The sequence below is a fragment of the Gordonia sp. CPCC 205515 genome, assembly GCF_048537925.1.
Taxonomy (GTDB): Bacteria; Actinomycetota; Actinomycetes; order Mycobacteriales; family Mycobacteriaceae; genus Gordonia.
Genome location: NZ_JBCLVJ010000004.1, coordinates 172476 through 229024, shown reverse-complemented (window position 1 = coordinate 229024; position 56549 = coordinate 172476). Strand labels below are relative to the sequence as shown.

The window sequence follows — 56549 nt, the reverse complement described above, 5'->3', positions numbered from 1 at the left end:
GTCAAGATCCGCGTCGACGACGCCGAGGTCAAGCCCGGCGACCGGTTCCTGTTCAAGAGCCATCTCCTCGAGGACGTCCCGAACTTCGCGTGGTCGGTCGGCTACACCAACGCGTCGTGGACGCTGCGCGCCGACATGACCGCCCGCGCCGTTGCAAAGTTGTTGAGCTACATGACTACTCACGCCTATACGCACGCCTATCCGCATCTCGGAGAGACGTCGATGGCGGGCGGGCCGCTGTGGGATCTGAAGGCCGGGTATGTCGAACGTGCCCCGGACGCCCTGCCGAAGTCGGGTTCGGGCGGCTCGTGGAAGGTACGGCACAACTACTACCGCGACGCCATCGATCACTACCGCGACGACATCACCGAATCCATGGTGTTCGGTCGCGCAGCCGCCGTCACCTCGAAGTAGGAGATCCATCCATGTCCACCGCCTCGCCGACCGTCACCACCACCAGCGGACCGGTCGCCGGTAAAACCGTCGACGACGGCGTCCTTCGCTTCGCCGGTATCCCCTATGCGGCAGCGCCTTTCGATGAGAACCGGATGCAGCCGCCACAGCCGGCGCCCACGTGGGACGACGTGCGTGATGCCACCGAGTTCGGTGCCACCGTCCCCAAGGGTGACTACCCGCCCGCCTACGCGCGCATCCTCCACGAGGTGACCATCCCCGGCGACGACTGCCTCAACGTCAACGTCTGGACGCCTGATACCTCCGCGTCGCTGCCGGTGCTGGTGTGGATTCACGGCGGCTCGTTCATGAACGGCTCGGGCTCGGTCTCCGAATACGATGGCACCGCGTTCGCCCGGGACGGCGTCGTCACCGTCACCATCAATTACCGCCTTGCCGCCGAAGGCTTTCTGTACCTCGACGACGGGATCGCCAACATCGGCCTGCAGGATCAGATCGCCGCACTGCGGTGGGTCCGCGACAACATCGCCGCCTTCGGCGGGGATCCGGCCCGCGTGACGGTGGCCGGCGAGTCGGCCGGCGCCATGAGTGTCAGCACATTGCTCGCCATGCCGGCCGCCAAAGGGCTGTTTACGCAAGCGATCACCCAGTCCGGCGCGACGGCGCACACGCTCTCTCCCGAGACGGCGACCGCGGTCGGGCGGCGACTGGCCGAGACGCTGGGAGTCGATCCCACCCGAGCAGCTATCACTGCGCTACCCATCGAGCAGGTCTCCAAGGCCGCCGCAGACCTGGTGACCGAGGTGCAGAGTGGTGGCGACCCCGCTAAGTGGGGTTCACTTGCGTTGAGCCTCTTACCTTTTGCGCCGGTGATCGACGAGACTCTTCCGGTCGACCCACTTGATGCCATCTCCGACGGAGCCAGCGACGACATCCGCGTACTGACCGGCACCACCCGTGACGAGGCGCGACTGTTCCTGGTCGCGCCCGGCGTGATCGAATACATCGACGACGCGGGGCTGATGGCCTCGGCCGGCGCGTACGGCCTGTCCGAGGACGGCGTGAACGTCTATCGCGCGAATCGCCCCGACGCCAGTCCCGGCGATGTGATGGCTGCGCTCGTCACCGACTGGTTCTTCGCCATCCCAGCGACGCGGGTCGCCGAGGCGCGGGTGAATCGCGGGCAGGCACCCACCTGGATCTACCGCTTCGACCAGCTCACCCCGGACGACAATGCAGGTCTGGCCAACGCGCACGCCACCGAGATCCCGTTTGTCTTCGACACCGCACATTTCCCCACTTCTACGGGACTGGTCGGCCCGAATCCCTCACGGGCCGCAGTGGATACGGCGCACCGGGTCTGGGTCGACTTCGTCACCACCGGCGATCCCGGCTGGCCCGCCTACGACCTCACCGACCGCACCGTCGGGCTGCTCACCGAAACCGTCACTGCGGCAAATGATCCCAACAGCGGCGAGCGCCAGCTCTGGGACGGCATCCGCTGACCCGTCACTGATCGATCCGGAACACCCGGCTGTGCCACCCGGTGGCGCCGTCGGGGATCGGGGCCACCCGGCGCTCGGGTTGCACGGCGCCGGTGTCGTCGGTCGCCCGGCAGTACAGCGTGTGCTGACCGGGCGTCGCATCCCACCCCCACATCCATTGCCGCCACGTATCTTTCGAGTACTCCGTCGCCAATGTCGCGGGCTCCCATGGACCGTCGTCGACCCGCACCTCGACGCCGCGGATTCCGCGATGCTGCGCCCACGCCGTACCCGCGACGACGATCCGTCCGGGCGGATGCTGAGACAGCGGTGCCGGACGGTCGATGCGCGAGGCGGTCTTGATCGGTGCCTGCACTCCCCACCCGCGTTTGGTCCAATACGCTTCGGCGCGATCGAATCTCGTGATCTCCCAGTCGACAACCCACTTGCATGCCGAGACGAAGCCGTAGAGCCCGGGAACCACCTGCCGGACCGGATAACCGTGTTCGAGCGGTAGCGGTGTGCCGTTCATACCGAAGGCGAGCATGGCGTCGCGCCCGTCGGTGATTGCCGAGATCGGTGTCCCCGACGTCCAGCCGTCGACGCTGGTGGACAACAGCATGTCGGCGTCGTCGTGCACGCCGACCCGTGACAGGATCTCGGTCATCGGGATGCCGAGCCAGCGCGCGTTGCTCGCCAGATCGCCGCCGACCTCGTTGGACACACACGTGAGGGTGATGATGCGTTCGACCGCGGGGATCGCCATCAGGTCATCCCAGCCCAGCGTCAATTCCCGATCGACCATGCCGTGCACCCGTAGTTGCCAGTCACGCGTGCTGAGTTGCGGCACCTGCAGCGCAGTGTCGATGCGGTAGAAGGTCGCGTTGTCGGTCATGAACGGTGTTGCGCCGGGCAGTGTCACATCGGCGCCGTCGGGCACCGCGGCAGCAGTGGTGCGCGGGGCAGGCAACGCAAGACGCATCCGTTCCGCGACCACCCCGCCGGCGCGTCCTACCTGGCGGACGACCACCGCACCGACGGCCGACGCCACGGCCAGCACCCCGACCGCACCGAGAAAGCGCCGCCGAGACCAGCCAGTGTCGGTCGGGGACTCATCGCTGCGGGGCGTCGCCCCCCGACAGAGCACGACGAGCACCACGCCGGCGACGATCCCCGACACCAATGCGGGAGCGACATAGAGTGCCCGCACCGTCGGCCGCGTCAGCGCCGCCGTGATCGCCACGACGACAAACCCCACGATCACCGCCAGCCCCCACGGCGGACGGCGGACCTGCACCAACCCGGCGACCGCGGCGAGGACGAGCATCGCGACGGCGATCCCGATCAGCAACGCCGGTTTGTCGTTGGTGCCGAACCGATCGATGGCGAACTCACGTGCCCAGGCAGGAGCGTGGTCCACCAGAAACGCGCCCACGGCGTGATAGGGCGACGCGAACGGTGACACCACCAACGCGACGAGTTCACCGGCGGCGACGCCGGTGCCCACCGCCACGATGCCCGACAACGCTGCCCGAACGTCTCGCTCTGCATGTGCGTACATCAGCAGCTTCCTCCCATCCAGAGCAACGACGGGTCTGTCAATCGCGTTGCTGTGCAATCTCATCGGGCATTCGCATGAGACCGCTCATCGGATGGGATTTGGCACGAACGGAATTCGGACCCATCCGGAAATCCGTTTCCAGCGAATGACTTCTCGAGACCTGCCGGGCGGTGGGTTCATCACCGACAGATTGGATGATCATGGCTCTCAATCGAATGCAGCGTGCCCTCATGGCGGCATCGGGGGCGATTCTCGCCGTCGGCGTCGTCGCCGGATGTTCCTCCGACGACAATTCGTCGTCGGATGCCACTACCAGCGCCCCGATGTCGGGCATGACCACCAGCATGATGCCGAGCAGCGACATGTCCAGTGGCGATATGGCGGCACCGGCTTCCGGGCTGGTCGGACCGGGTTGTGCGGCCTACGCCCAGGCCAATCCCTCGGGTCCGGCGTCGGTCGATGGCATGGCGGCGGCACCGGTCGCGACTGCGGCTGCCGCAAACCCGATGCTCAAGACCCTGACGGCGGCCGTCTCCGGACAGCTGAATCCCGAAGTGAATCTTGTTGACACGCTCAACAACGGCCAGTACACGGTGTTCGCGCCGACCGACGACGCTTTCGCCAAGCTTCCCCCGGCCACCGTCGACCAACTGAAGACGGACAAGGATCTGTTGACGAAAATCCTGACCTACCACGTGGTTTCGGGTCAGATCCCGCCCACGGATATCGCCGGTGAGCACAAGACCCTCGAGGGTCAGAATGTGAACGTCACCGGATCGGGCCAGGACTTCAAGGCCAATGACTCCAACGTGGTCTGCGGCGGGATCAAGACCGCCAATGCCACCGTCTACCTCATCGACACGGTGATGATGCCGCCGGCGATGTGACACGCTGACGGTCCAATCGGTTGCGGTTTGCTTCGGTCACCGATGCAAACCGCAACCGATTCATGTCTGCAGCCTCACCCCGAACACACCGACGGGCGGAGCCGGCGCGGGGTAGCCGACTCCGCCCTCGCCGGGCGTAGCTCAGAACGCCATGCACAGACTGCCGAGGTTGAGACCCTGGCCCACCTGGACGGTGGTGGTGCGGGTGACCAGTGTGCCCACCTGGCGCGCCTTCAGGATGTGCGTGCCCGGGGTGGTGGGTGTCCACTTGACGGTGGCGATGCCGCCCGAGGGAGCCACACCCCCGCCGCCGATCGCCACGCCGTTGTCGGTGAAGTTCACGAGTTTGTTGCCGCTCGCGGACGCGTTCACGTCGTAGGTACAGGTGGTACCGAAGTTTCCGCCCGAGCCCGGCTGTGCGGTGATGCTGCTGACCACGGCATTGGCCGGAGCGGTCGCCACGACGACAGCCGCCGCCGCACCGAACAGCGCCGTTGCTGCGGCAGCGGTACGTCCTTTGTTGATCGACATGTTTCCTCCTGGAGGGGGGTGTAGTGCGGCGAGTGGTGGTGGGGGTCCGCACACCGAAAAGCCTGCCGCGCGGAAACGACGGACAAACGCGAAGTCGACCACGCGACTTTCCCACGACCAACTACCTAGGCCGGGCCTGAGTACTTGCTGTGAGCAGCCTGAGCAGCGCGAATAGCATTTCTGTCGGACCCTCGTCGTAGCCTGCAGGGCTATCGGGTCGAGCGGTAACGCTCCCCATCCTGCGACTGAGAGGGGTCACCATGACTCTGCTGAGCTTTGACGACGACATCGAGGCGGCGTGGCGCCGCTTCCGCATCGATCTCGGTGACCGCATCGCGGTCCTGGAGCAGGGCGACGAGCTCCGCTTCGGCCCGTTCGACGACGACGTGGAGATGCACGCCGCGATGACGCTCAGCGTCACCGCGGCACGCAGGTTCCGGTGCCGCCTCCGCTGCAGCACGCATCACGAACTGAGCCGACGGGAGATGCTCGACGACGCCGGGTGGCGAGAACTGCGCAACGGCGACCTGATCGTCGAGACCGGCCGACGAAACGTAGATCGGCTGGCCGCGCTGAGCGTGCGTGCCCTCCGCGACGTCTACGACGTCGTTCATCCGACCCTCCTGGCGCAAGGCTCTGCTATACAAGCTGTTTCGGCTCCAACGGAGCCGCTGATCGAGTTCGCGGTCAGTCCGCAGGACGAGGACGAACTCCACCGCCTGGCCATCGACGCGTTGGCAGCGATGACCGGCACCGTCGTCGACGTCGACGATGAGGGCCGGATTCCACTGCCCACACATCCCGTCACTTCGTGGCTGCGCACCCTGCCCGACGTCGCGGCGATGGAGTGTTACGCCGTGTTGTGCAAGGGGATCACCGATCCCGGGCAGGCCGCCCTGTTCCTGGCCACCGGTGCCGATCAGTGGCCGGGTGTCTCGCTGCATCTCGCCAAGGGCCAGGTGCACGCGTCCCTGCGTATCGAATGCTCGGTATTCCACCCGGCCAACCTGGCGACCGCGTTGGCCATGTGGTTCGCGTTCGTGCGCGACCACGCTTTGAGCATCGAAATCGCCTGCGGCCCTTCGGCACCGCTCACCAATCGACTAGCGATTGGCGCGAGCCTTCCGCCCGGCCTCACCGGCGTGCTCGACCTCCTGCACGACCGCGCCACCGCAGACCCGGCGGGCGTGGCCGCCATGGCCGGCCACGACGCACCCATGCTGGTGCGCTACCTCCGCGTCTGCGCCCGCAACGCCCAGCGCTGCAAGATGTCCGAGGCCGACGCCCTGAGACGCGGAGACACCCGCGACGCCGCGCGGTTCGAGGACGAGCGTCAGCAGTGGTGGCATGTCATCCGCGCCCTCGGCGCTGCGCTCCGGTTCGTGCTGGATCGTCGACGCCAGATGCAGGCACAAGCCGAACGACGAAAACGGCCGGCATGATACGACGCCGGAACCTATCGCGCAGAACGACGGAGCGTTACCAATTTCACATGCGCGACAACGCCTTTCCTTGGACGGAAACCTTCCGTACGGCGGTCGCCCACAGGCAGAATCAGCGCATGACTGCGCGCCGGGCCCTGCCACGTCGGACACAACTCGTGGCGGCGGCCGTCGGACTCTCCGCAGCGGGATTGCTCGCGATGGGCGCGGGGACCGCCCTCGCCGACGACGGCTCCGCCACGGGCACCGGGTCCGGCGGCACCAGTTCCAGCACTGCAGACTCCGCTGGCACCGCGGACGCCGGCACGACGGGCTCCGGCACCGCCGAGTCCGACAGCACCACGTCTGCCGGCACCGGGGAGTCAGGCACTGCGGAGTCCGGCACTGCGGAGTCAGGCACTGCGGAGTCCGGCACCGGGGAATCGTCAACCGGAGAGTCGGCCACCGGGACCGAGCCGACCGGCGACCCCACGACGGACGACACTGCCGGCGCACCGTCGTCGGACCCCACCAGCGAGCCGACGGCCGACAGCACGACAGGTCCCGCGACGGGCCCGACCCGCCCGGAGCCGAACTCCTCCGCAACGCCATCGGCCACGCCGACGCCCGAAACCACGGCCACCGACGTGACGGCGGCCGAACCGGCCACGTCCGCGGCAGACACATCGGCAACGACCACCTCCGATCCGACTCCCGCGGCCTCGGCACCAACGGTTACGCCGACACCGGCAGCCAGTGATGGCTCAGCCGTCACTGTGGCCGAGACCGTCGATGCGGGCTCGACCAGTGTCACGCCTGCGATCGCGGAACCCTCAGCCGTGGAGACGCCCGTCATCCAGGCCGCCGACGCGTCGCCGCTGGCGTCGTTGCTGGGCACCACCACCTCGGTACCCGCCTCACTGATCGCGCTGGTGCAGAACCTGACGCTCGGCGCGTCCACCTCGACGCGGGTGGCCGCAACCGCGACCTCCGACGAGTGGTGGACGTCGTTGATCCCGACGATCGCGCTACCGCCCACCACCTGGGAGCCGGACTCACAGGAGTGGGAGGACCAGTGGGAAGCCTTCGCGTCGTCGATCGTGGTGTGGGTGCCCGGCGTCGGCACGGTGGTCAATTACGTCAGCCTCGGGATCGACACCTACCAACTCGGGACCGCGGTGACCGCCCGGGACACCGCCGGCGTTGCTGACGAGGTCGGCGATCTGTCCGGCGACGTCGGGCGTCTTGTCTTCGGGCAGGTCGTCGGCGACACCATCCGCGTACTCATCGTCAACTACGTCGCGAATACCGTCTCCGTCTGGATCATCGACGCGACCGCGGGAGTCACAGCACCGGCCGTCGCGGTCTGATCGGACCCGCAATGGGCAATCGATCATGATCTTTTCGGTACGATTGCCCCATTCGTCACACGAACGACGTGCGACACCGAGTAGCCACTGCCGAGGGACCGATGACCGATACCACCCATGGTGCCGCATCGGATCCGATCGAGCCCCCCGACATTCCCGCACTGACGCCCGAAATATGGCACGGCGCAATGAACTTGCCGGGCACCGTCCCGGTCGGACTGTCCCGGGCCGAGTTGGCGGCCAACAAGATCGCACGGTTGTCCGGCGACCATCAGCCCGGTGACCGCATCGGCAGCAAGGACGATCTACGGCAGGTATGCCAAGTCTCGGTCGGCACCATCAACGAAGCCATCAAGCTCGCCCTGGAACGCGGCATCATCACCTCCCGACCAGGCCCCGGAGGCGGCATCTTCGCCGCCGAGCCCCCGCCGCTCTCCCGGATGAACGGGTGGTTCCGCGAAGCTGCCGGCGACGTGACCGCACTCCCCGAGTCGATCCAGATCCGCGACGCGCTGGCACCGCTACTCGTCTCCGAGGTGATGACCCGGCTGACCGACGCCGACATCGACGAGTTCAATGACCTCCTCGGCGCCGTCCACAAAGCTCACGACCGCCGCGACGTCCCCGGGTTCATCTGGGCCGCGTGGAACGTCCACGAACACTTCGCCGGCCTCGGTCGCAGCCAACTCCTCGACAGCCTCTACCTGTCGATCATGGACGTCGGCACGTCGCACGTCCGTGCACGCCTGCAGCAGGCCGACGACGACGGAACCCGCGACGTCGCCGTCTACTTCGAGGACTTTGCGCAGGTCATCGAGGACTTCGTCGTCGCCCTCAGCAACCGCGACGCCCCCGCCGCGATCGATGCGCTGCGCCGCACCGACCCGTCGATGATGCTGCGGGCACCGGTGGACGAGACCACCACCGCCACTCGCTGAATCAGCACCGGCCACATCGCCGTCACCGCAGGTAGACGGCCATTCGCGCGCTTCGCTCGAAAAAATCATGATTAATTCTGGCCAAACCCTTGACAGGTGACCCACATCACCGGCACAGTGTGAGCCACGCAATTAATCATGATTATTTAGGAGGTGTCCGATGCTGGACCAACATTTCCGCGATCTGATGGCCGGCGTGTGCGCACCCGTCACGGTGATCACCACCGCCGACGGCGACGGACCGCACGGAGCGACGGTCAGTTCACTGGCGTCACTGTCGCTGCGGCCGGCGTTGCTGTCGATCGCCCTCGACCGGCAGTCGACGCTGCTGACCCACATCCTGCAGTCCGGGCGCTTCGGCGTGAACGTCCTGCGTTCCGGTCAAGACGATGTCGCGGTCTCCTTCGCCACCCGCGGCGCCGACCGCTTCGGCGACAACCCGTGGTCGATGAGCGACAACCTGCCCCGCCTCGACGAGACCGCCGGCTGGGCCGCCTGCGACCTGTGGCGCACCGTCGAAGCCGGCGATCACCTGCTGTTGATCGGCGCCGTCCGTCATGCCGCCTCCACCCACCGCCCGCCACTTGTCTACGGCCACCGCACCTTCGGCACCCACTCCGGTTTCGCCGCCCGCACCCGCCCCGCCATCATCGACCAGATCACCGCCTGCGCAAGCTGATTCACGCTCTCCGCTGGTCGAGTAAGCCCGGCGACGAAGGAGCCGAGCGCATCGAGACCCACCCCGTTCCACAACCACCCAAACCCCAAACCCCAACCAGGAGAACACCATGACCACCACCACCGCCCCCACTACCGAGATCCCCACCGCCGCCGAGCTCGTCGCCCGCGCCCGCGAACTCAAGCCCCTCCTCGCCGCCAATGCGGCGCAGGGCGAGAAGGACCGTCGCGTCGTCGAGGAGAGCATCCAGGCGATGACCGATGCCGGCCTGTTCAAGATCAGCGTGCCCAAGCGCTACGGCGGCTACGAAACCTCCATGCGCACAATGCTCGACGTCTCATCGGCGGTCGCCGAGGCCGACGGCGGAACGTCGTGGGTCGTCACCCTCACCAACGTGTGCAACTGGCTGGTCGGCCTGATGCCCGAACAGGCGCAGGACGAGGTCTTCGGCGCCGATCCCGATGCCAAGGTGTCCGGCGTGCTCGCCCCGACCGCCGAGACCCGCAAGGTCGAGGGCGGCTACCGCGTCAGCGGTAAGTGGTACTACAACTCCGGCTCCTACCACTGCACCTGGGCCGTCATGGGTATCCCGATCACCGACGAAGACGGCAACGTCGTCGACCAGGGATGCGCGCTGATCCCGCGCTCGGACATGGGATTCGAGGACACCTGGTTCGTCGCCGGCATGCGCTCTTCGGGCAGTAACTGCCTGATCGCCGACGACATCTTCGTCCCCGACCACCGGGTGCTCAGCGTTCCGCCGGCAATCGGCGGCCACTACCAGACCCCGCACACCGACGAGGTACTCTACCGTTCCGCCCTGATCCCGGTACTCGCCCTGGTGCTCGTCGGACCGCAGCTCGGCATGGGTCGTGCCGCACTGGATTTCGTCATCGACAAGGCGCCCAAGAAGCCGATCTCCTACACCTTCTTCACCTCGCAGAAGGAGTCGACGGCCTTCCAGCTGCAGATCGCCGAGGCCGCCCGCCTCATCGACACCGCCCACCTGCACGCCTACCGCGCCGCCGCGGACATCGACGAGGCCGCCGCCCGTGGCGATTACCCCGACTACCTGACCCGCTCCCGCGTCCGCTCGGACACCGGGTACGTCGCGGACTGCATCACCCGCGCCATCGACATCCTGCTTTCCGCCCACGGTGCCGGATCGTTCGCCGAAGTCAGCCCGCTGCAGCGGATCTGGCGTGACTCGGCGGTCGCCGCCCGCCACGCCATCGTGTCCCCCGCCGTCAGCTACGAGGTCTACGGCAAGGCGCTGCTCGGCGTCGAACAGCCGATCACCCCGATGGTTTGATCCCACCCACTACCCCTCTCCGATCCCTGAGGAGCCCGCGAGGCGCCAGCCGAGCGAGCGTCTCGAAGGGCCCCCAACAGAAAGCCTCACAACATGCGTATCGCCAACTACGACGGCCGCGCCACCCTGGTGACCGGTGAGCCCGGCGCCGAGCAGGGCGTCGACATCGCCACCGCCACCGACGGCCGCTTCCGCCCCGAACCGACCGACACCTACCAGAACTGGACCGAAATCGTCTCGTGGGCAGCATCTTTTGATGTCTCCGCGGCAACGACGTTCGCCATCGACCGCAGCAAGCTCGGTGCACCCTCGCCGGCACCGCGGCAGGTGTTCGCGATCGGCCTGAACTACGACGAGCATGCCGCCGAGTCCGGCTTCGACTCACCGGAGAATCTGCCGCCGGTGTTCACCAAGTACGTGTCGAGCTTCTCCGGCCCCGACACCACCGTCGTCATCCCTGATGGCGGAGCGGTGGACTGGGAGGTCGAACTCGTCGCCGTCATCGGTCGTGAGGCCACCGACGTCAGCGAGGATCAGGCGTGGGACCACGTCGCCGGACTCACCGTCGGACAGGACATCTCCGAGCGCATCACCCAGACCCGCGGTCCGGCACCGCAGTTCGGGCTCGGCAAGTCGTTCCCCGGTTTCTCGCCGCAGGGTCCGTGGCTGGTGACCACCGACGAGGTCGCCGACCGTGACGACCTGGAACTCGGCTGCAGCATCGACGGCGAGGAGATGCAGAAGGGTCGCACGCGCGACCTGATCTTCCCCATCGCCGCACTCGTCGCCGAACTCTCGCGCAACGTCACGCTGTACCCGGGTGACGTCATCTTCACCGGCACGCCCGCCGGGATCGGCGCGGGCCGCGAACCGAAGCGATTCCTCCAGGCCGGGGAACACCTCGACAGCTGGATCACCGGCATCGGTGAACTCCACCAAACCTTCGTCGCCGCAACCAAGTAAGGACCCACCATGCCTCTCCATCGCCTGGCCTCGATCACCATGGGTGTACCCAACGTGGCCGAGACCTCCGCTTACTACACCGATTTCGGGTTGACACCGGAGACCGACGGCTGGTTCTCCACCGCCGACGGCGGCCGGCAACTCCGCATCATCGACTCCCCCACCCGCCGGCTCGTCGCCCTCACGGTCGGCGCCGACGACCCCGACGACATCGACCGCATCGCCCACAATCTGGCAGAGCTGGGGATTCCGTTTCAGCGCAACGGTGGTTCGCTGTCGGCCATCGAGGAGGCGACCGGCCTGCACGCGACGGTGGAGGTGCAGCCCCGGATCACCCAGCCGCGGGTCGAGCCCACTCTCTACAACGGCCCCGGCCGCATCGACCGCGGTACCGGCCGAGCCCCCGGCGTCGTCCGTCGCAACCCGGTCAAGCCCCGCAAGCTCGGGCACGCCGTGATCGGCAGCACCGATCATGCTGTCACCCAACGGTTCTTCACCCACGGACTCGGCTTCAAGATCAGCGACGAAGTGCCCGGTCTCGCCGCATTCCTGCGTTGCTCCACCGATCACCACAACGTGCTGGTGCAGCAGGCGCCGGTGAGCTTCCTGCACCACACGTCGTGGCAGGTCGAGGATGTCGACGAGGTGGGCCGCGGTGCCATGCGGATGCTCGAGGACGACCCGGAACGGCACGTGTGGGGCCTCGGCCGCCACTACGCCGGCTCGAACTTCTTCTGGTACCTCAAGGATCCGGCCGGCAACTTCAGCGAGTACTACTCCGACATGGACTCCATCGTCGACGACCAGCTCTGGACCCCCGAGGTCGTCGAAGGCGCCAAGGGACTGTTCAGCTGGGGTCCGCCCCCGCCGCCGTCGTTCCTCATGCCCGAGGATCTCGCCGGGCTGATGACCGGCGCCCACTCCGCCGGCTGACGCCCGAGACCACGCCGCTTGCCGAAACCTACACTCGACGGAGAGCCGCAACCAGCGCCGTCACCAGGAGCACCATGACCGTCGAAACGACCTCAACCGATTCCACCCCGATCTGGATGCCCGACCCCGACGCCGTGGCCGGCACCCAGCTCGCGGAGTTCACCGAACGCGTGTCCCGGCAGACCGGGGACAGCTACCCGACCTATCGGGATCTGTGGACCTACTCGGTGACACACCTGGCCGATTTCTGGTCGACGGTCGCCGCCCATTTCGACGTGCTGATGGACAACGCCCCCGACGACGTCCTCCCGGACCGGTCGATGCCCGGCGCCCGGTGGTTCCCGGGAGCGCAGATCAACTACGCCGAGCACGCGCTGCGTCGCACCGGTGCCGGCACGGCGATCGTGGCCATCGACGAGGCCGGACACACATCCGAAGTGTCGTGGGATACGTTGCGCGGCATGGTCGGGGCGGTGCAACGCTGGCTGAAAGAACAGGGCGTGCACCGCGGCGACCGGGTCGTCGGCTACCTGCCCAATTCGCTGCATACGGTCGTCGGGATGCTGGCCACCACGGGGTTGGGTGCGGTGTGGTCGGCATGCGGGCAGGACTACGGTGCTGCCGGTGCGCAGGCGCGGCTCGGCCAGTTGGAGCCGACCGTGCTGCTCGCCGCCGACGGCTACACCTGGGCCGGCAAAGCGCACGACCGCCGCGACGAGGTGGCCGAACTCCTCACCCACCTGCCGACCGTCCGTGCCCTGCTGCGGGTTCCCATCCTGGAGTCGTGGGAATCCTCGGACAGCGCAGTAGGCCAAGCTGATTGGGACAATGTCGTCGCACAGCCGGCGGAACCGGAGTTCGTGCGGGTCGAGTTCAGCGACCCGCTGTGGGTGCTGTTCTCGTCGGGCACCACCGGCGTACCGAAGGGCATCGTGCACGGTCACGGCGGCGTGGTCATCGATCATCTGCGCCTGCTGGGCCTCCACAACAATCTCGGCCCTGCCGACCGCTTCTTCTGGTACACCACCACCAACTGGATGATGTGGAACATGGTGGCGTCGGGTCTTCTCGTCGGCGCCACCATCGTCCTTTACGACGGCAACCCCATATATCCAGGGCCGCAACGGTTGTGGGAGATCACCGCCGACCACCACGTATCCGTCCTCGGCCTGTCACCCGGCTATCTCATCGGTAGCGCCAAAGCCGGTCTGCATCCCGGCACCGACTACGACCTCTCACGCCTGCGCGTCATCGGTTGCACCGGCGCACCGCTTCCCGCGCAGAGCTACCACTGGGTGCACGACGAGGTCGGCGCCGACATCCAGGTCGCGTCAACCAGCGGCGGCACGGACGTGGTCAGCGGATTCGCCGGCGCCGCACCGGCAACCCCGATCTACCCCGGCGAGATCGCGACCCCACTGCTCGGCGTCGACTTGCAGTCCTGGAACGAGAACGGCGAACCAACCGTCGGCGAGGTCGGCGAGTTGGTCATCGCCTCACCGATGCCGTCGATGCCGATCTACTTCTGGCACGACCCCGACGGGACCCGTTATCACGACGCCTATTTCGACACGTTCCCCGGCGTGTGGCGGCACGGCGACTGGGTGACTGTCACCGAGCGCGGCGGCATCATCATCTCCGGCCGGTCCGATGCCACCCTCAATCGGCAGGGGGTGCGGCTCGGCAGCGCCGACATCTACGACATCGTCGACGAAATGCCTGAGATCACCGAATCACTGGTCATCGGAGCAGAACTCGAGGACGGCACCTACTGGCTGCCGCTGTTCGTCGTGCTCGCCGACGGGCAGGATCTCGACGAGGACCTGCGCGTGCGTATCACCGACGCCATCCGCACCCAGGCGTCGCCGCGGCACGTGCCCGACGACATCATTGCCGTCCCCGCGGTGCCGCATACCCGCACCGGCAAGAAACTCGAGGTGCCGGTCAAGCGCCTCATCCAGGGTCGTCCACTCGGCCAGGTGATCGGCGTCGACACTGTCGACAGTCCCGAAGCACTGCAGTACTTCGCCCGATTCGCGAACCGCACAGGAGATTCCGATGCCGACCAGTGACCTCGTCGACGTCCATGCGCACGTCCTGCCCGACTGGTATGTCGACGCGGCCAAGGCAGCCGGTCACACCGTGCCCGACGCGATGCCCGGCTGGCCGGACTGGTCGGTCGACGCCCATCTGGCGATGATGGATCAGGTCGGCATCACGCAGTCCATCGTGTCGATCTCCTCGCCAGGCGTGCATTTCGGCGACGACGACGCCGGGACGGCGCTCGCAGTCGAGGTGAACGACTTCATGGCCGGGCTCCACACCGCCCACACCGACCGCTTCGGATTCTTTGCCGCCCTGCCCCTTCCGGATGTGGACGGTGCGATCGCCGAGGCACGACGCACCGCCGGAGTTCCCGGCCGGGCCGGAGTCGGTATCGAATCCAACGGGCATGGAACCTATCTGGGTGATCCGAGTCTCGAGCCGCTGTGGCAGGAGCTCTCCGCTCAGCGGGCCGTGGTGTTCATCCACCCCACCGCACCTCCCGCGTTCGATCCGGCCCTCGTCGGCTTTCCCGCGCCGCTGCTGGAGTACCTGTTCGACACCACTCGCACCATCGTGCATCTCGCCACCGCCGGCGTGCTTGTGCGTCATCCGGACATCCGGTTCGTGGTGCCGCACTGCGGTGCCGTGCTGCCGTCGATGATCAGTCGCGTCGAGCTCTTCCGCGCCGCGGGCATGATCAGCGGCGAGGGCGATCTCGGTTGGGAGCGTTTGTGGTTCGATCTCGCCGGTGCTCCGCTGCCGGATCAGCTCGGCGCGTTCACCCGCCGCTTCGGCGCCGATCACCTGCTCTACGGCAGCGACTTCTGCTTCACCCCTGCCGGCGCCGTCGACATGCTCGCCGCCATGCTGGACCAAGGCTGGCCGGAGGAACACGGGGAGTGGCGCAAGGTTGTCGGCGCGAACGCCACAAACTTGTTCAAGGACGCTCTCCACCCCGCTCGTTGAGCAGCGACGAGCGAAGCGAGCCCGACGCGTGTCGAAACGTGCAGCCACGACAACAAAGAGGACCACAGTGCCACCCGCCTACGTCCACCCACCCACCACCAGCGGCATTTTCACCATCCGCGACACCACCGTCGTCGACGTCCGCACCGAGACCCTGCATCCCCACCAAGACATCCACATCGCCGACGGCAAGATCGCGGCCATCACGCACACCGGCGCCACCACCGACGAGCAGACCATCGACGGCCACGGGACGTACGTCGTCCCCGGCTTCATCGACGCCCACACTCACGCACTGAACTGGCCGAAAGAGGTTGCGGGAGCGTATGCGTTGATGCTCGCCAACGGCGTCGTCGGATTCCGACAGATGTCGGGCAGCCCCGAGCTCCTCACCGATCGCGCCGCGGGTCGACTGCCCGCGCCCACCGGCGCACCCGAACTCCTCGCAACCTGCGGCACACTGCTCACCCCCATGAACACGTCGACCGCCGAGGACGCAGCGAAAGAGGTACGGACGCAACACAAACTGGGTGCGGACTTCATCAAGGCCGGCATGACCCAGCACGACGGCTTTTTCGCCGCGCTGACCGAGGCACAACGGCTCGAGCTCCCGCTCGACGGCCATCTACCCGGCGATGTGGACCCCCGCGAGGCGGCACAACACGGTATGCGCTGCATCGAGCATCTCGGACCCGGCGCCACCGTCTACACCGCCGCCTCCACCGAGGAGAAAACGCTTCGGGCACAACCGCAGAAGTCGATCAAGCTGCCGAAAGTGAAGCTCCCTGGCATGGAACGGGTACTCAATGCCCTGATCGCTCGCCTGGTCATCAACCCCGCAGCGCTGACGTCGACAGATGCCGCGCACGAACTGCACGTCGCCGACACCACGTACGACGAGGCGAAAGCCGCCGAGCTCGCCGACCTGTTCATCGAGCACGACACCTGGCAATGCCCGACGCTGATCCGACTGCACACCCAACAGTTCCCGGATACTCCTGCGCATCAGGACGATCCACGACAGCGATACATTGCACCGGCAGAACTCAAGCGGTGGCGCAAGGCCACCAAACGATTCGCCAAGCTTCCCGACAAGACACGAAAGGCGCTGCGGGAACATTGGGATGCCCAGCTGCGGATGACGAAGCTGTTCGCCGACAAGGGTGTTCCGATGATCGCCGGTACCGACGCCAACGGCGCAGGCTGGGTGATCCCCGGTTTCGCCCTGCACGACGAGTTCGATCTGCTGGCCGACGCCGGACTGTCCCCGGTGACGATCCTGCAGATGGCCACCTCCAACGCGGCACGTTTCTTCGGCAGGGCAGACACCCACGGCCAGGTTGCCCAGGGCTTTCACGCCGACCTCGTGCTGCTGCAACGCAATCCGCTGTCCGATCACACAGCACTGCATGAGATCTCGGGCGTCGTGCGCGACGGTGGCTGGTGGTCTCGGGCCGACCTCGATGCGATCTTGGATCGACTGGCGGCCGATCCAAGCGCTCGATGACCTAGCGAATTAGGTGACCCTAAGTTAGGCTCACGGGTATGGGTGAACAGATCACACTCGGCGAAGTGCAGGAGACGCTCCTGATCCCGCTCTACGGCCGGGCGCAGGATGCGCAGTCACGCAGCAGCATGCTCGGTGACCGCAAAGCCGTCGAACTCGTTGACGCGATCGACTACGACTTCACCAAGTTCCGCGGACCGTCACTCGTCGGCGCCGTGCTCCGCGCGTCGATCTTCGACCAGTACGTCCGCGAGTTCCTCGACGCACACCCCGACGGCACCGTCGTCGACCTCGGTTGCGGCTTGTCCACCCGGTTCGACCGCCTCGACAACGGCCGGGTGCGCTGGTTCGATCTCGACGTCGACGACACAATGGCATTGCGCCGCAAGTTCTTCACCGACTCCGAGCGGTACACGATGATCGCCGGCTCACTGTTCGACGACGACTGGCACGATCAGGTCCGTGAGCGCGGCGGTCCGGTCTTCCTGCTCACTGAAGCCGTGCTGCTCTACTTTCCGGAAGACCAAGTCCACGAAACACTTCGACGATGGTCGACCGTCTTTCCGGACACCCTGATCGCCTTCGACACCGGTGGTCACCTGATGATGAACAGCCAGGACCGCAACCCCGTGTTCAAGGCTGTACCGGCGCGGATGGAGTGGATCTGCGACGACCCGACGACGCTGCAGGACTTCGGACTCCAACTGATCGAGTCCCGAACCTTCGCCCAGCCACAACCGTCGGTGGCACAGCGATGGTCGGCGAAGTACCGCTACGGGATGCGGCTTTTCGGGTGGGCTCCGCCGGTGACGACCTACAAGCTCAACCTGTTCCGCACCAAGCCCGTGGTGAGTGCATAGCACAGATCGGGCACAGCAGTACCGTCGCCGACAGGCATGTGGATAGCCAGAATTTGTTATCCACAGATTCCGCTCGCCAAGGCTGAGTCCTGTAGGCGGATCACGGCCGCGGCAGCTTGCGATGCAACGGATTCGACGTGACCGGAGTGGCCCGACCACCCCGAGGTGGGCTCGACACGACCTGCGGTGTGTCCGCGGTGGCCCGAGTCGCATCCTGCAGCCGCATCCCCACCGACCTCCCCACCCCGAGCGACGGCGCCCCGATGATCCGTCGGGCCGCGGCGTCGCACTCGGGGCAGTGCACCGAATCGGGCACAGCCGCCATCGAATACTGCTCGGTGACATCGGCGCACTCACCCGGACACCGAAAGACGTAGGTCGGCATGCCGTCACCATAGTCGGCAATTCACCCTGCCGACGGCGTAAGCAACTCCTATGGTGAGGAGACAACCGACCACAGGGAGTGCGTGATGCCAGAACTGTTGTTTCCGTTGGATTCGTCGAAGAGCTTCACCGATCAGCAGATCGTGGGTCACAACCGTTGGCACCCCGACATTCCCGCCGCCGTCACCGTCAAACCCGGTGACACCTTCCGCGCCCACTGCCGCGAATGGTTCGACGGCGCTATCCACAACGACGACTCCGCCGAGGACATCCTCAACGCTCCCCTGAACAACGTGCACACCCTGTCGGGTCCGTTCGCGATCGAGGGCGCCGAACCCGGCGACCTCCTCATCGTCGACATCCTCGACGTCGGGCCGATCCCACAAGAGGATTCGGGTCCGCTGGCCGGGCAGGGCTGGGGTTACACCGGGATCTTCGCCACCCGCAACGGCGGTGGGTTCCTCACCGAACAGTTTCCCGACGCCTACAAGGCCATCTGGGACTTCGCCGGCCAGAGCGCCACGTCCCGGCATGTGCCGCACGTGAAGTACACCGGCATCGTGCACCCCGGGTTGATGGGCACCGCGCCGTCGCCTGATCTGCTCGGTAAGTGGAATGCTCGTGAAGCCGCCCTCATCGCGACCGACCCCGACCGGGTGCCACCGCTCGCGCTGCCGCCCGAACCCGACGGCGCGATCCTCGGGTCGCTGTCGGGGGCCGAGTTCGACCGGGTCGCGGGCGAGGCCGCCCGCACCGCACCGCCGCGGGAGAACGGCGGCAACCAGGACATCAAGAACCTCACCAAGGGCACCCGCATCTTCTATCCGGTCTTCGTGCCGGGCGCGAAGCTGTCGTTCGGCGATCTGCACTTCTCGCAAGGCGACGGCGAGATCACGTTCTGCGGGGCGATCGAGATGGGCGGATTCCTGGATCTGCACGTCGACCTCATCAAGGGCGGCATGGAGACCTACGGCGTCACGGAGAACGCCATCTTCCTGCCCGGCAACACCGACCCGCAGTATTCGCAGTGGATCGCGTTCTCCGGCACCTCGGTCACTCTCGACGGCGAACAGAGGTATCTGGACTCCGACCTGTCGTACCAACGCGCCTGCCTGCACGCCATCGACTACCTCACCAAGTTCGGGTACAGCCCCGAACAGGCGTACCTGCTGCTGGGGTCGGCCCCGATCGAGGGCCGACTGTCCGGGGTGGTCGACATCCCGAACTCGTGCGCCACCGTCTACATCCCGACCGCGATCTTCGACTTCCCCGTCGCTCCGTCGAAGGACGGGCCGGTCACGATCGACCCAGGTCAGGGCGCGCCACACGCCAGTTTCTGAGTCGAACGTAGGACACGCGACCCGCACCCAGTAATTTCCCAGATTCACCGCCTACCATCGGGCGCGTGACCCAGCTCCTGACCCCCTCGCGCAGGGTCGTCGCCGTACGCGCTACGGCGATCGCCGCCGTGTCGATCGCGCTCGCCGCGCTCGTCTACTACGTGGCGGTACAGACGTCGTTCGGTCAGCTGGTGGATCAGAAGCTCTTCGACCTGAGTCGCCGCGCCCCGGTCATCGACGTGATGCCCGCGGCGCTGAACGTCGAGATGGTGTCGAACCCGGCGTTGTGGATTCTCGGTGGGCTCGTGGTGATCGTCGCGGCGCAGATCCGGGTGGGGTCGGCATCCCGCTCGTCTGCCGGGCGGATCGTGCCCACGCTCGCGTTGCTCGCGTTCCCACCGGTGGTGATCCTGATCGCGCAGTTCCTTCGTGATCATGTGCTGCTCCGCCCGTCGTTCCACGACTGGATCGCCGAGACGGTGAACTCAGCGCCCAGCGGTCATGCCGCCGCGGTGACCGCGTTCGCCGTCGTCCTGGTGCGAGCGGTGCCACCGCAGGTCCGTCCGCTCGTCATCGCCGCCACCGGCGCGTGGGCGGCCGTCATCGAGTTCGGGGTACTCGCGGTCGGGTGGCACCGACTCAGCGACGTCGTCATCTCGACGCTCCTCGTCGGCGGTCTCGGTGCCCTGCTGCCCGATCCGCATCGTGGTTCCGGACGTGCCCTGCCGATCCTGACAGCACTCGGATTCCTGGGCGTCGTCGTCGGCGCGCCCCTCGCCGTCGCCATGTACTACCCAGCGCCGGAGCCGGTCGCGGTGGCCGCGGTCATCGCGTTCGTGGTGGCGACGATGCTCGTCGTCGGTGCGCCACGCACGCAGCGCGTCATGACCGCGCCTGCCGTCAACGACTACTACGACGTACCGACGAATCCGGTTCCCAGCTACCGCTGACTCTCAGTCGGCGCGAACGTCCCCGGAATCACCTCCGCGCCCTCGGCGAGCCGTTGCCGCAGCGCCCACCGCTCGGTGAACACACACCGCGACATCCGCCATTCGCCATCTTCGACGACGTACTCGTCGTCGTACTCCCCGGACATCAGCGTCTCGGTGCGGTCGAGCAGATTGACCTGCCGGAAGCTGAGCGTCCACCGGCCGGTGGCGGTGGTGTCCGAGGTCGGCGTGATGTCCGGATGCGCGCCGTGGTGCATGTCGAAGATGACGTACTGGCCGTCGACCTGATGTCGTGCCACCTGCTCGAAAATCCGCGCCATCGGTTCGACGTCGTCGAAGGCTCCTAGCCGGCCGTAGTCGATGTGTGCGCCCGACCGGATGAAGCACTCCCGAAACGTCTTCGGGTCCTTGGCATCGCACGCCCGCCAATAGCGGTACTTCAGTCGGCAGATCGCGTCGATCGCATCGGTGGCGGACATGGTGGTGACTCTAGACATTCCGGCCATACAGTCAACACGCCTCTGTACACCCGGCGGTCTGCGTGCCAAGATGACCGCGGGGAGGACAGTATGAACGCTCAGGGTCTATGGTCGCGCGGGTTGTTTGCCGCGCTGGTCGCGTTGTTGATTGCGGGCATGGCCACGGTGCTGGCACCTGCCGCGCAGGCTGCGCCCGCCACGCAGGCGCAGTGCTCACTACCGGCCGGTGCCGCCGATCCGACGACGATGAGTCCGGCTCGGGTCGGCATGGACAAGGCCCGCCTCGACGACGCGATCGCCTTCGCCGCGTCGCGACTGCGCACGCACATCCAGGTATTCCGCAACAACTGCCTGGTCGGCACCGGGCCGTTGAACAGTGTGACCGGGAACCACCCGTGGAATCTGTTCAGCTCCACCAAGAGTGTGGTCTCGATGCTTGCCGGCATCGCGTACACCCAGGGCAAGCTGGATCTGAACGCCTCCATCGCGCGGTATCTGCCGGCCGGGGAGGTCGACAAGGCGCACGCCGCGATCACCGTGCGCGACTTGCTGACCCAGTCGTCGGGGCTGCGGCAGTCCATCATCAGCGAAGCGATTCCCGCCGGCCTCGACGTCGAACCGAACATCGTCAAGCAGGCGCTGAGTCTTCCGGTGCAGCACAAGCCGGGCACATACTTCGAGTACACCCAGCACGGCCCGGATGTGCTCGCGTTCGTGGTGCAGCGGGCGGTCGGTCAGGATCTGCAGCGGTTCGCCCAGCAGGAGTTGTTCGGGCCGTTGGGAATTGCACAGCACGACTACTTCTGGTCCCGCGATCGCAGCGGCCACACCTACGGCTACGCGTTCCTGTTCATGCCGCCCGCCGACTACTCCAGGCTCGGCCTGCTGATGCTCAATGACGGTGCGTGGCAGGGACGACGGATCATCGCGTCGGACTACATCCGACAGTTGCGCACTCCGTCCACGACGAACCGCTGCTACGGATATCTGTTCTGGGTCAACGCGCAACCGTGTATCGGACCGTCGTTCCCGTCGCGGCAGACGTCGTCGATCGCGCCGCTCGAAGGTCTGCCCGACGACGCCTACGCGATGGTCGGCTTCCTGCAGCAGAACAACTTCATCGTGCCCAGCCTCGGATTGTTGGTGAGCTGGAACGGTTTCCTCGGCGACGTCTCACCCGATCCCGGTACCGTCCTCAGCGCCAGCCTCAACAGTGAGCTCTACCACGACTTCTTCCGGAAGTTGGTGTCGGCGTTCACCGCTCCCAGGATGCGCGACATCGGGCCGTACCGTCCCACCATGAACCTGAACTTCGATCCGGCGCAGTTCGCCGATCCGAACATCGCCTTGGGTGCCTTGGGCTTCGGCCCGTACGCACCGAAGGATTGCACGGCTATCGCCTGCGGTCCGGGCCCATTGCGCGCTCCGCTGCAAGGCAATCCGGGGTGCTTCGCGGTCACCTGTGTGCCGTTGGGCCCGGGTTCACCTGGCCGTCGGGGCGGGTAAGTCCACCCCCGCGCTCAATTGATCTGTCGCTGAATGACGGTCGCCGAGCCATCCTTGAAAACAACAGTGCGGCAGGCAAATGTGTTGTTGGGCCCGTACGTCGCCCCACTACGTGCGAATCCGGGGATGACCAGGGCGCCGCTGATCCGCCACGCGCGATCGATCGAGTCCACACTGTTGCCCTGGTTCTGCACCATCTGCCGCTGTTCGTCGGTCAGCTCGGCGCTCTTGACCTTGACCTCGGTGAACTGGGCGGCTTCCGCCAACTTCTCGCTGTCGGCGACGCTGTTGCCACCCTTGGTCTCGAACGTGGTGCGCATGTCATCACGCAGAGCCGCGATGCAGCGCGCGGTCGCGGCCGCCTTGCCACGGTCCTGTTCGGCCACCGACTGATTTCCGCGCCAGATGACGAAGCCGACCAAGACGATGGCGACGACTGCGACGACCACAATGAGGGGCCTGAACGTCGGGCGCGTGCGGGTAGTCATCAGGCCACACTGTAGCCCACGCACCCACTCGTGATCCGGACGAATCTCCCGGTGAGAACCCTTGCGGCGCGTCCGTACGCCAGCTATAACACGTGTTCGATAACGAGATGCCGGGAGGTGCCACCCCAGACGCGGAGGTGACCGCCGCCTACGCCGCGTTGCACGCGGCGATCGACCGGATCGCCGCACTCGACACCACTCCCGCTTCGGATGCCGAAGTGGTCCGCGCCGCGGAGATGCATGAGCATGCCACCCGACGGTTGTATCCGATCGGGTTGCGCCGGGTCGGGGACGTCTCCGACCGTGACGCCCACCGCCGGTTGGGGCATCGGACACTGTCGAACTTCATGACCGCGCGCCTGCGGATCACCGACCCGAAACGCCGTCAGGACCATATGGCGGCGTTGCTGCAGTTTCATGCGCTCTCCGGTGACCTGCTTGACCCGAAGTGCCCGACCCTGGCCCAGGCCGCGGCGGAGGGTGCGGTCGGTCCCGACCACATCCACGCCGCGCTGGACACCCTCGACCGCATCCCGGCCAAAGTCTCGGCCGAAGAAAAGACCCGCGCGGAGGCGATGATGGCCGACTTCGCCCGCGACCACGGCCCGGCCGGCATCGAGAAACTCGGTGCCCGCATCCTGGCCCACCTCGACCCGGATGGCACCGTCACCGATGATGCCGACCGGGCCCGCCAACGAGGGTTGAACCTGCGGGGTCAGGATGCGCAGTTGATGAGCAAACTGTCGGCCACCCTGGACCCGCTGACGCGGGCGATGCTCGACGTGGTGATCGCCGCCTGGGCCGCCCCCGGGATGAACGACCCGGACCACCCGGACTCACCCCGCGGCAGTGCCGATGACGTCGACGACGAAGTGTTGCGGGAGGCCGCCCGCCGGGACCTGCGGTCACAATCGCAACGCAACCACGACGCACTCAAAGCCCTCCTGCAAGCAGTGCTCGACGGTGGTCTGCTCGGCACGTCGCACCGGGGACTCCCGCCGCATCTGATCATCAAGGTCACCGAGGAGGCCTTGCGGGAGCAGGCCGGGGTCGCTGAAACGACGACGGGCGCGGTGCTGCCGATCAGTGACGTGATCGAGTTGGCCGCGAAATGCCAGCAACATCTTGCGGTGTTCGAGGGTCACCGCACCGAGGTGCTGTATCTGGGGCGGGCCAACAGGTTTGCCAATCGGTCGCAGCGGTTCGCGCTGTTCGCCGCCGACGGCGGCTGCTCCGCACCGGACTGTGATCAACCCTTTGCGACCACCGAAGCCCACCACGCGCAGAAGGATTGGGCCCAGGGTGGGTGGACCGACATCATCGACCTCGCCCCGGCATGCCCGAAACACAATCGGATGGTCGGGCACAAACGCGGACAGTTCACCACCCACATGGTGTCCGACGGCCCCGATGCCGGACGTGCCGCCTGGACGTTGAACGGCGACGACACGCTGCCACCGAATCAGGCGCGCATCAACCGCAGCCACGACCTCGCCGAAGCCCTGGCCGCCTACCGACGCGGGGAACGCCTCACCCAAGCCCCACGCGGACCTACCCCCCGCGGCACCCACGACACCCGCCCGCCACCCGAACGCCGCCGCGTCCCGAAACTGATCGCGTGCCGCTGGTCGGTCACCCGCTACGACCCAGCCACGATGCGACCAGCCACCTGACAACCCCACGAACGACGACTACCCCGAGTCCCCACCAGGGACATCGGGGCAGTCGTCGTGCCCGGACAACCGGCGTACGCTCACCCCATGCCCGATGGCGATTCCCAGCCACAGCCGTTCGTCCCCCACACCGATCCCACAGTGATCGACGACCTCCGAGCCCGGCTGCGCGCCACTCGATGGCCCGACGAGAGCGACGGGTTCGGCTGGTCACTCGGCACCGATGTCGGCTACCTCCGCGAACTCGTCGACTACTGGGCCGACGAATTCGATTGGTCTGCTGCAGAGTCCGACATAGCGAAACTGCCACACTTCCTGGTTCCGCTGGGCGGCTTGAGTATTCACGCGATTCACGTGACCTCACGCAGCACCGAGCCGGCCGTGCCGCTCCTCCTCACGCATGGCTGGCCCGACTCCTTCTGGCGCTACCTCAAGGTGATTCCGCTACTGACCGATCCGGCCGCCCACGGCGCCGATCCCGCCGACGCATTCGACGTTGTCGTCCCCGACCTACCGGGATTCGGCTACTCCCAAATCCCCTCGGGCGCACCACTCGACACCCGCGCTGTCGCCGGTCGCTGGGCCGAACTGATGTCCGCGTTCGGCTACGACCGGTTCGTCGCCGCCGGCGGAGATATGGGCAGTCATGTCAGCCGATTCCTCGCGCTCGATCATCCAGACCGGGTCACCGCCGTCCACCGGATGGACGCCGGACTTCCCCGATTCGCCGGCGACCCAGCCGAACTCACCCCCGCCGAGCGCGCGTGGATGGCGGACGCGCAGAGGTGGGGCGCCGTCGAGGGCGCCTACGCGGCGATGCAGAGCACCAAACCGCAGACTGCGGCGGTCGGTCTGACCGATTCACCGGCCGGACTCGCAGCCTGGATCGTGGAGAAACTCCGGGCATGGAGCGACTGCGACGGCGACGTCGAACGCGCCTTCACCAAGGACGAAATCCTCACGCTCGTCACGCAATACTGGGTCACCGGCACGATCGGCTCGTCGATGCGGACCTATAGTGCCAATGCGGTTCTACCGGTGGAGCAGTACGCGCGACGAGTCGAGGTGCCGTCCGGATTCTCCATCTTCGGCGGCGACGTGGTCCGACCACCCCGCGAATGGCTCGACCGCGTCGCCAACACCGTCTACGTCGCCGAACCAGAGCGCGGCGGACATTTCGCTCCCTTCGAGCAACCCGAGCTCTACGCCGACGAACTGCGAAAGTTCTTCCGGCCGTTCCGCAGTTGACCACCTCTCAGCCGAGTGCCCCGATCAGCATCCGCACCTGCTGTTGCTCATCGTCGGCCGGCCACACCACCAATGCCACCACCGACCGCACGGCAAATGACACGGTGGCGTCGTCGTCGGAGTCCAGGCCCATCAGGTCCGACGCGGCACCGCGCACCACCGCAGATCCGGTGACCGCGCGCATCTCGTCGACCACGGTGGGAGATCGCAACAAGCGGCGGGTGATGGGGTCGCCGCGAATGGCCTCGAGGGCGGTGAGGATGGCGAGTTCCGTGCGCTTGCGGCCGGTGGCGCCGTCGATGGCACTTCGCACCGTTCCCACGATTTGTGCCGATGTCCGCGTCAGCACCGCCTCGACAATCTGCCGTTTACCGCCGGTGTGGCGGTAGATCGTCGCCCGCGAACAATGCGCGCGGCGGGCGAGTTCGTCGATGTCGAGTCCGTCGACGCCGTTTCGGGCGATCAGTTCGGTGGCGAGCGAGTACAAGCGCTCGCGCGCCCGATCCGAGCGGTCGTTCCCGATGAGCCAATCCGAGGTCATGTCTCATGGTGAGACATGACCAGGCTGCTTGTCACGCATAAGCCCATGTAGATCGCCACCGGTGAGATGCAATGAGCCGGATGGTGAACCGGATCGATGTCGACTTCGTCCGCAACCCTTGCCGATCGCTTACCCCTTCGGCAAACCTGTTCTGGTGCACGACCTCCACAATCCGTACCCATATCTTGCCTCTCTGCGGGAGACCTCGCCGGTCGCCCAGGTGGCCGATTCGTCGTTCTATCTGGTGACGTCGTGGGACCTGGTCGCCGAAGCGGTGTCTCGGCCGGCGGACTTCTCGTCGAACCTCACGGCGACGATGGTGTGGAATCCGGACGGAACGGTGTCCGCCTTTCCCGTCGCCGAACTCGGATCGCCGATCCACGCCTTGGCGACCGCCGACGATCCGGCTCATCGCCGGCACCGCACCATCGTGATGCCGTCGCTGACCGCGAAGAGCATCCACGGCCTGACACCGTTCATCACCACGCGGCTCTCAGAACTGTGGGACAAGGGTTTGCGCGACAACACCATCGACTGGGTGACCGCTGTCGCACAACGTCTCCCGATGGCCGTGGTCGCGGAATTCGTCGGCCTGCCGACCTGCGACATCGATACGCTGATCCGATGGGCCTTTGGCAGCACCGTGCTACTCGACGGCGTTGTCAGCGCCGAGAATCTCTCGGCTGCTGTCGAATCCGTCGGCGAGATGGCCACGTACCTCGCCGACGCCCTCGCCCACGAGGTGCGCCATCCGCACGACACCGCGATCGGCAACCTCGCCCAGCACGTTGTGGCCGGCGCCATCGACCAGGACACCGCGGTGATGATTCTCATCCAATTGGTCACGGCCGGAGCCGAATCCACCGTGAGTTTGCTGGGCAGCTCGGTCTGGCTGTTGGGACACAATCCCCACGTCGTAGCCGGGCTGCGAGCCGATCGCCGGCTGGTGCCGCGGTTCGTCGAGGAAGCGCTGCGTCTGGAGTCACCGTTCCGCGGCCACTATCGGCATGTCACCACCGACACAACGCTGGGTGACGTTGCGTTGCAGGAGGGTTCGCACCTCTATCTGTCGTGGGCGGCGGCCAACCGGGATCCGGCCAGGTACGAAGATCCGGACACGATCCTCCTCGACTCCGAGAATCGCGGCAACCACATGGCTTTCGGCAAAGGCCTGCACCTCTGCGTCGGCGCCGCCCTCGCACGCCTCGAGGCAACCACCGCGCTGAACTTCCTCCTCGACCACACCCACAGCCTCGTCGTCGGCGGCGATGAACCACAATGGGAACGAAGCCTATTGGTCCGTCGACTCCGATCCTTGGAGGTAAGCATTCAATGACCGACGAGCGCAAGTTTCCGATGCCATCGACCATCCGCCACGTCGCAGCGCTCGGCAGCTCCTTCGCGTCCGGGCCAGGCATCGAACCTGTCGCCGACAAGGCGGCATCTCGCTCGGCACGCAACTACCCACATCTGATCGCGCAACGCCTGGGCGCCGACCTCACCGACCTCACCGTCGCGGGCGCGACCACCGACACCATCCTGCACCACCCGCAACGCATACTCCTGCAACGCTTTCCGCCGCAACTCTCCGGCCTGCCGACGGATGCCGACCTCGTCACGGTCACCGCAGGCGGCAACGATCTCGGGTACATCGGCACCATGATCGCACTGGCGTACCGCCACTGGCTGATTCGCCGCCGATTCTCCTGGCCCATCGGAAAGTTTCTCGCCCGCAACGGAGTTCCCACACCCGGCGCTGCAGCACTGGAGCAGGCCGCCACCAATCTGGTCGCCATCGTCGACGCCGTCCGACGACATGCACCCGATGCCCGCGTCGTCCTGGTCGACTACTTCACCGTCCTCGACGCCGACACCCCGACCTCCACCGAAGCGCCCTTCACTCCCGCCGAACGCAAGGCCTTCCGCGCGCTCGCCCGCGCCCTCGACGCCGTATTCGTCAACGCCGCTCAACGCAGTGGCGCCGAGTTGGTCACCGTGAGCCGACTCAGCACCGCCCACGGCCTCGGCTCAACCGAGCCGTGGATCCGGGGATTCGATCCGCGACATCCCGGTTGGTCGTTCCATCCGACGTTCGACGGGATGAGCGCGGTCGCCGACGCGGTGATCGAACTACTCGAGGGCTGACTCAGTCGTCAGCGGTCGGCAGTCGGTAGCCGAACGTCCGAGTGGGCTCACCTGTCGGCGTGTACAGGCGCGCCGGCCGGCCGCCCCCAACCCGGGTCGCCGGCTTCCCCGACCTGTCCACCTCGGGCGCCAGCATCGGCTCGACGCGACGGTTGAACGTATCCCGCATGAGCCGCCGCCCGAGCACCGCTTCGTGGAGTTCACGCAGGTCGGTCAGCGTGTAGGGCGGCCGCAGCAGATGGTCGGGATCGGGTTGGTCTTCGTAGCGTCGACGAAAACTGTCGGTGGCTGCTGCCACTATGCGGTCGTGGTCGTAGAGCAGATGCTCTCCGGATGCCAGCACGCCCTCGGGACTCAGTGGCTCCAGCTCGCCGACCGCCTGGCTCAGCTCGTCGGACGGCAAGGCCACGGAATGCGCGATCGAGATCGTCCACCCACGCGGATCTCGGTCAGGTTCGCTGAACACCTGCAGCAGGTGGGGGTGAACGTCGTCGGGGGATAGACCGAGCTTGAGCTCGAGCACCTCTCGGACCGTGTCGTCGACGGTGCGTCCCTCGCGGATGAACCGGCCCGGTAACGCCCGCCCGTTGTCGGACCCCTGTGTTACAACATGGATGCGGCCGTCGAGGACGGTCAGCACCGCAATATCGACGGCCACATTCGGCCGCGGATAGTCACTCAACCGCGCTGACGTGGCAGACACGACCACACCCTATGCGAGAAATTGCGCAAAGTGCTAATCTCAACTTTGCGAAAAGTCGCTTCGGTCAGATACCGGAGCGGAGAAAGGAGTTAAGAGGTGAAGTTCTCCGCCGCTCTGGATGTCAACGTCGTGGCCCATGAGGCCGCCGACGAAGTGACCGTCCTGCTCGAACTCGAGGCACCCGCGAGTGCCGTCGACACCGCACGGGCACCGAGTGCGCTGCAGATCGTGCTCGACCGCAGCGGATCGATGCACGGCGCACCACTGGAGGGCGCCAAGCAGGCGCTCGTCGCATTGGTGCAGCGTCTCGAGCCGACCGACGTCTTCGGGCTGGTCGTCTTCGACAGCCAGGCCGACGTGATCGTGCCCGCCGCCCCGCTGGCCGACAAGCAGGCCGTCATCGCGCAGATCAACGAGGTGGGTCCGCGGGGCTCGACCGATCTGTCGTCGGGCTACCTCCGCGGATTGCGCGAGATCCGTCGCGCCACCGGGGCCGCGGGCATCCGTGGCGGCACCATGCTGGTGATCAGCGACGGACACGTCAACGCCGGCATCGAGGACCCCGAGCAGATGGCCGAGATCGTCGCGACCGCCGCTGCTGCGCAGATGGTCACCTCGACGCTGGGTTACGGCCGCGGCTACGACGAGACGATGCTCACCGCGATGACCCGCGCCGGCAACGGCAATCACGTCTTCGCCGACGATCCGGACGCGGCCGCCGCAGCGATCGCCGGGGAGGTTGACGGCCTGCTGTCCAAGGTGGCGCAGGCGGTGAGCGTGACCGTGCAGTTCGAGCCGCAGGTGCAGTCGCTGCAGCTGTACAACGACCTGCCGGCGCATCAGATCGGTGACGGTCAGGTGATGGTCGAGCTCGGCGACTTCTTCGCCCAGGAGCAGCGGAAGTTGTTGTTGCGCTTGGGTGTCGATGGCCTACCCGCGCTGGGTCTGGCGCAGATCGCCCAGATCACACTGCAGTACGTGGAGATGCCCGACCTCGTCGAGCAGACCGTGACGCTGCCGATCTCGGTGAACGTCGTGCCCGGTGACGAACTCGGCGACCGCATGCCGGATCCGACGGTGCAGTCGGAGCGACTGTTCCAGGAGGCGCAGGCGATGAAGCTCAAGGCATCCCGCGCGTATGAGTCGGGTGACCGCCGCGCCGGCGACGCGTATCTCGCCGAGACCGTCGCCGGCCTCGCCGACGCCGATGCCATCGCCCCGGCCGGGGTGTCGAGCGCGATCCTCGCCGAGATGGCCGACGTCAAGCGCATGCGGGCGGAGTCGGATCGGAGAGACGCGAGCTACATGTCGAAGCGGACACGAGCGTCGTACCAAGCCCAGAATCGCAAACGCGGTCAGCAGCGGTAGCGCGTTGCCGGGCCGCTGACCCGACACCCGTGCACTCCCCTACGCCCCTGCCCCGAGCCCAAGGAGATCCATGATCACACTCACCCCCGCCCAGGTCGACCGCGCGGCCGGCGTGCTGCTCGCGACTGCCGCCGGTGACGCCCTCGGCGTCCCCTACGAGTTCGGGTCGGCACACCTCCCCGCCGCGGAAAGTCCGCAGATGCTGGGCGGCGGACTGGGCAACTTCGCGCCCGGTGAATGGAGCGACGACACGTCGATGGCGATGGCCATCGCCGAGGTCGCCGCGACGGGTGCCGACCTCACCACCGACGACGCACTCGACACCATCGCCGGCAACTTCCTGCGCTGGTTCGACGGCAACCCGCCGGATGTCGGCAACCAGACGCGCGCCGTGTTGGGGGCGACGCGCCGCCGTCTGCGCGCGGGCGAGGAGGGCGTGGGACGCATCATGCGCGAGGAGTCGTACGTGTTCGCTGCCGACCACCCCCGCTCGGCCGGTAACGGCGCCTTGATGCGCACCGCACCTGTCGCCCTCGCGCACCTGCACGACCGCGCGCACCTCGCCGAAGCCGCCCGTCTCGTCGCATCGTTGACCCACGCCGACGCGCTGGCCGGCGACTCCTGCGTACTGTGGTGCGAGGCCATTCGCCACGCAGTCCTCGACGGCGTCATCGACATTCGGGCCGGCCTCGACCTGCTGCCCACCAACCGGGTCGAGCAGTGGGCGCGGTGGCTCGACGACGCGTCGTCGAAGAGCCCGAAGTCGTTCACGCCCAACGGGTTCACCGTGACCGCGCTGCAGGCCGCAGCCGCCGCGATCACCCAGACCGAGACCCCCGACGACCTGGCCTGCCGCCACCTGCAACTCGCCCTGGAGGCCGCAGTACACATCGGCGACGACACCGACACGGTCGCGGCGATCGCCGGTGGACTCCTCGGCGGACGGTGGGGAGCGAGTGCGGTGCCGTGGCGGTGGCGACGGGCGGTTCACGGCTGGCCCGCCGACGAACGTCCCAGTGATGCAACCGATCTCATCCGGATCGCCACCCTGGCCGTCCGCGATGGCGCACCGTACGGCAACGGGTGGCCACTGACCGATGACGTCACGTACTCCGAGGACGCCTTCACCGATGTCGTGCCGCACCCGTTCGACGACGGCGTCCTCCTCGGCACACACGCGACCGTCGCCCATCACGCCGACGCGGTGGTATCGATGTGCCGCGTGGGTCGTCGGCAGCGATGTTTCGACGGCGCCACCGAGGTCATTGAGTCGCGTCTGCTGGACTCCGATGATCCGGCCGACAACCCGAACCTGCGCTTCGTGCTCGCCGACACCGCCGACGCGGTCCGCGGTCTACGTGCGGAGGGGAAAACCGTTCTGCTGCATTGCGTTGCGGGACAACAACGAACTCCGAGCGTGGCCGTCGAGTACGCCGCGCTGCTCGGACAGCCCGTGGACGCGGCGCGCGCAGCAATCGCCGCGGCGCTACCGAGCGCTCGAGGCCACGGGTTGCTCTGGACCTCGGCAGGGTGACGGGGCGAGCATCGGGACCCCCCTGATCCACCGCCCGACGAGCGATGAGACCCTACAACTAGTTGCTAAAGCGTACTAAAATGACCGGGGTCGCCGATCCTGGATGGAGGGGGACTCCGATGCCCGATCGCGTCGTCGACGCCCACATGCGGTTCTGGGACATGACCAACGGCTGGAATCCCGGCCTGCCCGACTACGCGGAGAGTGTCGGCACCCCCGAACTCCTGCAGACGTGCGGTCCCGCCGAGTATCGCCGGGACGCCGGCGACTTCCCGGTCGACAAGCTCGTGCACATCTCGTCGGCGCTCAGCCCGCGGTCGTACCTGGACGAGTTGCCCTGGGCCGCACAACTCGCTGAGCGCCAGTTCGAGATGCGGTACATCGGATCGGTCGACCCGAAGATGTCGGATGCGGAGATCGTCGGCGACCTGGACGCCCAACTGGCGATGAATCCCCACTTCGCCGGCATCCACGTCGTGTACGACTTCGCTCCCGACTCCGCAGCGGCAGCCACCACCATGAACTGGCTCAACGAGCACGACCTGATCCTCGAACTGGTCACCGACCCCTATGAGATCCCCGACTGGATCCAGGCGTTGAAACAATTTCCCGACCTCACCGTCGCGCTCGAACACACCGGATTCCCCTCTTCGACCGACGATGACGCGCACGCCGACTGGCTGTCCGCGATCACGAAGCTCGCCCAGGACACCGCGGTCCACTGCAAGGTGTCCGGACTGAGCATGACCACCCACACGTTCGAACCGGCCGCGCTGGCCCGGTGGATCGAACCGGCCATCGAGACCTTCGGCTGGGATCGGGTCATGTTCGGCAGCAATTTCCCGGTCAATCGCATCGCCGGCACCTACCAGGAACTCCAACAATCCTTCGACGCGGTCCTGGGCAACGAAAGCGCCGAGGACCAGGACCGGTTCTACGCCACCAACGCCATCAAGCTGTACGGCTTCGACGACTAACGGGCCACTCAATGCATGTCGTCATCTACGGTGCGGGCGCGGTCGGCGGTGTGATCGGCGCGCAACTGTTCCGCGCCGGGATTCCCACCACGCTGGTCGCCCGCGGCGCCCACCTGCAGGCGATCCGCGAGCACGGTCTGATCCTCGACGACGCCGACGGCCGACACGCGTTGCCGATCCCGGTCGCCGCCGATGCGTCAGAGGTGCAGTGGCGCAACGATTCTGTCGTGTTGCTCTGCGTGAAGTCACAGCAGACACCGGCGGCGCTCGATGACCTGTCAGCCCACGCGCCGTGGACCACACCCATTGTCGCGGCGCAGAACGGCGTCACCAATGAACGAGAGATCCTGCGGCGCTTCCCGAATGCCTACGGCATCTGCGTGATGCTGATGGGCCTGCACCTCGAGCCGGGTGTGGTCATCCAGGGTTCGTCGGCGGCGCCGGGCATCCTGGAGGTCGGCCGCTACCCGCGCGGCGCCGACGACGTAGCCATCGCCATCGCCACGCAGCTGCGGAATGCCGGATTCCCGGCGGAGGCCCGCGACAACATCATGGCGTGGAAGTACCGCAAACTCATCATGAACCTGATCAACGGAATCGATGCGTGCTTCCGCGATGACGGTGATGCCTACCGGACGCTGTTCGAGCGGGCATTGGCCGAGGGGTATGCGGTCCTCGCATCGGCCGGTATCGAGATGATCGACGACGAGACCGACCGCATTCGTCGCGCCGATCATCTTCAACGCCGCGACACCGGCGAGCAGAGCCAGGGCAGTTCCACCTGGCAGAGCGTCGAACGTGGTGCCGGCGACGTCGAAATCGATTATCTTGCAGGTGAAATCGTACTTCTCGGGCGAGAGTACGGAGTGCCGACGCCGGTCAACGAACTGGTGCAGCGGCAGACGACGCGCCTGGTGCGGGAGCACCTCCCCGCCGGGAGCCTCGACCCCGCCGACGCGCTCCGGGAGATCGATCGCTGAACCGCCCGCGTGAGGCTCGCTGACGCGTTATAAATAGTTGCGTACGCGTACAAAGAAGCCTGCCGTCGGCCACCGCGCGCAGAGGAGTTCCATGCCCGATCGCGTCGTCGATACCCACATGCGTTTCTGGGATCTGTCCACCGGCTGGTATCCGGCGATCTACAGCTACGCGGAGAGCGTCAACACACCGGAGCTGACCCAGGCGTTCGGTGTCGACGAGTATCTCGATGCCGCTGCCGACTTCCCGGTGCAGAAGTTCGTGCATGTCGCCGCGGCCACCACCGGCCGGTACTACCTCGACGAACTGAAGTGGATCTCCGGCCTGGCCGCCGACCGCTCCGTCGACATGCGGTTCATCGGGAATCTCGACCCCCGGTTGCCCGAAACCGACATCATCGCCGACCTGGACGCCCAACTCGCCATCGCACCCGATCTGGCCGGCATCCATGTCATCTACGATTTCGCTCCCGACTCGCCGGCCGTCCGTCCGGTCCTGACCTGGCTGAACGAGCACGGGCTCGTCTTCGATCTCGTTGCCCAACCCGACGAGGTCACGGACTGGCTCCGCGTCCTCGCACCCTTCCCCGACCTCACCGTGGCACTCGAACACACCGGATTCCCCACCTCACCCGACGACGACGTCTTCGCCGAGTGGCTGGCCGCGATCCAGACCTGCGCCCGTGATACCGCCATGTACTGCAAGGTCTCCGGCCTCAGTCTGGTCACCAACACCTTCGCAGTGGCCGCGTTACGAAGATGGGTGGAACCGGCGATCGAGACCTTCGGCTGGGATCGCGTCATGTTCGGCAGCAACTTCCCGGTCCATCGAATCGCCGGCACGTACGTCGAGCTCCAACAGGCGTATGAGGCGATCCTCGGTGATCAGCCACCCGCCGACCAGGACCGTTTCTACGCCGCCAACGCCATCAAGGCCTACGGCTTTGATGACGACTGACGTACGGCAACTCCTCATCTTCCGCGCCTCGTCGTTGAGTGATTCAATCAAGTCTGACGATGAGAAGGGGGACCCACCATGACCAACGCCTATGACTTCACCGCCAACGACATCGACGGCAACCCCGTCGACCTGAGCCTGTACAAGGGCAAGCCGCTGCTGATCGTGAACACCGCATCCAAGTGCGGCTTCACCCCGCAGTACGAGGGGCTCGAGGAACTGCAGAAGACCTACGCCGACAAGGGCCTCGAGGTACTCGGCTTCCCCTGCGATCAGTTCATGCACCAGGAACCGGGTGACGAGGAGGAGATCAAGAACTTCTGCTCCCTCACCTACGACGTCACCTTCCCGATGTTCGCAAAGGTCGAGGTCAACGGCGACGGCGCGCACCCGCTCTACAAATGGCTGCGCGAGCAGAAGTCCGGGATGCTCGGCAGTCGGATCAAGTGGAACTTCACCAAGTTCCTCGTGAACCGCGATGGCGAAGTCGTCGCTCGGTTCGCGCCAACGGCGAAGCCGGAAAGTCTCACCGGGGATATCGAGAAGGTGCTCTGAGCAGGGCTCAAACCAGCAACTCCCCCAGCCGCCGGCTGGGCGCACCCACCGCCGGTTGAGCGCGACGAGCGAGCGCAGCTGCCGGGCTGAGTAGCGGCGAGCGAGCCTGCGAGCCCGACGCGTATCGAAGTCGAGCCCGACGCTGGTCGAAACCCGGCCCGACCTCTCCCCCAATCGGTGGACCCCACATTCCCCCACCCAATCAACCACACAGCGGACTACGTACAGACCTCGAGCAGAGCAAAGTCATTGGTGTCGCCGGAACGAGAAGCGCCCCGGCCGAAACCTCGGAGGTCCGCTCATGAACACCACCACCCGCCGCCTCACCGCCGGAGTCCTCACCGCGGCAGCCGCCACCACGATCGCGCTCGGCGCGACCGGAGTCGCCAATGCCGGCACCATGCCGGTGAACCGCCCCGGCGAGCCGACCACCGCGATGACGATCACCAATCACACCAACCGCACCGAGTATCTGATCGGCGCCACCGCCGGACAGGGCGGCCGCTTCGTCAACGCGCCCCAGCGTGAACTGCGGCCAGGCGTCACCGAGACCATCACAGCGGTCTCCCCGTTCGGCAACTACCTGACCGTCAACGCCGCCTACCGCATCGGCGTCGGGGGCCCGACCGCGAACTACGAGATCGAGAACATGCACGGCAACACCAACACCGCGATGAGCGGCGTCTCGGGACCCCGCGCCAATCAGTACTGGATGAGCCACAACATCAGCTCGTGGTATCCCACCGTGAACGTCGGATTTCAACAGTGGTGAGTGGACCACCAATGAATCCGTAACGCCAGAATCCCCGCCTCGCTCCCCGGCAGGCGGGGATTCTTGGCGTCCACGCACCGAGTCGGCTCCTGCCATGACTGAGATCAGCCCGTATAGGTCGGGCTGATCTCAGTCACTGTCGGAGTTACTTCGCCCGTCCATCGACCAAACGCACCCCACCCCACACGCCGCTCATCCGATGTGCCCGACCCCAGCGCTCGCAGTCCACGCGGATCGGGCACAACGCGCACACCGCAGCCGCATGTACGAAATCCTCTGTGGGAAAGGGGAACCAGTCCTCGGGGTTCTCGCCGTCGGCGGCACAGAGGGCGCGCCGCCAGTTGACGTCGAACTCGGGAATGAGAATCCACGGCAACGGCACGGACAGGAGGTCGCTCTTCGACGTGGTCACCGCGATCCTCCTATCCGTACTCGGTCAACTCGTGGAATACCCCAGGGTGAACAACTCCCACACTTCCTTCTGATCCTGCGCCCACGGGTCGTAGACGAAGGGGGCGTGACGCAACGCCATCCCGGCCTGCCGTGGGGTGCGATTGGCCTTGAAACCGTTGCAGGACTTGCACGCTGCGACCTGATTACCGAACGTGCTCGGACCGCCCGCGGACTGGGGCACGATGTGGTCGACGGTGTCGGCGGGCCCATTGCAGTACGCGCAGATCCACTGGTCGCGGCGCAGAATGGTGGCCGACGACGCGTACGAATCCATCGACTTGCCCGCGAACGGCCGGTACGCGTCGCGTTTGATGGCGACGACCTGGTGGATCGGCAGCGCAACGCTCGGCGAATGCACCACCCGCACCAGCGGGGTGCCTTCAACGTTGCGGGCGACCTCGGTGGTCAACAGGACAGCCGCGCGCTGCCAAGTGACACGCGCCAGAATCTGCAAACCGGCATTGGTGACGAAAACGGTCATGGCTGAATCTCCTTGATACGACGACGAACTCTGCGTCACGCCGTCGACCGGGAGTCAGCCGAGGGCGGCGCAGATGCGAATGGTGTTGGTGATGAACCAGTGCGACTTCTGCAGCGTGGAACCTGAACGCAGACAGCTTGGTTCGCGGTCATATCGGTCCGCCGAATCAACGGTCGGCATGTGCGCCTCCTCCTTTCGATGTGTCGGTTGGTCGGTGCACAAGGCTAGACCGATCACCAATGCCTGTCCAGACATTTCCTGCGGGCTGTCCGACCACCACTCCATGGTCAACTTTGGACCCACAACGTGGAACAGCGACTCGGTTGTTCAACTTTTCATCCGCAAACACCCCTTCGTCGCATAGGCGACGGATAGTGTTCAACGGTCTACCGTCGAACCATGGCCACCACCACGATCACCCGCGAGGTCCTCGGCCCCTGGTCGCTCGACACCAGCCGCGAGTTCTGGGAAGGGTTCACGCCCTCGGCATTACGCGGAACCCAGGAGTCGGGTCGATTGTCGACGGTGTTCCGCGTCGACGCCGACTGGTCTGCGGCGTCGGTCATGGTGACCCAACACGACCAGACCGCGGAGATCGTCGTCGAGAGCGATGGTGATCTGAATGCCGCAGCCGCACAGGCGGCCCGGTTCCTCGCCCTCGACATCGATGCCCGAGCCTGGCCCGAGGTCGGGCAGCGCGACCCCGTCGTCGGGCGTGCCCAAGAGTCGCTACCGGGATTGCGGCCCTGTGGTTTTCACTCCGCGTACGAGGCCGCCGCATGGACGGTGCTGTCCCAGCGACTGCGCGTCGTGCAGGCCGCGAAGATCCGCGCCGACATCACCAGCCGCCACGGCGACAACGGCGCCTTCCCCGCACCCGACCGTCTCGCCGCCCTCGACCTCGATCTGCCCGGCCGCAAAACCGAGTACCTGCACGCAGTCGCCGACGCCGCCTTATCCGGCCGCCTCGACACCGCCCGCCTGCGTGACCTCGATCCCGCCGCGGCGATCGCGGAGCTGCAGCAGATCAAGGGCATCGGACCGTTCGCGTCGGAGCTGATCGTGCTGCGCGGCGCCAACGCTCCCGACTGGGTGCCCACCCATGAACGCCGTCTCGAAGCCGAGGTCGTCGAATTGTATGGAGCCGGCAAGACGGTGGCGGAGGTGTCGGAGGCGTGGCGACCCTTCCGGACGTGGGCATCGGTCTACCTACGCGCCGGACGCGAACACCGCACGCACGAGATCGGCGGCGTCTGAGCACAACCTGGACACCGCCGCCGTGGTCAGTACGGTGGCGGTATGACCACGCCGCACCTGATCACCGCCGACGTCCTGCACTCCCGCCTCGACGACTCGGCCCTGCGCATCATCGACGCCACCGTCCACCTGAGCTTCGACGACGACGGCCCACACATCGAGTCCGGTCGGCAGACGTACCTCGACGGCCACATCCCCGGCGCGGTTTTTGCCGATCAACTCGGCGCGCTGTCCGATCCGGCGGGCGAGGCACCCTTCGCCGCCGCCACCTCGGAGCAGTTCGCTGCAGCCGTCGGCGCCCTCGGAGTCGCCAACGATACGACCGTCGTTGTCTACGACACCACCAACAACATCTGGGCCACCCGACTGTGGTGGCAGTTCGGACTCGAAGGCTTCGACAACGTCCTCGTTCTCGACGGCGGCCTACGCGCGTGGACCGACGCCGGTTATCCCACCTACACCGATGAATCCACCAATGCGCCTGCAACATTCGTGACACACCGACGGCCCGAGCGGATCGCATCCACCGACGACGTGATCGCCGCTCTCGACGACCCAAAGATGTTGTTGGTCAACGCACTCGACCGGGATTCGTTCGCCGGCGGCCGCATCCCCGGCAGCGTCAACGTGCCCTTCCCCGAGCTCCTCGACGACACCGGGAAACTCAAGTCCCTCAACGAGTTACGCACGCTGTTCGACGAGACCGGCGCTCTCGACGACGCGGTCCGACCGGTCACCTACTGTGGCGGCGGAATTGCCGCCACCACAGCGGCATTCGCGCTCCAGGCGCTGGGCCGCAACGACGTCGCGGTGTACGACGGCTCGCTCAATGCCTGGACCGCGGACCCGGAGCGGGTGCTGGAGAAGGGCTGAGCTACTCGCACGCAATCCCATCGTGATCGCGGTCGAGGTGAGCGGCGTAGCCGTCCTGTCCGCGGTAGATCGGGGTGACGCCGGCGGCTCGCGCGGCGGTGCAGTTCTCGTAATAGGCGACGGGTGTAGGGGTGAACGGTAGCGGTGCGGCCTGCACAGCCACTGCTCCGCCCGACATCACCACCACGGCACCTGCTCCGGTCACCAATGCCCGCGCGAACTTCGTCATCGTCATCTCCTCATCGACAGAGCCACCGAGCCGGTGGCGCAAGCCGTCATCGACTCGCAGGAGTGACGCTATGGGCGGCACGAGGATGGACGTAGCGTAGTCGACTACCCAGAATCCCCGGGCGTCGCGCGTTCTCAGCCCAAGTAGTCGATCCCGGCAGCGGAGACACCTCCGTTACCTCCGCTACACCCGAATCACAGTCCCACGCACAATCCGCGGAGGGAGGCGCCCTACAGACAACTGTGACTACCGTGGATCCCATGGACGAACGCTTCGAGATTGAACGAGTCATCGACGCCGATCCCGAATTGATTTTCGGGCTTCTGGCCTCCCCGGATGGTCACGTCGCCATCGACAGCTCCGGGATGCTGCAGTACGCCCAGGGTGACAAGGTGACCGCCGTCGGTGACGAGTTCGTGGTGCACATGGATCGGGAATCGCTCAACGACCTCCCGATGGGCAAGTACGAGGTCCGCGTCATCATCACCGGGTTCGAGCAGGACCGCTGGATCGAGTGGACCATCGACGGCACGGTGCAACCACCGCTCGATCATCGCTACGGCTATCACCTCAAGTCCGGTCACGGCGGAACGCTGGTGTCCGCGTACTACGACTGGAGCCGCGTCCGCGACGATATCCGCGGCCGATTCCCGATCATCCCGGAGGCCGGTCTCCGCGCTACTCTGGGCATTCTGGCGCGGACGGTGGAACCGCACCCGGGTGCGTGACGTTTTCGTAGTTCTGGCCGGCGTGGTGGCTGTCGCCGCCGCCGGCTGCGCACTCACCGCCGCCTATGTCTATCTCCGCAACAACAACGGCCGCGCCGAGGCCGAACGCCGCGCCCGACGATGGCTGGTCGCCACCGCAGTATTCGGAGTGAGTGCCGTCGTACTACGTTTCGTCACCCTTCTCGCGTGACAGCTTCTGCCCGGTCCAGCACCTCGAATTCCTCGGTCGCCGACAAATCCACCGCCTCCCCGGGAATTCGGTGCCCACCCTGCTCGGACATACCGCGGGCCCGGAACTCTGCCGGTGTCATCCCGTAGACCGCGCGAAAACGGTTGCGCAGGGCGGACGCCGAGGCGAATCCGGTGGCCGCGGCAATCTCCACTACGCGCATCTGCGGCCGGTCGATGAGCAGGTCGCGCACCTCCGCGAGGCGTCGTTCCGCAATCATCGCCGCCAGGGACTCACCCATGCCGGAGAGCTGCCGGTACATCTGGCGACGACTCAGATGGAGCTCACGGGCGACCGTCTCCGGGCCGAAGTCCGCATCGTGAAAGCCGCGGTCGATGATCTCGCGTGTCCGCTCCACCACCGTCTGGGTTGTGGCGCCGCGACTGTAGGTCTGCAGAGTCTGCTGCACCACAATCGATCTCACCAACCGAAGCACGGCATCCTGGGCGGCGGAGTCGGCAGCGTCGGACATCGCACGTGCGGTGTTGCTCTGTGCGAATCGACGGATGAAGGTCGTGGCGACCCGAACAAGAGCGGTGTCGGAACATACCGGACGCAATCGTCGTAGCCGATCCGGCATGTCAGAACCGAACGCGGAGAGCGGAATACTGATCTGGGCGCTGTCACAGACCGTGTCCACCGAGATATCCCCGGGTATCAGGCTGCTCAGCAGGACGAGCTGTCCGGCACGGAACGGCACCTGACGGCTCGATCCCACGGACACGCGACCGGGCGTCGAGAAGATCAACAGAGTGAGATCCGCGTCCGCAGACTCCTGCACGTCCCGCGACGTGCGGGTCACCGTACACGGTGTGGCGAGACAGTTGACGGCGGTGATCATCCCGACCTGCCGCGAGTGTGTCAGGGCTTCAAAGGCTTCCGGCTCCGACGCGGTCGTCGGCAGGGGTGCGCGGAACTCGGCCAGGCCTCGTCGGCCCCGGAATCGGCGCACCGCATCATTGGAGTCGGCGACCACGAACCGGGCGCGCCATCTCTCCACCCGATCGCGATCGAGTCCCGGAACGCTGGCTGCGGAGGCCAGGTAGGGCGGAACCGCGTGCGGCGCAACGACTTGACGACGTGGTCCGGTACAGATCTCGGTCACCGCGATTCACTCCTCACCCGTTGCGGACAGCGTCATCGACCGCCGATACTCGTCCGGGGTCATCCCGTACTTCGCGCGAAATCTGTTGCGCAGGGTCGCAGTCGACGAGAACCCTGCCGACAGGGCGATACCCTCCAACCGAACTCGCTCTGGTTGAGCGAGCAGCGTCCGCGCCCACTCGAGACGACGGTCCCCGATCATCTCGGCCAGCGACCGGTCCTCGCCTTCCAGCCCGCGATAGAGCTGCCGCCGGCTGATGTGGAGGTGTCTGGCGACCGACGCCGCCCCGAAGGCCGGGTCCCGGAAGTTGCGCTCGATGAGATCGACGACGGCTTCGCGGACGAACAGCGGATTTTCCCGCACATCGGTGGTCGACTTCTCCTGCTCCAGCATTGCGCGGACCGCATCGATGACCGCCAACTCGGTCTCCAGGTCGGCGTCGACGCCACCGATCGCCACATCCCGCGCCAGCCGCACGACAAGACTGGCGCAGGCTCTGCTCAGCACGGTGTCCGGGACGACCGGCGGCACGGTCGCGCCGGCCGCGATGTCACCGCCCAACGACTCGGTGGGAATCCAGACCCCAGTCTCGTCCGACGTACCGGGGGTGGTCACGTCATAGGGGTATCGGAAGTCGGTGATCGTGAGTTGTCCGGGTCGAGAGGTGAATTCGCGGCCGTTCGCGGTTCCGGTGGTGTATCCCATCGTCTGCACGGTGAGGACGAGAAAATTCGAGGGGTACTCGATGATGAGGTCTTCGGTACGGCGTAGCCGAACCGCGTTCTGCAAGAGACAGTAGGTGAAGATCCGAGACAGGGGTCGCCAATACAGCAGTTGCTCGAAGTCGTCGGGTTCTGGGGACTCGAGGTCGACGAACGCCGCGTACTGGTCGATGCCGCTGCGTCCACGACTGCGGAGCAGGCGGGATCGATGCGGACCCAGCTCCCCTTCCCGCCCATTCATCCGCCGCCACTGGTCGACGACGACCGGGTCGAGTCCGGACCCAGGCACGCTCACGTGCAGCCCTTTCGTAGGTGGCCCCCACCGCTAGACAAATAATTTCATCGTTCGCGTCCCTAAAGATGGGTCCAAAGGCCCAATCCACCTCGAACCGCCACAAATGTTTTTTTGGCCTGGGCAGGGATTTCACGGGGAGTCTCGTCCCGCGAGTGCGGGCAGCACGATCAGTGACGCGACAAAGAAGCACAGCGCGCCGATGAAGGTGCCGAGGTTGGCCAGCACCGCGTCGACGGTGACGCCGCTGGTGGTGATGTAGGCGCCGACCGCCGACACCCCGAACGCGATACATCCGAGCAGGTTGATCTGACCCGACCACCAGTCCCGGCTGGTCGGAGCCCACAGGCGGTCGCCACGGGCATAGGCGATCAGCACACAGAAACCGCTGATGAGGAACGCCACCGATCCCTCTGCGTTGGGTGTCCACACGAGATGTTTCTGCGCGGCGACGGTGTGCGCCTGCAACGCCGCCCCGGTACTCACGTTGAACAGCAGGGTGCCGAAGAACTGTGTCGCCGCGGCCAGCCACTCGGCGCGCACCATGGTGCCCGGCGCGTAGGACACCGGTACGGTGACCGCCCCGGCGGTGATCAACTGGATGAACGCTGCCCCGGTGAAGAACCAGGCGCCGGTGAAGAAGCAGATGTTGGCCGCCGACGCCCCCATCAGGCTCCCGAGGCCGGGCGCCGACCCGAGGGCGAACAGTGCCGAGCCGATCATGAAGCCCACGCACTGTTTCGTCAGGGTCGGTGTCAACACCCGACTCGTCCACGCGGGAGGCGGGTCGTAGACGACTCCGGCCGTCGCGTCAGTCATCACGCTCCTCAGTGATGGAAGTGCGAGCCGGACTGCTCCCGCGGCAGCGGCGCTTCCAGGTTGTCGAGGAACGCGACCTCGCCCTCGATGTCGCGGAGCAGGGCGTTGGCGAGGTCACGGCTGAGGCCGGCACGAACGACGATGCGCTGCAACGTCATGTCGGGCAGGTCGTCGGCCATCGGGTAGGCCGGCACCAGCCAGCCCTTCATCCGCAGCCGGTCCGACAGGTCGAACAGAGTCCATTTGTCGGTGTAGCCCTTGGTGAGTCGCCACGCGAACACCGGAATGGTGTCGCCCTTGCTGACCAGTTCGAACGGGCCGATCTTCGCGATCTCCGACGACAGATACTGCGCGACGTCGAGCGATCCCTGCTGCACCTGCCGGTAGCCCTCGCGGCCGAGTCGCAGGAAGTTGTAGTACTGCAGCAGAACCTGCGCACCGGGCCGGGAGAAGTTCAGTGCCAGGGTGGGCATGTCGCCGCCGAGGTAGCTGCAGTGGAACACCATGCTTTCGGGCAGAGCGTCGGTGTCGCGCCACACGATCCAGCCCAGACCCGGGTAGACGAGGCCGTACTTGTGTCCGGAGGTGTTGATCGAGACGACGCGGTCGACGCGGAAGTCCCACTCCAGTTCCGGTTGGCAGAACGGCGCGATCATGGCACCCGACGCACCGTCGACGTGGATCTTGACGTCGAGACCGGTCGACTCCTGGATCTCGTCGAGCTTCGCCGCGATCTCCTTGACCGGCTCGTAGAGCCCGTTGTAGGTGACGCCCAGAATGGCGACGACGCCGATGGTGTTCTCGTCGACATACTTCTCGAGTTCGTGGCCGTCGAAGACGAAATGCTCCTCGCTGACCGGCACCCACCGCGGTTCGACCTCGAAGTAGTTGAGGAACTTCTCCCAGCACACCTGCACCGCGGTCGAGAGCACCAGGTTGGGCTTCTCGATGGACTTGCCCTCGGCCTTGCGACGGGCCTGCCAATGCCGTTTGAGCGCAAGGCCACCCAGCATCGCCGCCTCCGACGACCCGATCGTCGACGTGCCGATGGCGTTGTTCACGTCGGGGTTGTGCCACAGATCGGCCAGAATCCGCCAGCAGCGGTCCTCGATCGCCGCGGTCTGCGGGTACTCGTCCTTGTCGATCATGTTCTTGTCGTAGGTCTCGGCGTAGAGCTTGCGTGCCTCGTCGTCCATCCAGGTGGACACGAACGTCGCCAGGTTCAGCCGGGCGTTGCCGTCGAGCATCGCCTCGTCGTGCACGATCTGGTATGCCGTCTCCGGCAGGCTCATACCGTCGGGGATGGTGAACTTGGGCAGTTCGGTGGCTTCGCCGGGGCGGACGAAAACCGGGTTGAGCGTGAGCGTGTCACCGATGTTGGTGGTCGCACGAGCATTGGTGTGGTTGGCCATGATGTCCTCCGTGATAGGTGGGTGAGAATCGTTGCGAGATAGGGTGTGCGGCTACACCTCGACCGGTGGGTAGAGGCGGTCCATGTTGTACTGGCGGTTACGGTGCGCCGCCCAGGTCGAGATGGCCAGGAAGACAACGGTCAATACCGAGAGCACCGCCACGGCGATCCACAATCGGTGGTCGACGCCGCCGACGGTGAGTTGTCGTAATCCGTTGACGGTGTACGTCATCGGGTCGACCCAGTGGATGTACTGGAACGGTTTGGTGGTGGTCTGCACCGGATAGATGCCGCCGGCCGAGGTGAGCATCACCATCAGGAAAGCGAGTGTCGTCACCCTGCCCACTGCGGGTCCGAAGACCGCGTTGAACATCTGGATCATCGCCAGGAACACCGCGACCATCAGCAGCATGAACCCGAAGGTGGCGATCGGATAGGCCGGGCGCAGACCCACCGCGAACACCACCACCAGGTACAGGATCGACGCCTGCAGGAACCCGACGAAGAAGGTCGGCGCAAACGACGCGAGCACCGCCCGCAGCGACCCGAGTCCCTGAGCGATCGGGCGGGATTGCAACGGGGTGAACAACATCCACGCGATGATGCTGCCGACGAACAATGCCAGTCCGAGAAAGAACGGGGCGAACCCGGTGCCGAACGTCTTCGCCTCATTCAGGGTGTTCTCCTGCAGCGCAACCGGTTGCGCCAGCGTGTTGGCCAGCGCGTCCTTCTGGTCCTGCGACCAGTGCGGCACCGCCTTGACACCGGCATCGACCTGACCGGCGAGTTCCCCGGTGCCGTCGGCCAATTGCTGGGTGCCGGCCGAGAGCTGGTTGGCGCCGTTGCTGAGTTCGACGAGACCGGTGCTCAATTGGTTGGCACCGGAACTGAGTTCGTTGGCGGCGCCGCGAGCCGCGACGATGTCGGTACGCAACTGTCCGCTCTCCAACAACCCCAGCGCAGTCCGGACCGGACTCTGCGAGTTACCGAGTTGTTGGGTCAGCGCAACCGAGTCCGTCCGCATCTGGGTGAGCTGGTTCGTCGCGTCGGGGCCGAGACCCTCGGTACGCAAGAAACTCTGGACCGGAGCCAACGCGTCGGCGAGCCGCCGGATGTTGGGGTCAGGACTCGCGCGTAGTTGGGTGGCGACGCTGGTCACGGCCTGCGAGGCCTGCGATTGCGTGTTGCTCGCAGCCGTCAACTGGGTTGCGACCGTGGACGTATTGGTTCCCACCCGGCTGACAAGAGCGGTGAGTTCAGCGGCGCTCAGCCCATTGTTGGCGGAGTTGTCGAGGGCGGCAAGGACGGGATCGGTGGCGCTGATCACCGCGTTGTCCAACTCGGTCAGGCCGCCGGCCAACTGCGCGGAGCCGTTCTTGGCGGTCACCAGGTTGGTGGCGAGTTCGTCGGCACCGGTGTTCGCCTGTTGCATACCGGTATTGAGCTCATTGACACCCGCCTGTGCCTGCTGCAGTTTCGGCATGAGGCCGGTGACATCGTTGATGACGATGTCGAAGGTGGTGGCCCCGACCTGAGAACTGACCTTGTTCACCACCTGCTCGGCAGCGTCCTGCCCCATCACCGTGGACAGATAGTTGTTGGCGTCGTTGTAGGTGAAGATCAGTTGCGCCGACCGGGCATCGCCACTCGCGGGCGAGGCCACGTCCTCGCTGAAGTCCTGGGGCAAGGTGATCGAGAAGTAGTACTTGCCGTGTTCGACACCGTCTTTGGCCTCGTCCTCGGACACCACGTGCAGGTCGAGCTGCTTCGACGCGATCAGTCCGTCGGCCACCTGCTGACCCGCGTTGAGAGGTTTGCCCTGCACGGTGGCACCACGGTCGGCGTTGACCAGGGCGACCGGGATCTTGTTGACCGCGTCGAACGGATTCCAGAACGCCCACAGGTACAGCGCGCCATACATCAGCGGCATCAGGATGATGACGATCAACGCCAACCGCGGCATCGTGCCCCGGTAATACCGTTTGAAGTCGCTGCCCGGCGAGAAAGCGGCAAGCATGTCAGTAGGTCCGTTCCTGTTGTTCCAGCATCACGAACTCGTTGTCGGTGAGGTTCTCCACGCGGATCGCCTCCCGGACACCGACGTCGGTGTGCACTCCGTTGACATCGGCGGTGATGACCGTCTGGTCACGTCCCAGTACGACGAGGCGCTCCAGCAGGATTCGGGTGCTGTCGTCGCGGGCGAGGCGATCCACCCCGCCCACGACGAGCAACGGTGGGCGCGCCACGTTGGCCAGCGCGATCCGCAGCAGGGTCGAGGTCAGCTCGGGCAGTTCTTCGACGAAGGCGTCCATCGACGGCAACGCGAGATCCCCGAACACCGGCCCGCAGATCCGTTCCAGATCTTCCTGCCGCGACGGTCGCACCCACTTGTACCACGGTGCGTGCCAACGGATTTGCTCCGTCACCACATCACGCACCCGGATCGCCTGTTCGATGCCGTCGACCTCGTCGATGTCAGCGATCGCCGCCCGGCTGAACAGATGCCGCGCGGCATTGCTGCGGCCGAACGCGGTCAACGTACCCGACGTCGGCTTCATCCGCCCAGCCAGCGTCAGCAGCAGCGCGGTTCGTCCACGGCCTCCCGCGCCGACCAGCACGGTGACCCCGCCCTCGGCGACCCGCAGATTGGTGGGGCCGAAGATGTGGCCCCAGGAGGCGCGCACCGAGATGTCCTCGGCCACCAGCAAAGCGGTGTCGTCGCCGACGTCGAGGGGCACCGGGGCGGTCACCTCGTTATCCGACCAATCGTCGGTGATACTCATCGTTACTCCCTAGACGTCGTCGCACGCGCAGCACAGGTACCGGCAGGATGCCGCCGCCGGCTATAGCGTGTTCTTGAAGACGTTGCCGCCCTTGATGATCAGCTTGAGATTCTGCTCCGGATCGGACAGCAGGGAGATGTCGTCGAGTGGATCCCCGTCCACCAGAAGGACATCCGCCCACGCCCCGGGTGCGATCACGCCGAGCCGCGCGGACCCGTACGGGTTGCGGTCGCCGGCCATCTCGAAGAGTTCGGCGTTGCCCGAGGTGAGCATGCGCAACGCTTCGGCGTTGGAGTAGAACTCGCCCATGCGGGCGGCCATCACGCTCTGTCGCGCAGCCGATTCCGGTTCGAGCAGCAGGTCGGTGCCGAACGCGACCTTCACGCCGTGCTTCTTGGCCCAGGTGTAGACGTCTTCGGTGCCATGGCAGATCTGCCGGTTCTTGTCCGCGCGATCGGGATCCGGGTAGTGGTGGTCGTCCTCGGCGAAAGGCTGCATCGACAGCCAGATCCCCTTCTCCCCGATGAGCGCGATGGTGGCTTCGTCGGCGAGGTGCCCATGTTCGATGGACCGCACACCGGCCTCGATGGCGCGGGTGATGCCCGGCACGGTGTAGACGTGGGTGGCCACATACGTGCCGTAGTCCTCGGCGGCCTGCACCGCCGCACGCATTTCGTCGGGCGTGAACTGCAGGGTGTACAGGGGGTCGTACATCGACGCGGCGCCACCGCCGATGGTGAGCTTGATCTGTGAGGCACCCTTGCGCAGTTGTTCGCGGACGGCGGTGAGTACGCGCTCGACACCGTCGACGGTGCGGGTGAAGCCGATGGAGTCGGTGCGGCTGGGCCCACCGCCGAACGCATAGGGGGTCTCGTAAACGAACGCGAAGTCGCCGTGACCGGAGGTCTGCGAGATCATCGCCTGGCTCGGAAAGATCCGTGGCCCTTCGAAATCGCCGCGGTCGATGACGGTCTTCAGGGGTGCGGTGTCGCCACCCATGTCGCGCACCGAGGTGAAGCCGCGGTGCAGCATCCGCTTGGCTTCGGCCAGCGTGTTGGCGACCAGCAGACCCGTCGCCCCCATCACGAAGTCGATGTAGCTGTTGGCGTTACCCATCAGGTGCACGTGCGCGTCACTCAGACCCGGCATCAAGAACCGTCCGCCGCCGTCGATCTCGACGGTGTCCTGGCCGGGTGCGCCGCCGACGGGAGAGTCCGAGACTGCGGTGATCCGGTCGCCGTCGATCAGCACGTCCCGCGCATCGACGGCGGAGTCGGAGAGTCCGTCGAACACCCGGACATTGCGAATCACCAATCGCGGCTTCGCTGTAGCACCCTCTGGCATGAGCAGAAAGCTAGGTGACGGCGACCAAAGTGTCCACGCGGTTGCGGTGCCATGGCCAGACATCACCCTCGCACCGCAGCACAACGCACACGTCTCTTGCGATCACGCCGAGTACGACGACGAAAACCGCTGCTAGACCGACACTTCTCCGGACCTGAAGCGCACTCCGTCGATCTGACATCACCGCTTCTCGGGGGAATCAATAACCCTTGATAATAGGAAGAGAAGTCAGCATTCTCTGTTCGATGAGAAATTCTGCGCCAAATATGACGTGGTTATGGCACAAAATGGGTGCCGCAATCGCCGCCACTTCGACGTCGACATCCGTGCGCATGGCACAGAATTGCACCGCACACGGCACGAAGCACGCGTGATGTGACATCGGGATGGTCATTTGTCGCGATTGGTGCTTCAGTAAGGGAGTTGACCACACAGGGTCCCCAGCGCTGTTCAGCTTATGCCGGATAGCCTCGTTCATTCGGCTGCACTATTGCCCGACGGTCGCTCCACTTGCTCCCACAAAGATGAAAGGTTCAACACAATGTGCACTCGTGTCATGTGGCCAGACGCCAACGGGTCGGTCATCGTAGGCCGGAATATGGACTTCCATCAGGATCTCCACACCAACCTGTGGAAGCTTCCGCGCGGTATCAAGCGCGACGACCGGGTCACCGGCAAGCTCGAATGGACGGCCAAGTACGGAAGCGTCATTGCCGGCGTGTACGACCTGCTGTCCACCGACGGCATGAACGAACGCGGACTCGGCGGACACATCCTGTGGTTGGCGGAGTCGGAGTACGGAACGCCCGACGACTCCAAGCCGCAGCTGGCGATGTCGGTGTGGTTGCAGTACTACCTGGACAACTTCGAGACCGTCGGTGAAGCCGTGGCGTGGACGGAGAAGAACCGGCCGCAGATCGTTCCGATGGCCGACCCGACGGGCCACAGCAAGCCTGCGCTCCACCTGGCCATCGAGGACGCGGGCGGCGACTCCGCGATCTTCGAGTACATCGACGGCGAAGTCCGGATTCATCACAGCCGCGACTACCTGGTGATGACCAATTCACCGACCTACGATCAGCAGCTCGAGCTGGTCACGAAGTACGAGGGTCTCGGTGGCGAGGACCCGCTCCCCGGCACGTGCCTGGCCTCGGACCGCTTCGCGCGCGCCCTCTATTACGTTGGGGTGCAGCCTGAACCGACCTCGCAGCTGCAGGCGATGGCGGCGATGCTCAGCATCATCCGCAATTGCGCCCAGCCCTTCCGTAACCCCGAGCCCGGCAAACCCGATGCGTCGCAGACACTGTGGCAGGTCGTGCTCGACCTGACCAACATGCGCTACCTCTTCGAATCCACCACCCGACCCAACACGGTGTGGGTCGACCTCGAGAACCTCGACTTCGCGGAAGGCTCCGGCGAGGCCAAGTTGGATCTGATCGGCACACTCGCACTCGAGGGCGGCATCGCCGGTGAGGTGCACAAGCATTTCAAGAAACACCACAAGTTCCACATTGTCTCGATCGAACAGGCCAAGCTCATCGGCGAGGTCGTGGCGAAGGCGACCACGGAGATCAAGAGTGTGACAGAGCCGTTCGAGGAACAAGAGCAGAAGCTCCAAGAGCTCATTCAGAACGAGCTCGCGTCTTTCGTGGCCGCCGAATAGGTTGCCCGCGGCGGAATCGCAACTCGCCGCTCGCCCATGTCGCAAACGCATTTGTCAACGGTTGATTCCGAATTGTGTCGTTCTCGGGGAAAAGGTCTGCACCAGGTATCGAACTGATCTACCGCCATCAGGCGCTGGGATAAATCGGTACGTTGGTACCTAAAGACTGGTGAGAGCGAACAGAGGTGCAGAATGGCGGATATCGATGCCACCACGCTCGACGCCCGCCGACTGCAGCACTTCGTTCTCGCGGCCGAGTCGCCGACGCTCTCGGAGGCAGCGCAACGGCTCTTCCTCACCCAGCAGGCGCTGTCGGCGTCGATGCAGCAGCTCGAACGTGATCTCGCCGTGACGCTGTTCGACAGGACTGGCCGCCGACTCGCGCTCAGTCCGGCCGGCCGCGCACTCCACGAGGGAGCGGCCGCTTTACTTGCCGGGCATTCGGCGCTGATCCGAACCGTGCGCGACGTGGCGGCCGGCACTCCGGTTCCCTACGTCGTCGGACACACGCCGTCGATCTCGAGTGACGAGGTCTACCGACTCCTGTCGCCGGCGATCGCGGCCCACCCGGACCAGACGATCACTGCTCGTCAGGTCTCTCCGGAACAGATGCCGGCAATGCTGGTCGACCAGAGCATCGATATCGCGCTGCGACCCGGGACCGATACCCCGGATCACCTTGCGTCGGCAGTCGTGACGAATTACCGCTTGCGCGTTGCGGTATCGGCCCGCCACCCGGCTGCTGCCCGTCCAACCGTGACCGCGCGCGACCTGTCGGACACCCCGATCGTGGTGTGGACCCGCCCGCACCAATCCTTCTACACCGACTTCCTTGTGTCCTATTGTCGCAGTGCCGGTTTCGAGCCAAATCTGGTCATCAGCGGGATTCACGGCACACCACCCGCCACCGCCATCCTCCGGCATCCGCAGGCGTGCGTGTTCGTCACCGACCCGGTCGGCACCCTCTACGACGGGGAAGTCCAGGTCGTCGACCTCGAGGAACCTCCGCTGCTGCCGGTGCAGGCACTATGGTTGCCGCACACCATATCCCCGCTGCGCTCGGCGATCATCGAGCAGGCGCTCCCACCCGCTCCCACCGCCGGTTGAGCAGCTCGCCACTTCCGCTGGTCTCAGCCCGCTACATCCGATGAAACCGATCCTGAGCGCGTTCCGCGGAACGCTCACCGTCACGCCGCCGTCGACCCCCGCAGAATCGACGTCATCTTCTTCCCCTTGGCGACCTCGTCGACCAGCTTGTCCATGTAGCGGATCTTCTGCATCAGCGGGTCCTCGATCTCTTCGACGCGGTGCCCGCAGATAACGCCGGTGATCAGTTCGGCGTTGGGGTTCAACGCCGGCGCCTGGGCGAAGAAGGTCTCGAGGTCGGTCTCGTCGTCGAGCACCTGCTGTAACCCGGCGTCGTCGTAGCCGGTGAGCCAGGTGATGACCTGATCGACCTCCGCCTTCGTGTGGTTCTTGCGTTCGACCTTCGCGATGTAAAGCGGGTAGATGCTGGCGAAGCTGGTGGTGAAGATCCGGTGACCGGCCATCGTGCGCTCCTGAAGTGGTAAATCGGGTCGTGCTGCTGCCCAATCCTACAAGCGCGGTGCTCGTCTCGGGAACGACCGCCAACCCTCACCGCGCGAACACACCGCGCATCTCGATGGCGATCTGGTCGGCGTCCAGGGTGGCCAGCGCATCCTCGAGGACGTCGGCGTCGAAGGTGCCGTCATCGCGGGCGTCGAGCAATGCCGATCGTTGTGCAGTGAGCACGGCGAGCCGGTAGTCCTTCTCCGCAGCAAACTGTTCACGACGCGAAACTCCCTCCTGCTGAGCTGGTTTCGTCACCGACTCGGTGCTCGCGCGCAGCAAGCCCATCAGCCGGACCCGTTCGGCATCGGCGTGTTCGTCCACTGCCGACGGGTCGACGGGCGGCGTCATCCGACGCACCACGGGGCCGATGGTGCCGCCCTGCAGCAGCAGCGACAGCGCCGCCACCGCAAAGGCGACGAGCACCAGCACCGATCGTTGTGGAGTGTCTGCGGGCAGGGTCTGCGCCGCCGCCACGGTGACCGCACCACGCATGCCCGCCCACACCACGATCACGCCTTCGCGTCGACCCAACGGTTGTCGCACGAAGTAGTCGATGTCGGCGAGGCCGCGGGTGATCCGCGTCGCGAACCGGTCGAGGTCACCGAGCGATCGCTTCCGCGGTCCTCGGGCATTCATCCGGTCCAGGGTCGCCTGCTGTCCCTCCGGCGTCTGGATCCGCTGCTGCATCCCCTCCAGCCGTGGCCGCGCGGCCTGACTACGCCGCGCGTGGCGGCTCAGGGAACCCAGCAACGGGAACACGTAGGCAGCCCGCACGAGGACCGTCAAGACCAGGGCGCCGACGGCGATGAGCACCGCCGACCAGACACCGGCGTGATCCTGTTCGACGTTGGAGACGATGGACTTGAGTTGGATACCCATGGTGAGAAACACGGTGCCCTCGAGGACGAGTTCGATGGTCCGCCAGTTCTGGGCGTCCGACAGCCGATGTTGTGGTGCCAGCCGGCGTGGCGCGCGGAAGCCGGTGACGATGCCCGCCACCACCGCTGCGACCAATCCCGACGCGTCGAGCACCTCGGCCGGCACCGACGCGAAGAACGGCACCGTGAACGAGAGGACCGTGTTCACTGTCGGATCGGTGACCCTCGAACGCACCACGAGGTTCAGCCAGCCGACGAACGCCCCGATCAGCACCGCGACAACCACGGAGTAGGCGAAGGTGCCGATGGTGCCCCAGAACGAGAACGATGCTGCGGCCGCGGCAATGGCGTTGCGCAGCAACACAAGTGCGGTCGCGTCGTTGAACAGGCCCTCACCGTCGAGCATCGCGACCACCCGCTTGGACACCGGCATCTGACGGATGATCGACGTGGCGACGGCGTCGGTCGGGCTGACGACCGCACCGAGCGCGACTCCCCACGCGAAGCCGAGTCCGGGGAACACCAGCGTGAAAAAGAGGCCGAGCAGCAACGAACTGGCCACCACCAGCAACACCGACAGCCCGCTGATCGCACCGAGGTCGCGGCGGAAGTTCATCGCCGGCATCGATACCGCCGACGAATAGAGCAGCGGCGGAAGAACTCCCGCGAGGATCCACTCGGGTTCGATGGTGACCGAACCGATGATGGGGATCAGACTCGCCAGCACTCCGAGTACGACCAGCACCAAGGGTGCGGCGATACCCACGCGCGGACCCACGGCGGTCGCGAGCGCGATCACCACCAGACCGAGCACCATGATCATCAGCAGTTCGTCCACGCGTCCCAGCGTCGCACGTGGACCGGCACACATACGGGTGTTTCGCCGGGCTCACGGTCATCCACATGACTGCGCCAGCGTGGTGGTTGTCGGGGCGCTGTGGTTGATTGGTCCCATGGCGGACAGATGGTCGGCCGACCAGGTCCGGGCGTTGGCGCCGGACGCGGCGTCGGTGCGGGCGGGCGACAAGCTCGCGACCCCCACGCCGTGGCGTGCGACCGGCGCCACGCCCGTCGTGCTCTGGGGACACTGCGCGGGCAGCGGCACCAAGCCGTACCAGACGATCGTCGACCTGCGCGGTCCCGCGTACAAGTGCTCGTGCCCGTCCCGGAAGTTCCCGTGCAAGCACGCGCTGGGCCTGTTGCTGCTGTGGAGTCAGGGCGAGGTGCCCGACTCCGACGCGCCACCCGAAGACGCCGCCGCGTGGCTCGCCGGACGGACCGCGCGAGCCGAGCAGACGTCGGACACACCCGCCGCGCCCAAGGACCCCGAGCGGGCCGCGAAAACAGCCGCGGCACGCGTGGACCGGGTACGCGGGGGCATCGATGAGCTCCAGCTCTGGCTCACCGATCAGGTCGGTCTCGGGCTCGCCGGTTCCGAGGTGGACTCCTACCGCACCTTCGACGCGGTGGCCGCGCGTCTGGTCGACGCTCAGGCCCCGGGTCTGGCCGCCCGCGTCCGCCGGTTGCCCGCGCTGATCTCCGGGTATTCCGGCGACGCCGTCGACTGGCCGGAGCATCTGCTGGAGGAGTACGGCCGGATCTGGTCGCTGTGCACCGCCCACCAGCGCATCGACACGCTGCCCGACGGACTCGCACGCACCGTCCGCCGCCACGTCGGCTATCCCGTCGCGAAGGCGGATGTGCTTGCCGCACCCGGTGTTTCCGACGCCTGGCTGGTGTTGGGGCGCCGGGAGATCGAGGAGGATCACCTACAGAGTCGTCGCACCTGGGTGTGGGGCTTCTCAACCCGTCGGTTCGGCATGATCCTGGACTACGCACCCACCGGCGGAATCCTCCCGAACCGGCCGGTCGTCGACTACTCCCTCACCACCGCAATGCATTTCTATCCCGGCACACCCGAACTCCGCTGCGTCTACGACGATGCCACCCAGTCGGACACACCGCCCCCACCGACCGCCGATCTCGTGAACACGCTGCCCGCCGGGGACATCGCCGACGCACGACGACGCCGCGCCGGCGTCATCGCCGACGACCCGTGGGCACTGACCTGCCCAGTGGTGATCAGCGGACGACTCGGCCGCACCGCCGACAACACGCCCACCATCATCGACGACGCAGGCGCCGCACTCCCCTTGCCCGACATCGCCGACCGGTGGGCGCTGCTCCTGGCCGCAACAGGCGGAGCGAGCGTGCGACTGTTCGGCGAACTCGGTATGCACGGCCTCGACGCGATCTCGGTGATCACCGACGAGCGGGTGATCAGCCTGTGAGCACCTGGGAGGATACCGTGTCCGCGGCGCTGGTCGGCGTCCGCACCCGTCCGGTCACCACCGACGACGTCGACCCGGTGATCGGCGCGCACCTGCCGACCACGAGCACCGATCCCGTCGTCACCACCTTGACCATCGCCGCGCTCACCGCTGTCGCACACCAGTCGCTGGGCCCGGAATCCGTCGTCGCCGAACCCATTCCACCCGCACCCGCCGACCCGCGCCCACCGATGTCGGCGCTGGCCGCCGCCTACGTGCACCGGGCGTTAGACCTCACCCCGCGGCTGGCCGACTGGTGCCTGAACCTGTTGGGACGCAGCACGGTTGCACCACCATCCACCCTGCTGCCCGCGTTGTTGGCTCGCACGAGCCGCGAAGTCGACATCCGCGAGACCGTGGCGCGCATCGTCGGACCCCGCGGGCACTGGCTTGCGCAGTACGCACCCGAACTCGGCGCCGTCCTACCCACCGCCACATCCGCCGCACAGCTTGATGACTCCGCCTGGACGCACGGTCAGCCCGCGGAGCGTCGTGGTTACCTGGCCGCGCTTCGTGAGCGGGATCCGCACGCAGCACTTGACCTCCTCGGCCAGACGTGGACTGCAGAGACCGGCGACGACCGAGAACTCCTCATCACGGCGTTGCGGCCCAACCTATCCCCCTATGACGAGGCCTTCCTCGAGGCGGCACTCGACGACCGACGCAAAGCAGTCCGCACCGCGGCGGCCGGACTCCTCGTCACCCTTGCGGGATCGGTGCTGCAGGACAGACTCTTTCACGCCGCCGCGTCGTGCCTCCACGTGGGCCGAACACGCTTCCGTGGGCAGCACATCGCCATCACCCTGCCCGCCGAACCGGACGTCGCACTGGCCCGCGACGGCATCGCCCTCAAAGCGCCCCGTGGTGCGGGTATCGGCGCTTTTGTGCT

55 protein-coding genes and 1 pseudogene (2 of these 56 cut by a window edge) are annotated in these 56549 nt (G+C 66.2%); 36 read left to right on the top strand and 20 right to left on the bottom strand.

The window, feature by feature from the left end; translation table 11 throughout:
- Nucleotides 1-414, top strand: the 3' portion of a protein-coding gene (locus AAFP30_RS06275) for a flavin-containing monooxygenase (RefSeq protein WP_419229011.1). It extends 1059 nt beyond the left edge of the window; only the last 414 of its 1473 coding nucleotides appear in the window; its start codon lies beyond the left edge, outside the window; its stop codon occupies nucleotides 412-414.
- An 11-nt stretch (nucleotides 415-425) separates the two neighbouring features.
- Nucleotides 426-1919 carry a carboxylesterase/lipase family protein gene (locus tag AAFP30_RS06270; protein ID WP_419229010.1) on the top strand — a complete coding sequence of 498 codons (1494 nt, stop codon included), beginning with the start codon at nucleotides 426-428 and terminating at the stop codon, nucleotides 1917-1919.
- 4 nt (nucleotides 1920-1923) lie between these two features.
- Here AAFP30_RS06270 and AAFP30_RS06265 read toward each other — a convergent pair whose 3' ends face one another.
- Complete coding sequence (locus AAFP30_RS06265) at nucleotides 1924-3459, bottom strand: molybdopterin-dependent oxidoreductase (protein WP_419229009.1); 1536 nt, start codon at nucleotides 3457-3459, stop codon at nucleotides 1924-1926.
- Nucleotides 3460-3659: 200 nt separating this feature from the next.
- On the opposite strand from AAFP30_RS06265, the gene AAFP30_RS06260 reads away from it, so the two are divergent.
- Nucleotides 3660-4346 (top strand): fasciclin domain-containing protein, encoded by a 687-nt coding sequence (locus AAFP30_RS06260; protein WP_419229008.1) that lies wholly within the window; start codon nucleotides 3660-3662, stop codon nucleotides 4344-4346.
- A 141-nt stretch (nucleotides 4347-4487) separates the two neighbouring features.
- Here AAFP30_RS06260 and AAFP30_RS06255 read toward each other — a convergent pair whose 3' ends face one another.
- Nucleotides 4488-4877 (bottom strand): hypothetical protein, encoded by a 390-nt coding sequence (locus AAFP30_RS06255; protein WP_419229007.1) that lies wholly within the window; start codon nucleotides 4875-4877, stop codon nucleotides 4488-4490.
- 260 nt (nucleotides 4878-5137) lie between these two features.
- Here AAFP30_RS06255 and AAFP30_RS06250 point away from each other — a divergent pair, with 260 nt between their 5' ends.
- The 11 genes from AAFP30_RS06250 (at nucleotide 5138) to AAFP30_RS06200 (ending at nucleotide 17872) form a co-directional block, all read left to right on the top strand.
- The gene (locus AAFP30_RS06250; RefSeq protein WP_419229006.1) at nucleotides 5138-6319 is read left to right on the top strand and encodes a TY-Chap domain-containing protein; all 1182 of its coding nucleotides are present in this window, start codon (nucleotides 5138-5140) and stop codon (nucleotides 6317-6319) included.
- Between the two features lie 119 nt (nucleotides 6320-6438).
- Nucleotides 6439-7668 carry a hypothetical protein gene (locus AAFP30_RS06245; protein ID WP_419229005.1) on the top strand — a complete coding sequence of 410 codons (1230 nt, stop codon included), beginning with the start codon at nucleotides 6439-6441 and terminating at the stop codon, nucleotides 7666-7668.
- 101 nt (nucleotides 7669-7769) lie between these two features.
- Nucleotides 7770-8606: a FadR/GntR family transcriptional regulator gene (locus tag AAFP30_RS06240; protein WP_419229004.1), complete on the top strand. Its 837-nt coding sequence runs from the start codon at nucleotides 7770-7772 to the stop codon at nucleotides 8604-8606.
- A gap of 160 nt (nucleotides 8607-8766) precedes the next feature.
- Nucleotides 8767-9285: a flavin reductase family protein gene (locus AAFP30_RS06235; protein ID WP_419229003.1), complete on the top strand. Its 519-nt coding sequence runs from the start codon at nucleotides 8767-8769 to the stop codon at nucleotides 9283-9285.
- Between the two features lie 109 nt (nucleotides 9286-9394).
- Nucleotides 9395-10597: an acyl-CoA dehydrogenase family protein gene (locus AAFP30_RS06230; RefSeq protein WP_419229002.1), complete on the top strand. Its 1203-nt coding sequence runs from the start codon at nucleotides 9395-9397 to the stop codon at nucleotides 10595-10597.
- Between the two features lie 93 nt (nucleotides 10598-10690).
- Nucleotides 10691-11560 (top strand): fumarylacetoacetate hydrolase family protein, encoded by an 870-nt coding sequence (locus AAFP30_RS06225; protein ID WP_419229001.1) that lies wholly within the window; start codon nucleotides 10691-10693, stop codon nucleotides 11558-11560.
- Nucleotides 11561-11569: 9 nt separating this feature from the next.
- Complete coding sequence (locus tag AAFP30_RS06220) at nucleotides 11570-12493, top strand: VOC family protein (RefSeq protein WP_419229000.1); 924 nt, start codon at nucleotides 11570-11572, stop codon at nucleotides 12491-12493.
- 74 nt (nucleotides 12494-12567) lie between these two features.
- Nucleotides 12568-14565 (top strand): acetoacetate--CoA ligase, encoded by a 1998-nt coding sequence (locus tag AAFP30_RS06215; protein WP_419228999.1) that lies wholly within the window; start codon nucleotides 12568-12570, stop codon nucleotides 14563-14565.
- Nucleotides 14552-15505, top strand: a complete 954-nt coding sequence (locus AAFP30_RS06210) for an amidohydrolase family protein (RefSeq protein WP_419228998.1) — start codon at nucleotides 14552-14554, stop codon at nucleotides 15503-15505. The genes AAFP30_RS06215 and AAFP30_RS06210 overlap by 14 nt, the downstream gene beginning before the upstream one ends.
- Before the next feature lie 67 nt (nucleotides 15506-15572).
- A complete protein-coding gene (locus AAFP30_RS06205; protein ID WP_419228997.1) occupies nucleotides 15573-17012 on the top strand; it encodes an amidohydrolase family protein in 1440 nt (479 codons plus the stop codon).
- Between the two features lie 38 nt (nucleotides 17013-17050).
- Nucleotides 17051-17872, top strand: a complete 822-nt coding sequence (locus tag AAFP30_RS06200) for a class I SAM-dependent methyltransferase (protein ID WP_419228996.1) — start codon at nucleotides 17051-17053, stop codon at nucleotides 17870-17872.
- 100 nt (nucleotides 17873-17972) lie between these two features.
- Here the strand turns inward: AAFP30_RS06200 and AAFP30_RS06195 are convergent, their stop codons facing one another.
- Nucleotides 17973-18257, bottom strand: a complete 285-nt coding sequence (locus AAFP30_RS06195) for an FmdB family zinc ribbon protein (RefSeq protein WP_419228995.1) — start codon at nucleotides 18255-18257, stop codon at nucleotides 17973-17975.
- Between the two features lie 85 nt (nucleotides 18258-18342).
- Here AAFP30_RS06195 and fmdA point away from each other — a divergent pair, with 85 nt between their 5' ends.
- Both fmdA and AAFP30_RS06185 read left to right on the top strand, forming a co-directional pair.
- A complete protein-coding gene (fmdA, locus tag AAFP30_RS06190) occupies nucleotides 18343-19596 on the top strand; it encodes a formamidase (protein ID WP_419228994.1) in 1254 nt (417 codons plus the stop codon).
- A gap of 65 nt (nucleotides 19597-19661) precedes the next feature.
- Nucleotides 19662-20546 carry a phosphatase PAP2 family protein gene (locus AAFP30_RS06185; protein WP_419228993.1) on the top strand — a complete coding sequence of 295 codons (885 nt, stop codon included), beginning with the start codon at nucleotides 19662-19664 and terminating at the stop codon, nucleotides 20544-20546.
- Here the strand turns inward: AAFP30_RS06185 and AAFP30_RS06180 are convergent.
- Nucleotides 20537-21025, bottom strand: coding sequence for a nuclear transport factor 2 family protein (locus tag AAFP30_RS06180; RefSeq protein WP_419228992.1), 489 nt, complete (start codon nucleotides 21023-21025; stop codon nucleotides 20537-20539). The genes AAFP30_RS06185 and AAFP30_RS06180 overlap by 10 nt on opposite strands.
- A gap of 90 nt (nucleotides 21026-21115) precedes the next feature.
- On the opposite strand from AAFP30_RS06180, the gene AAFP30_RS06175 reads away from it, so the two are divergent.
- Complete coding sequence (locus tag AAFP30_RS06175) at nucleotides 21116-22531, top strand: serine hydrolase domain-containing protein (RefSeq protein ID WP_419228991.1); 1416 nt, start codon at nucleotides 21116-21118, stop codon at nucleotides 22529-22531.
- A 14-nt stretch (nucleotides 22532-22545) separates the two neighbouring features.
- Here AAFP30_RS06175 and AAFP30_RS06170 read toward each other — a convergent pair whose 3' ends face one another.
- Nucleotides 22546-23019: a hypothetical protein gene (locus AAFP30_RS06170; RefSeq protein WP_419228990.1), complete on the bottom strand. Its 474-nt coding sequence runs from the start codon at nucleotides 23017-23019 to the stop codon at nucleotides 22546-22548.
- Nucleotides 23020-23126: 107 nt separating this feature from the next.
- Here AAFP30_RS06170 and AAFP30_RS06165 point away from each other — a divergent pair, with 107 nt between their 5' ends.
- Both AAFP30_RS06165 and AAFP30_RS06160 read left to right on the top strand, forming a co-directional pair.
- On the top strand, nucleotides 23127-24692 hold the full coding sequence (locus AAFP30_RS06165) for a DUF222 domain-containing protein (protein ID WP_419228989.1): 1566 nt from the start codon (nucleotides 23127-23129) through the stop codon (nucleotides 24690-24692).
- Nucleotides 24693-24779: 87 nt separating this feature from the next.
- On the top strand, nucleotides 24780-25940 hold the full coding sequence (locus tag AAFP30_RS06160; RefSeq protein WP_419228988.1) for an epoxide hydrolase family protein: 1161 nt from the start codon (nucleotides 24780-24782) through the stop codon (nucleotides 25938-25940).
- Between the two features lie 7 nt (nucleotides 25941-25947).
- On the opposite strand, the gene AAFP30_RS06155 is transcribed toward AAFP30_RS06160, so the two are convergent.
- The gene (locus AAFP30_RS06155; RefSeq protein ID WP_419228987.1) at nucleotides 25948-26481 is read right to left on the bottom strand and encodes a TetR/AcrR family transcriptional regulator; all 534 of its coding nucleotides are present in this window, start codon (nucleotides 26479-26481) and stop codon (nucleotides 25948-25950) included.
- A 154-nt stretch (nucleotides 26482-26635) separates the two neighbouring features.
- Between AAFP30_RS06155 and AAFP30_RS06150 the strand changes: the two genes are divergently transcribed.
- Nucleotides 26636-27817: a cytochrome P450 gene (locus tag AAFP30_RS06150; protein WP_419228986.1), complete on the top strand. Its 1182-nt coding sequence runs from the start codon at nucleotides 26636-26638 to the stop codon at nucleotides 27815-27817.
- Nucleotides 27814-28626, top strand: a complete 813-nt coding sequence (locus tag AAFP30_RS06145; protein WP_419228985.1) for an SGNH/GDSL hydrolase family protein — start codon at nucleotides 27814-27816, stop codon at nucleotides 28624-28626. The genes AAFP30_RS06150 and AAFP30_RS06145 overlap by 4 nt, the downstream gene beginning before the upstream one ends.
- Before the next feature lies 1 nt (nucleotide 28627).
- Here the strand turns inward: AAFP30_RS06145 and AAFP30_RS06140 are convergent, their stop codons facing one another.
- Nucleotides 28628-29329 carry an NUDIX hydrolase gene (locus AAFP30_RS06140; RefSeq protein ID WP_419228984.1) on the bottom strand — a complete coding sequence of 234 codons (702 nt, stop codon included), beginning with the start codon at nucleotides 29327-29329 and terminating at the stop codon, nucleotides 28628-28630.
- Nucleotides 29330-29425: 96 nt separating this feature from the next.
- Between AAFP30_RS06140 and AAFP30_RS06135 the strand changes: the two genes are divergently transcribed.
- From AAFP30_RS06135 to AAFP30_RS06105, 7 genes are all read left to right on the top strand, one after another.
- Complete coding sequence (locus AAFP30_RS06135; protein WP_419228983.1) at nucleotides 29426-30697, top strand: vWA domain-containing protein; 1272 nt, start codon at nucleotides 29426-29428, stop codon at nucleotides 30695-30697.
- 70 nt (nucleotides 30698-30767) lie between these two features.
- Nucleotides 30768-32231: an ADP-ribosylglycohydrolase family protein gene (locus tag AAFP30_RS06130; RefSeq protein WP_419228982.1), complete on the top strand. Its 1464-nt coding sequence runs from the start codon at nucleotides 30768-30770 to the stop codon at nucleotides 32229-32231.
- Nucleotides 32232-32350: 119 nt separating this feature from the next.
- Nucleotides 32351-33208: an amidohydrolase family protein gene (locus AAFP30_RS06125; protein WP_419228981.1), complete on the top strand. Its 858-nt coding sequence runs from the start codon at nucleotides 32351-32353 to the stop codon at nucleotides 33206-33208.
- Nucleotides 33209-33219: 11 nt separating this feature from the next.
- A complete protein-coding gene (locus tag AAFP30_RS06120) occupies nucleotides 33220-34188 on the top strand; it encodes a ketopantoate reductase family protein (protein WP_419228980.1) in 969 nt (322 codons plus the stop codon).
- 91 nt (nucleotides 34189-34279) lie between these two features.
- A complete protein-coding gene (locus AAFP30_RS06115) occupies nucleotides 34280-35143 on the top strand; it encodes an amidohydrolase family protein (RefSeq protein ID WP_419228979.1) in 864 nt (287 codons plus the stop codon).
- 78 nt (nucleotides 35144-35221) lie between these two features.
- A complete protein-coding gene (locus AAFP30_RS06110) occupies nucleotides 35222-35698 on the top strand; it encodes a glutathione peroxidase (RefSeq protein WP_419228978.1) in 477 nt (158 codons plus the stop codon).
- Nucleotides 35699-35999: 301 nt separating this feature from the next.
- The gene (locus AAFP30_RS06105; protein ID WP_419228977.1) at nucleotides 36000-36470 is read left to right on the top strand and encodes a hypothetical protein; all 471 of its coding nucleotides are present in this window, start codon (nucleotides 36000-36002) and stop codon (nucleotides 36468-36470) included.
- A 145-nt stretch (nucleotides 36471-36615) separates the two neighbouring features.
- On the opposite strand, the gene AAFP30_RS06100 is transcribed toward AAFP30_RS06105, so the two are convergent.
- From AAFP30_RS06100 to AAFP30_RS06090, 3 genes are read right to left on the bottom strand one after another with little or no spacing between them, the layout of a single operon-like run.
- On the bottom strand, nucleotides 36616-36882 hold the full coding sequence (locus AAFP30_RS06100; protein WP_419228976.1) for a WhiB family transcriptional regulator: 267 nt from the start codon (nucleotides 36880-36882) through the stop codon (nucleotides 36616-36618).
- 24 nt (nucleotides 36883-36906) lie between these two features.
- The gene (locus tag AAFP30_RS06095) at nucleotides 36907-37404 is read right to left on the bottom strand and encodes an HNH endonuclease (RefSeq protein WP_419228975.1); all 498 of its coding nucleotides are present in this window, start codon (nucleotides 37402-37404) and stop codon (nucleotides 36907-36909) included.
- A 54-nt stretch (nucleotides 37405-37458) separates the two neighbouring features.
- The gene (locus tag AAFP30_RS06090) at nucleotides 37459-37584 is read right to left on the bottom strand and encodes a hypothetical protein (protein ID WP_419228974.1); all 126 of its coding nucleotides are present in this window, start codon (nucleotides 37582-37584) and stop codon (nucleotides 37459-37461) included.
- 219 nt (nucleotides 37585-37803) lie between these two features.
- Here AAFP30_RS06090 and AAFP30_RS06085 point away from each other — a divergent pair, with 219 nt between their 5' ends.
- Nucleotides 37804-38661: a DNA-3-methyladenine glycosylase family protein gene (locus AAFP30_RS06085; RefSeq protein ID WP_419228973.1), complete on the top strand. Its 858-nt coding sequence runs from the start codon at nucleotides 37804-37806 to the stop codon at nucleotides 38659-38661.
- A 42-nt stretch (nucleotides 38662-38703) separates the two neighbouring features.
- Nucleotides 38704-39534, top strand: a complete 831-nt coding sequence (locus tag AAFP30_RS06080) for a sulfurtransferase (RefSeq protein ID WP_419228972.1) — start codon at nucleotides 38704-38706, stop codon at nucleotides 39532-39534.
- 1 nt (nucleotide 39535) lies between these two features.
- Here the strand turns inward: AAFP30_RS06080 and AAFP30_RS06075 are convergent.
- A pseudogene (locus AAFP30_RS06075) lies at nucleotides 39536-39700 on the bottom strand (excalibur calcium-binding domain-containing protein); the annotation flags it as partial.
- Nucleotides 39701-40023: 323 nt separating this feature from the next.
- Between AAFP30_RS06075 and AAFP30_RS06070 the strand changes: the two are divergent.
- Together AAFP30_RS06070 and AAFP30_RS06065 are read left to right on the top strand one after the other, a co-directional pair.
- Nucleotides 40024-40491, top strand: a complete 468-nt coding sequence (locus tag AAFP30_RS06070) for a polyketide cyclase (protein WP_419228971.1) — start codon at nucleotides 40024-40026, stop codon at nucleotides 40489-40491.
- Nucleotides 40484-40681, top strand: coding sequence for a hypothetical protein (locus AAFP30_RS06065; RefSeq protein WP_419228970.1), 198 nt, complete (start codon nucleotides 40484-40486; stop codon nucleotides 40679-40681). The genes AAFP30_RS06070 and AAFP30_RS06065 overlap by 8 nt, the downstream gene beginning before the upstream one ends.
- On the opposite strand, the gene AAFP30_RS06060 is transcribed toward AAFP30_RS06065, so the two are convergent.
- The 7 genes from AAFP30_RS06060 to AAFP30_RS06030 form a co-directional block, all read right to left on the bottom strand.
- Nucleotides 40665-41825, bottom strand: a complete 1161-nt coding sequence (locus AAFP30_RS06060) for a helix-turn-helix domain-containing protein (protein WP_419228969.1) — start codon at nucleotides 41823-41825, stop codon at nucleotides 40665-40667. The genes AAFP30_RS06065 and AAFP30_RS06060 overlap by 17 nt on opposite strands.
- A gap of 6 nt (nucleotides 41826-41831) precedes the next feature.
- Nucleotides 41832-42842 (bottom strand): helix-turn-helix domain-containing protein, encoded by a 1011-nt coding sequence (locus tag AAFP30_RS06055; protein WP_419228968.1) that lies wholly within the window; start codon nucleotides 42840-42842, stop codon nucleotides 41832-41834.
- 129 nt (nucleotides 42843-42971) lie between these two features.
- Nucleotides 42972-43658 (bottom strand): hypothetical protein, encoded by a 687-nt coding sequence (locus tag AAFP30_RS06050; RefSeq protein ID WP_419228967.1) that lies wholly within the window; start codon nucleotides 43656-43658, stop codon nucleotides 42972-42974.
- An 8-nt stretch (nucleotides 43659-43666) separates the two neighbouring features.
- On the bottom strand, nucleotides 43667-45070 hold the full coding sequence (locus AAFP30_RS06045) for a glutamate decarboxylase (RefSeq protein ID WP_419228966.1): 1404 nt from the start codon (nucleotides 45068-45070) through the stop codon (nucleotides 43667-43669).
- Between the two features lie 51 nt (nucleotides 45071-45121).
- On the bottom strand, nucleotides 45122-47086 hold the full coding sequence (locus AAFP30_RS06040; protein ID WP_419228965.1) for a YhgE/Pip family protein: 1965 nt from the start codon (nucleotides 47084-47086) through the stop codon (nucleotides 45122-45124).
- 1 nt (nucleotide 47087) lies between these two features.
- A complete protein-coding gene (locus tag AAFP30_RS06035) occupies nucleotides 47088-47852 on the bottom strand; it encodes an ATP-binding cassette domain-containing protein (protein WP_419228964.1) in 765 nt (254 codons plus the stop codon).
- A gap of 60 nt (nucleotides 47853-47912) precedes the next feature.
- Complete coding sequence (locus tag AAFP30_RS06030) at nucleotides 47913-49196, bottom strand: amidohydrolase family protein (RefSeq protein ID WP_419228963.1); 1284 nt, start codon at nucleotides 49194-49196, stop codon at nucleotides 47913-47915.
- 541 nt (nucleotides 49197-49737) lie between these two features.
- Between AAFP30_RS06030 and AAFP30_RS06025 the strand changes: the two genes are divergently transcribed.
- Both AAFP30_RS06025 and AAFP30_RS06020 read left to right on the top strand, forming a co-directional pair.
- Complete coding sequence (locus AAFP30_RS06025) at nucleotides 49738-50859, top strand: linear amide C-N hydrolase (protein ID WP_419228962.1); 1122 nt, start codon at nucleotides 49738-49740, stop codon at nucleotides 50857-50859.
- Nucleotides 50860-51051: 192 nt separating this feature from the next.
- On the top strand, nucleotides 51052-51966 hold the full coding sequence (locus tag AAFP30_RS06020; RefSeq protein WP_419228961.1) for a LysR family transcriptional regulator: 915 nt from the start codon (nucleotides 51052-51054) through the stop codon (nucleotides 51964-51966).
- Nucleotides 51967-52046: 80 nt separating this feature from the next.
- Here AAFP30_RS06020 and AAFP30_RS06015 read toward each other — a convergent pair whose 3' ends face one another.
- Both AAFP30_RS06015 and AAFP30_RS06010 read right to left on the bottom strand, forming a co-directional pair.
- Nucleotides 52047-52409: a DUF2200 domain-containing protein gene (locus AAFP30_RS06015; RefSeq protein WP_419228960.1), complete on the bottom strand. Its 363-nt coding sequence runs from the start codon at nucleotides 52407-52409 to the stop codon at nucleotides 52047-52049.
- A gap of 85 nt (nucleotides 52410-52494) precedes the next feature.
- Nucleotides 52495-54168 (bottom strand): cation:proton antiporter, encoded by a 1674-nt coding sequence (locus AAFP30_RS06010; protein WP_419228959.1) that lies wholly within the window; start codon nucleotides 54166-54168, stop codon nucleotides 52495-52497.
- Between the two features lie 115 nt (nucleotides 54169-54283).
- Here AAFP30_RS06010 and AAFP30_RS06005 point away from each other — a divergent pair, with 115 nt between their 5' ends.
- A complete protein-coding gene (locus tag AAFP30_RS06005) occupies nucleotides 54284-55621 on the top strand; it encodes an SWIM zinc finger family protein (RefSeq protein ID WP_419228958.1) in 1338 nt (445 codons plus the stop codon).
- A protein-coding gene (locus AAFP30_RS06000) for a DUF5691 domain-containing protein (protein WP_419228957.1) crosses the window boundary here: on the top strand, nucleotides 55618-56549 show its 5' portion. Its footprint extends 529 nt past the window's final position; the window shows 932 of its 1461 coding nt (coding positions 1-932); it begins with the start codon at nucleotides 55618-55620; its stop codon lies beyond the right edge, outside the window. The genes AAFP30_RS06005 and AAFP30_RS06000 overlap by 4 nt, the downstream gene beginning before the upstream one ends.

Excerpts from the sequence above, each read along its gene's own strand:
- AAFP30_RS06270 (WP_419229010.1), top strand. The coding sequence starts at position 426 with ATGTCCACCGCCTCGCCGACCGTCACCACCACCAGCGGACCGGTCGCC.
- AAFP30_RS06265 (WP_419229009.1), bottom strand. The coding sequence starts at position 3,459 with ATGTACGCACATGCAGAGCGAGACGTTCGGGCAGCGTTGTCGGGCATC.
- AAFP30_RS06260 (WP_419229008.1), top strand. The coding sequence starts at position 3,660 with ATGGCTCTCAATCGAATGCAGCGTGCCCTCATGGCGGCATCGGGGGCG.
- AAFP30_RS06255 (WP_419229007.1), bottom strand. The coding sequence starts at position 4,877 with ATGTCGATCAACAAAGGACGTACCGCTGCCGCAGCAACGGCGCTGTTC.
- AAFP30_RS06250 (WP_419229006.1), top strand. The coding sequence starts at position 5,138 with ATGACTCTGCTGAGCTTTGACGACGACATCGAGGCGGCGTGGCGCCGC.
- AAFP30_RS06245 (WP_419229005.1), top strand. The coding sequence starts at position 6,439 with ATGACTGCGCGCCGGGCCCTGCCACGTCGGACACAACTCGTGGCGGCG.
- AAFP30_RS06240 (WP_419229004.1), top strand. The coding sequence starts at position 7,770 with ATGACCGATACCACCCATGGTGCCGCATCGGATCCGATCGAGCCCCCC.
- AAFP30_RS06235 (WP_419229003.1), top strand. The coding sequence starts at position 8,767 with ATGCTGGACCAACATTTCCGCGATCTGATGGCCGGCGTGTGCGCACCC.
- AAFP30_RS06230 (WP_419229002.1), top strand. The coding sequence starts at position 9,395 with ATGACCACCACCACCGCCCCCACTACCGAGATCCCCACCGCCGCCGAG.
- AAFP30_RS06225 (WP_419229001.1), top strand. The coding sequence starts at position 10,691 with ATGCGTATCGCCAACTACGACGGCCGCGCCACCCTGGTGACCGGTGAG.
- AAFP30_RS06220 (WP_419229000.1), top strand. The coding sequence starts at position 11,570 with ATGCCTCTCCATCGCCTGGCCTCGATCACCATGGGTGTACCCAACGTG.
- AAFP30_RS06215 (WP_419228999.1), top strand. The coding sequence starts at position 12,568 with ATGACCGTCGAAACGACCTCAACCGATTCCACCCCGATCTGGATGCCC.
- AAFP30_RS06210 (WP_419228998.1), top strand. The coding sequence starts at position 14,552 with ATGCCGACCAGTGACCTCGTCGACGTCCATGCGCACGTCCTGCCCGAC.
- AAFP30_RS06200 (WP_419228996.1), top strand. The coding sequence starts at position 17,051 with ATGGGTGAACAGATCACACTCGGCGAAGTGCAGGAGACGCTCCTGATC.
- AAFP30_RS06195 (WP_419228995.1), bottom strand. The coding sequence starts at position 18,257 with ATGCCGACCTACGTCTTTCGGTGTCCGGGTGAGTGCGCCGATGTCACC.
- fmdA (WP_419228994.1), top strand. The coding sequence starts at position 18,343 with ATGCCAGAACTGTTGTTTCCGTTGGATTCGTCGAAGAGCTTCACCGAT.
- AAFP30_RS06180 (WP_419228992.1), bottom strand. The coding sequence starts at position 21,025 with ATGTCCGCCACCGATGCGATCGACGCGATCTGCCGACTGAAGTACCGC.
- AAFP30_RS06175 (WP_419228991.1), top strand. The coding sequence starts at position 21,116 with ATGAACGCTCAGGGTCTATGGTCGCGCGGGTTGTTTGCCGCGCTGGTC.
- AAFP30_RS06170 (WP_419228990.1), bottom strand. The coding sequence starts at position 23,019 with ATGACTACCCGCACGCGCCCGACGTTCAGGCCCCTCATTGTGGTCGTC.
- AAFP30_RS06165 (WP_419228989.1), top strand. The coding sequence starts at position 23,127 with ATGCCGGGAGGTGCCACCCCAGACGCGGAGGTGACCGCCGCCTACGCC.
- AAFP30_RS06160 (WP_419228988.1), top strand. The coding sequence starts at position 24,780 with ATGCCCGATGGCGATTCCCAGCCACAGCCGTTCGTCCCCCACACCGAT.
- AAFP30_RS06155 (WP_419228987.1), bottom strand. The coding sequence starts at position 26,481 with ATGACCTCGGATTGGCTCATCGGGAACGACCGCTCGGATCGGGCGCGC.
- AAFP30_RS06145 (WP_419228985.1), top strand. The coding sequence starts at position 27,814 with ATGACCGACGAGCGCAAGTTTCCGATGCCATCGACCATCCGCCACGTC.
- AAFP30_RS06130 (WP_419228982.1), top strand. The coding sequence starts at position 30,768 with ATGATCACACTCACCCCCGCCCAGGTCGACCGCGCGGCCGGCGTGCTG.
- AAFP30_RS06125 (WP_419228981.1), top strand. The coding sequence starts at position 32,351 with ATGCCCGATCGCGTCGTCGACGCCCACATGCGGTTCTGGGACATGACC.
- AAFP30_RS06120 (WP_419228980.1), top strand. The coding sequence starts at position 33,220 with ATGCATGTCGTCATCTACGGTGCGGGCGCGGTCGGCGGTGTGATCGGC.
- AAFP30_RS06115 (WP_419228979.1), top strand. The coding sequence starts at position 34,280 with ATGCCCGATCGCGTCGTCGATACCCACATGCGTTTCTGGGATCTGTCC.
- AAFP30_RS06110 (WP_419228978.1), top strand. The coding sequence starts at position 35,222 with ATGACCAACGCCTATGACTTCACCGCCAACGACATCGACGGCAACCCC.
- AAFP30_RS06105 (WP_419228977.1), top strand. The coding sequence starts at position 36,000 with ATGAACACCACCACCCGCCGCCTCACCGCCGGAGTCCTCACCGCGGCA.
- AAFP30_RS06095 (WP_419228975.1), bottom strand. The coding sequence starts at position 37,404 with ATGACCGTTTTCGTCACCAATGCCGGTTTGCAGATTCTGGCGCGTGTC.
- AAFP30_RS06090 (WP_419228974.1), bottom strand. The coding sequence starts at position 37,584 with ATGCCGACCGTTGATTCGGCGGACCGATATGACCGCGAACCAAGCTGT.
- AAFP30_RS06085 (WP_419228973.1), top strand. The coding sequence starts at position 37,804 with ATGGCCACCACCACGATCACCCGCGAGGTCCTCGGCCCCTGGTCGCTC.
- AAFP30_RS06080 (WP_419228972.1), top strand. The coding sequence starts at position 38,704 with ATGACCACGCCGCACCTGATCACCGCCGACGTCCTGCACTCCCGCCTC.
- AAFP30_RS06070 (WP_419228971.1), top strand. The coding sequence starts at position 40,024 with ATGGACGAACGCTTCGAGATTGAACGAGTCATCGACGCCGATCCCGAA.
- AAFP30_RS06050 (WP_419228967.1), bottom strand. The coding sequence starts at position 43,658 with ATGACTGACGCGACGGCCGGAGTCGTCTACGACCCGCCTCCCGCGTGG.
- AAFP30_RS06045 (WP_419228966.1), bottom strand. The coding sequence starts at position 45,070 with ATGGCCAACCACACCAATGCTCGTGCGACCACCAACATCGGTGACACG.
- AAFP30_RS06040 (WP_419228965.1), bottom strand. The coding sequence starts at position 47,086 with ATGCTTGCCGCTTTCTCGCCGGGCAGCGACTTCAAACGGTATTACCGG.
- AAFP30_RS06035 (WP_419228964.1), bottom strand. The coding sequence starts at position 47,852 with ATGAGTATCACCGACGATTGGTCGGATAACGAGGTGACCGCCCCGGTG.
- AAFP30_RS06030 (WP_419228963.1), bottom strand. The coding sequence starts at position 49,196 with ATGCCAGAGGGTGCTACAGCGAAGCCGCGATTGGTGATTCGCAATGTC.
- AAFP30_RS06025 (WP_419228962.1), top strand. The coding sequence starts at position 49,738 with ATGTGCACTCGTGTCATGTGGCCAGACGCCAACGGGTCGGTCATCGTA.
- AAFP30_RS06020 (WP_419228961.1), top strand. The coding sequence starts at position 51,052 with ATGGCGGATATCGATGCCACCACGCTCGACGCCCGCCGACTGCAGCAC.
- AAFP30_RS06015 (WP_419228960.1), bottom strand. The coding sequence starts at position 52,409 with ATGGCCGGTCACCGGATCTTCACCACCAGCTTCGCCAGCATCTACCCG.
- AAFP30_RS06005 (WP_419228958.1), top strand. The coding sequence starts at position 54,284 with ATGGCGGACAGATGGTCGGCCGACCAGGTCCGGGCGTTGGCGCCGGAC.